We start from the raw sequence: 55,896 nt of genomic DNA, 5'->3' as shown, positions 1-55,896 counted from the left end.
TTCCTGTCGGGCGCGCTGCGCAACCCGTCGGCCGCCGCATCCCAGACCGCCACGCTGTTCATCGGCATCGCATTCGCCGAAGCGCTGGGGATCTTCTCGTTCCTCGTCGCGCTGCTGCTGATGTTCGCCGTCTGATCCACCTGACGATCCTTACGGTCGGGCGGGCCTGCGCGGCCCGTCCGGCATCTTCATAGGTTCCAGGAGAACGATCATGGCAACTGTAGCGGAACAAGCCGCACAATCAGTTCCCACGAAATCCGTGGGAATGCCGCAGCTTGATGCATCCACCTTTCCCAACCAGATCTTCTGGCTGGTCGTCACGCTGCTGGTCCTTTATTTCGTGCTGTCGCGCGTGGCCCTGCCGCGCATCGCGTCGGTTCTGGCCGAACGCCAGGGCACGATCACCAATGACATCGCCACCGCCGAAGAGCTGAAGCTGAAGGCCACCGAAGCCGAAGCCGCCTATGAAAAGGCCCTGGCCGACGCGCGGATCGAGGCACAGAACATCGTCGCGGCCGCCAAGGCGGACATCCAGGCGGATCTGAATGCGGCCATCGCCGACGCGGATGCCGAAATCGCCGCACGTTCGGCCGAGTCGGAAAAGCGCATCGGCGAGATCCGTGAAAGCGCCCTGGCGAACGTCGAGCAGGTGGCCAAGGACACGGCCCGCGAAATCGTCGCGGCCCTGTCGCCGGTTTCCGCGGACGATGCGGCGATCGACGCCGCCGTCACCAGCCGGATCAAAGGGTAGCCACATGAAAAAGCTCATCACGCTTCTGACGGTATCGGCCAGCCCCGCGGCCGCCGCGACCGGACCCTTCTTCAGCCTGGGCAACACCGACTTCATCGTTCTGATGGCGTTCATCGTCTTTGTCGGGGTGCTGTTCTATTTCAAGGTGCCGTCGCTGATCGGCGGAATGCTCGACAAACGCGCCGAAGGCATCCAGTCCGATCTGGAAGAGGCGCGTGCCCTGCGCGAAGAGGCGCAGGCCCTGCTGGCATCCTATGAGCGCAAGCAGCGCGAGGTGCAGGAGCAATCCGATCGCATCGTCGCCAACGCCAAGGAAGAGGCCGCCCGTGCCGCGGCACAGGCGAAAGAGGATCTGAAGGTTTCCATCGAACGTCGCATCCGCGCCGCCGAGGAACAGATCGCCTCCGCCGAGGCCGGTGCAATGAAAGAGGTCCGCGACCGTGCGATCACCGTCGCCGTGGCCGCCGCGCGCGACTACATCGCCTCTCAGCTGACCGCCGCGCAGAGCAATGCGTTGATCGACGACTCGATCGCGCAGGTGAAGGCCAAGCTTCACTAGGCGGCGGCCCCGCCATCCGAAATCGGCAAGGAACCGGCCCCCGTGGCCGGTTTTTCATGAGCGATCGAGAGGCCGCAAAGGGCAAAGCGGCGCGCCCTTCAGCGGTTTTGCGTATGCTCGAACCTCAGCCGGGCCACATCTTCGTTGCGGTCGGCCTTGCGTTGCTCGGCGAGGGAGGTTTCGACAAAATCGAGATGCGCTTCAACCGCCACGCGCGCCTGTTCCGCGTCGCGCCGCTGGAGCGCGGTGTTGATCGCGCGGTGCTGGTCGAGCAGGGCCTCCCGCGTCGTGCGACGCTGAAACATCACCTGACGGTTGTAGAACACCCCCTGACGCAGCAGGTCGAACATCGATCGCATCATGTGCAGCAGCACGACGTTATGGCTGGCCTCGACGATCGACATGTGGAACTCGGCGTCGAGGAACGCCTCTTCGGCCGGGCTTTTCTTTTGATGCGCGGCCTCCATGCGGCGCAGATTGGCGTCGATGATCCGCAGATCGGTGTCGGACCCCAGCCGCGCGGCGCGCTCGGCGGCGATGCCTTCCATGTCGCGGCGAAACCCGATGTAGTCGAAGACCGCTTCATCATGGGCGGCGAAAAGCTGGGTCAGCGCCTTGGGAAAGGTCGCCGACAGGGTTTCCGCAACAAACAGCCCCGCGTTGGCGCGAGTCGTCAGCAGGCCGCGAGCTTGCAGATCGGCGATCGCTTCGCGCAGGGACGGGCGCGACACGCCCAGCTTTTCGGACAGTTCACGCTCCGACGGGAGACGCTCGCCGGGACGCAGGATGCCGCGCAGGATCAGCAATTCGATCTGACGCGCGACGGAACAGGAAAGTTTTTCAGCGGCAATCTTTTGAAAAGGCATTGATCCCCCCAACGCAATATCAGGGTAGTAGGGCGCAATGCGCAGCGTAACAATAAAAAACGAGCAATAAAAAGGCCGGAGACGCGCCCCGGCCTTTTCGATCATTGCGTCACGCGCGTCGCGCGCCTCAGTTCGGGCGAATGGTGATGTCGACGCGACGGTTCTGCGCGCGGCCCGATGCGGTCAGGTTCGACGCAATGGGCTGGTTCTCGCCCGCGCCCGATGCCCGCAGACGGCTCGACGGCACGCCCGCATTGCGCAGAACCGAGGTCACGGCCAGCGCCCGGCGCTCGGACAGGTCCTGGTTGTAGGCGGCGGTGCCGGTGTTGTCGGTGTGACCGACGACCTGCACGGTGGAGCCGGGATAGCGGTTGAGGCTGGCGGCCAGCGTACGCAGATCCGCCTGCAACGCGGGCTGCAGCGAGGCGCTGTCGACGGCAAACAGGATATCCTGCGGCATGCGCACGATCAGCTCGTTGCCGGTGTTGATCACCGTGATGCGGCTGTCGAGGTTGGCCTGAAGCTCGGCCGCCTGCTTGTCCATGTTGTAGCCGATGGCCGCGCCGCCTGCCGCGCCGATGACCGCCCCGGCCAGCGCGCGGTTGCGCCGCTCTTCGCCGGTGTCGCCGGAAATCGCGCCGGCAGCCGCCCCGGCGACGCCGCCCAGGATGGCGCCCTGACGCAGGTTGCGGTTGGGGTCCTGGGGATTGTACGCATTCGGCTCGCACGCGGTCAGCAGAACCAGGCCAGCCAGACCGGCAGTCATAGTTTTGGCAGAGGTAATCATTGGTATAATCCTTGTCTTCGCATTGACGAAACAACGCAGCAATATCCTTTGTGTTCCCGAAGAGCACCGAGAAAATCCCGGGCGTCGGCGGGAATCTGCAAGAGCGGGTTTTGTGCGGCGGGTTTCGTGCGGGCGGTCCGGCGGCGCCTCGCGGGGCGGCAGCGGCTCGCGGGCGGGGGTGCCGCCGCCTTGATCTAGGCGGTTTCGGCGGCCTCCCAGGCCAGCATGGCACGCTTGACGGGCAGCCCCCAGTGATAGCCCCCCAGCCCGCCGCTTTTGCGCAGCGCGCGGTGGCAGGGGATGAGCCAGCTGACCGGATTGCGCCCCACGGCGGTGCCGACCGCACGCACCGCCCGCGGCGCGCCGATCGCGGTGGCGATGTCGGAATAGGTGGTCACATGCCCGGTCGGAATGCTCATCAGCGCCTCCCAGACCTTGATCTGAAAGGGCGCGCCGATCAGGTGCAGCGGGGTGGCCTGCCCGGCCTGGCCCGCGCGGCGCGGCCGGAACGCGGCCTCGACCCAGGCGCGCAACGGCTCGGGCGCATGGTGCAGCGCGGCATGGGGCCAGCGTGCGGCCATATCCTGAAAGGCGGGTTCGTCGCCGGTCTCCTCGACGAAGGCGATGCCGCAGAGACCGCGATCTGTACCCATCGCGAGCGTCCTGCCGAAGGGGCTGTCGAACCAGCCCCAGCGGATGCTCAGCCCGCGCCCCTTGCGCGCATATTGACCGGGGCTCATCGCTTCCCAGGTCACAAACAGATCGTGAAGCCGCCCGCCCCCCGACAGCCCGCTTTCGACGGACGCCTGCAAGGTGGTATGGCGCGTCTCCAGCAGGGCTTTCGCGTGCTCCAGCGTCAGCCATTGCTGATAGCGTTTGGGCGACACGCCCGCCCATTGGCTGAAAAGCCGCTGGAAATGCGCGGGGCTCATGTGCATTTGCTGCGCGATCTCGCAAAGCGGGGGCGCCTGGGCGCCCGCGTCGTCGATGATCTCGATCGCGCGGCGCATCAGTTGGTAATGATAACGGCCCTCCGGCTCGGCTCCATCCATCATCTCGGCTCTTCCTTGCAGGGTTCAATACGCCAGCTACACCAGATCTAGGCGATGCGCCCCCGCGCCGCGACCCGAATCCTGCGCAAAACGGGGGCGGGACTTGTGCAGCGATACGCGAGAAGGCATACCGCACTCATGGCCAGTCAGCTTGATTATCATACCATATCTGCCATCTTCGAGCGGTTTCGTGCGGCAGAACCCGAGCCCGAGGGAGAGCTTGCGCATGTGAATGCCTACACGCTGCTGGTGGCGGTCACGCTGTCGGCGCAGGCCACCGACGTGGGCGTGAACCGCGCGACCGAGCGGCTTTTCCGCATCGCCGATACGCCGCAGAAGATGCTGGATCTGGGCGAAGAAGGGCTGATCGAGCATATCAAGACAATCGGTCTCTATCGCAACAAGGCGCGCAACGTCATCAAGATGGCGCGTATCCTGGTCGAGCATTACGGCGGTGCGGTCCCGACTTCGCGCGCCGCGCTGGAAAGCCTGCCGGGCGTGGGCCGCAAGACCCCGAATGTGGTGCTGAACATGCATTGGGCGCACCCCGCCCAGGCGGTCGACACCCATATCTTTCGCGTGGGCAACCGCACCGGGATCTGCCCCGGCAAGGACGTCGTCGCGGTGGAACGCGCGCTGGAGGATCACGTGCCGGTGGAATACCAGCGCCACGCACATCATTGGCTGATCCTGCATGGCCGCTACACCTGCAAGGCGCGCCGCCCGCTCTGTCCCACCTGTCTGATCCGGGACCTGTGTCCCTATGAGGAGAAAACCCAGTGAAGAAATATCAGGTTGTCGGTATCGGCAATGCGATGGTCGATGTGCTGTCGACCGAAGAGGACGCCTTTCTGGCCGAAAACGGCATCCAGAAAGGCATCATGCAGCTGATCGACATGGAACGGGCGGTGGATCTCTATGCCAGGGTCGGCCCGGCGACCGAGGTGTCGGGCGGCTCGGCCGCGAACACCATCGCGGGAATCGCGCATCTGGGCGGACGCGTGGGCTACGTCGGCAAGGTCAAGGACGACCAGCTCGGCCGCATCTTCGCGCATGACCTGCGCGCGCAGGGGGCCGATTTCGACACGCCCCCGGCCGCGGTCGATGCCGCGCAGGAAACCGGCCGTTGCATCGTGCTGGTCACGCCCGACGGCGAACGCTCGATGAACACCTATCTGGGCGTGACGGAATTTCTCGCTCCAGCCGATATCGACCCTGCGCAAATGGCGCAGGCCGATTGGATCTATCTGGAAGGATACCGCTTCGACGGGCCCGACAGCCACGCGGCCTTCGCCAAGGCCGTGACGGCGTGCAAGGGCGCGGGTGGCAAGGTGTCGTTGACGCTTTCCGATCCGTTCTGCGTGGAACGTCACCGCGACGCGTTCCGCAAGATGATCGACGAAGACGTGGACCTGCTGTTCTGCAATCGCGCCGAACTGCTGTCGATGTACCAGACCGACGATTTCGACCATGCGCTGGAACGCGCCGCGGCGGAGGTCGAAACCGTCGCCTGCACCGACAGCGAAAACGGGGCTCACCTGATGTGTGCCGGACAACGCCGGCACGTGCCCGCCACGCAGGTCACGATCCGCGATGCCACCGGCGCGGGCGACATGTTCGCGGCCGGTTTCCTGTGGGGGCTGAGCGAAGGCCATGACGTGGACGCCTGCGGCAGAATGGGCTGCATCGCCGCCGGAGAGGTCATCAGCCACCTCGGCGCGCGCGCGACAACCGATCTGAAGGCGCTGTTCCGGCAACATGGCGTCATCTAGCGCGTCCCGGGACTGACGCGCGCCTGAATCCGCGTCGGTTTCATGCCTTCGGCGAGGATATTTGCGCGACAATGAAGCGGCAGCCCCGCACCGTTTCCGGCAACCGCAGTCTGCGCGCCGGGGGCGCGGGGCGCCGTCATCGTCGGCGGTCATCGGCATCCCTGCCTGTACCGCGCCGTCATTCTGCGCGCGCAGGCTTAACGGGCCGTGAATCCCCGCTTCATTGTCGGCAAAATATCCTCGGGGTGAATTTCGCGCCTGCGCGAAAGAGGGGCGGAAAGCCCCTGCTCAGCGGCGGCTCGGTGGCGCCTCAGTCGCCGAGTTTGGCGTGCACCTCGTCCAGGTCGATTTCGCCCAGCGGCAGCTTGTTGCCGGGGTTTTCGAAATCGTATTTGAACAGCTGGAAATCGCGTTTGTAGATTTCATAGACGAGATGCATCGACAGGTCGTCGAAGTAATCCTCGACCGGGTGGGCGCGTTTCGGGCCATGCCCCTCGCTTTCGTTGAAGCGCGGGATCGCCGCCAGATCGACGGGGTGGGCGACCTCTATGTGGTCGAGGACGGATTGCATGCCTTCGTTGAATTTCTCGGTGAAAAAGATGTTGTCGTAGCGGCCGCCGTTGGCGATGAAGGTCGCCACATGCCCCGAGGTGGCCGACCAGTGAATGTCCGGATCCATCGGGCGGCGCCAGCGGATGGTATCGCGCGCGAACAGCAGGAAGCGGCGGAAACTGGCGATCTGGTCGAAATCGCCGTCCACCTTGACGCCGTAGCGCTGGATCAGCAGCGGCACCATGTTGCCGCGATAGCGTTTGCCGTTGCGCTGGATGCCGCAGATCTTGTCGAAGAACGACGACAGGATGCGCGTGTAGGGGTTGCGCACGCAGGTGAAGGCGTAGGACCGGTTCGCGCGCACGTTGTCTTCGATCAGCGGCTGGCTGTGTTCGAGCGACCATTTATGCAGCCCCTGCGTGGCATCATGGATGTCCCCGTCGAAGAACTCGCCGTTGTCGGAGTAATACATGATCTGGCCGATCGTCGAGCAGGCGCATTTCGGCACGACGCGATAGACCACGCTTTCACTTTCGGTCATCCATGTGCCGGGAAATCCCATTTGGCGTAACTCCGACTGATTTCAATGCTATGCTTGCGGATACGTTTCCGTTGCGTCAAAAAAACAAAAATTCCAAGGCTTTTCAACGTCAGGTTATCCTATATGTGCGATCGGTGGGGCGGGCCAAGCGGCTTTATCCCCGCATGATCGGCGTGTAGGGTCGGGAAATGCGGCAAATCGGGGGCTACTGTTTCCTTTATGGCAAAAATCGCCTTTATTCTACTGTGCCACAAGGACCCCGATGCGGTCATCAGCCAGGCCCGGCGGCTGACCGCGGCCGGCGACTACATGGCGATCCATTTCGACGCGTCGGCGCCGCGCGCCGCCTATGACGAGATCAGGGCCGCGCTGAAAGACAATCCCAACGTGGTCTTTGCGGGGAAGCGGGTGAAATGCGGCTGGGGGGCCTGGTCGCTTGTGCAGGCCACGCTTCTCGCGTTGCGCGCCGCCCTGGACGCGTTTGCCCACGCGACGCATTTCTACATGCTGTCGGGCGACTGCATGGCCATCAAATCGGCGGACTACGCGCATGAGTTCCTCGACCGGCGCGATGTCGACTATATCGAGAGCTTCGATTTCTTCGAAAGCGACTGGATCAAGACGGACCTGAAGGAAGAGCGGCTCGTCTATCGCCATTTCTTCAACGAACGTAAGAACAAGGCGCTGTTCTACGCGTCGGTGAACCTGCAAAGACGGCTGAAGCTGACCCGCCGCATTCCCGGCGATCTGCAAATCATGATCGGCAGTCAGTGGTGGTGTCTGCGGCGGCGCACCTGCGAGAATATCGTCGAATTCTGCGACAGCCGCCCCGAGATCGTCCGCTTCTTCCGCACCACCTGGATACCCGATGAGACGTTTTTTCAGACGCTCGTGCGCCACCTCGTGCCGGAAGCGGAGATCGACCCACGCACGCTGACATTTCTGATGTTTTCGGACTACGGCATGCCGGTCACCTTCTACAACGACCATTTCGACCTTCTGCTGACGCAGAACTTCCTGTTCGCGCGCAAAATCTCACCCGACGCGCGGGAGCTGCGCGCGCGCCTCGGCGCGCTCTATGCGAGCGGCAAGATGGATTTCCAGATCTCCGACGAAGGCCGCCGCCTGCATAGGTTCCTCGCCGGTCGCGGCCGCATCGGGCGCCGCTTCGCCCCCCGCTTCTGGGAGGCCGAAAGCACGCTCGGCCGCGAGCGGGAATTGCTGATCGTCTCGTCGAAGAAATGGCATGTCGCCAAACGCCTGCTGGAGCGGATCCGACAGGTGACGAACCTGCCGGGCGTCGAATATCTGTTCGACGAGGAAAGCAGCGACTTGCCCGATCTCGGCGGCATCCAGTCCAGCCTGGGCAAGCGGGCGCGGCACCGGCGCGCGCTGATGCGCATGATCTTCGACCATTTCGAGAGCGATCGCCTGATCATCTGCCTCGATCCCAAGAATCTGGAGATGATCAACGATTTCTACTCCGATCGCTGCGTCACCCGGTTGCTGGAGGTCGAGTGCAATTTTTCCGATGCGTATCTAACCGGCCACGCGCGCCGCGTCGGTCTGGCCAGCCCGCAGACCCCGCCCGAGACGATGGCGCGCCTGCTGCCCACGATCCGCAACGACGTGCTGCACGAAAGCGACCAGATCCGCGACGCGAATTTTCCGCACATCTACCGCATCTCGGAAAATGCGGGGACGGAGGAAAACGCGATGGCGCTTGCATCCTTTCTGGGCGTGTCCGAAGAACGGGCGACGGAGATCGCATCATCCGAACATCTGTTTGTGGACTGAGGAAACCCATGCCCTACGCCTATGATGACCAGAACGTATTCGCCAAGATCCTGCGCGGCGAGATCCCCAACAAGACGGTGCTCGAAACCGAACATACCCTGGCGTTCGAGGATATCTCGGCCCAGGCGCCGGTGCATGTGCTGGTCATTCCCAAGGGCCGCTATGTCACCATGGACCATTTTGTGCGCGAGGCGCCGGATGAGGAGATCCTGGATTTCAACCGCACGCTCGGCCGGGTGATCGAGATGGCGGGCGTCACCGCCGACGATCATGAGGGGCACCGGGTGATTGCCAACGCTGGCCGCCATGGCGTGCAGGAGGTGCCGCATCTGCATGTGCATGTGCTGGGCGGCCGGATCCTGGGCCGGATGCTGGACGCCGCGTCCTAGGGGTCGACCCCGCGCTGTGCGGCCAGTGCGTCGACGATGCGCCGCGCTTCGGGATCGACACCCGCGGATTCCCCCGGACCCGGGGGCATCCGGCCGGATGAATCAGGATGCCGTCTTGCGGGCGGGGGGCGAGGTGAGATCCAGGAACACGTCCTCGAGATGCGCTTCTTCCGTGGCGACATCGCGGATCGTGATCCCGGCCCCCGCCACGACGCGCAGGATCGCATCGGCGGACATCTGGGTCCGGCGATAGGAAAAGGCCAGCGATCCGTCGGCGCGGCGGGACAGCTCGACGCCGTCGGGCACCGAAATTTCCCCGACCTCGGATTCGGGCTGGATCACCAGCGTCTTCGCGTCCATCCGCCCGACCAGAGCGGCGGTCTTGTCGCGCGCGATGACCTCGCCCTCGGCGATGATCGCGATTTCGTCGCACATCTCCTCGGCCTCTTCGAGGTAATGCGTGGTCAGGATGATCGTCATGCCGCCCTCATTCAGGCGGCGCACGTTTTGCCACAGCATCTGGCGCAGCTCGATGTCGACGCCGGCGGTGGGCTCGTCCAGCACCAGGATCTGCGGCTGGTGCACCAGCGCCTTGCCCAGCAGCAGCCGTCTGCGCATCCCCCCCGACAAGGATCGCGCATAGGCGTCGGCCTTATCCTCCAGGCCGATCATGCCCAGGATACGGTCGGTGATGCGCTGCGACTTCGGCACGCCGTATAGCCCCGCCTGCACCTCCAGCGCGCCGCGCGGCGTGAAGAACGGGTCCATGTTCAGCTCCTGCGGCATCACCCCGATGGCGGCGCGCGACTGGCGCGGGTTCACGTCCTGGTCGAAGCCCCAGATCCGCACCTGCCCCTGCGTCTTGCGGACCAGCCCCGCCAACACGTTGATCAGGGTCGACTTGCCCGCGCCGTTCGGGCCCAGCAGGCCAAAGATGCTGCCCTGCGGAATGTTCAAGTCGACGCCTTTCAGCGCGGTCTTCGCGGCCTGGCCCCTGGACCCGGCATAGGTCTTGTGCAAACCCTCGATCTCGATCGCATTCTCGGTCATCCGCTATCCTTCCGGGGCGAATCCTCGCGGCCCCTTGTCCGCACGGTGCGGATCGCTATTATCCCCGGACTTAGCCCTCCTGCGGCCAAGCGACAACCTATCCCGGAGCCTCAGCATGACCATAGCGCCCCCTGAAACGGAAATCGTAGACAGCTGGCGCGTGGCCTGCGACGGGGGCGGGCCAGGGCTGGGGCATCCGCGCGTGTGGTACACCATTCCGCGTGCGACCGGCTTCGTGGAATGCGGCTATTGCGACAAGAAATTCGTGCACCGCGACTGCGTGGACATGGCCGCCGGTGAAACCGGCCACGCCGATCCCGCCGCGGGCGTCGCCAACAGCGCGGGCCACCAGATCCGCAACCGCTAACCCTGTTGCGCCGGGCCCGTGCCGGGGTGGCGCCGGGGCGCGCCGGTGCGGTCCGACCCGGTCCGGCAGCTCTGGCCCCGCGCGGCCATCCGTGGCAGAACCGCGCGGCGATAACCGGAGGCAACGATGACAGAGCAATTCGGCAAGGGCCACCACCTGCATCTGATCGACGGCTCGGCCTTCATCTTTAGGGCCTATCACGCGCTGCCGCCGTTGACGCGCAAATCCGACGGGCTGCCGGTGGGGGCGGTGTCGGGCTTCGTCAACATGCTGTTCAAATACATGCAGGACAACAACGGTCCCGACGCGGCGACCCACATCGCGGTGATCTTCGACAAGGGCAGCCATACCTTCCGCAACGAGCTCTACGATCTCTACAAGGCCAACCGCGACGAGATGCCGGAGGATCTGCGCCCGCAGATCCCGCTGACCCGCCAGGCGACGGAAGCCTTCAATGTCGCCTGCAAGGAGGTCGTCGGCTTCGAAGCCGACGACATCATCGCGACGCTCGCCTGCCAGGCGCGCGAACGTGGCGGGCGCGTCACCATCGTCAGCTCCGACAAGGATCTGATGCAGCTGGTGGGCGATGGCGTCGAGATGCTGGACGCGATGAAGAACAAGCGCATCGACCGCGACGGCGTGTTCGAGAAATTCGGCGTCTTTCCCGAGCGTGTGGTCGACGTGCAGGCGCTGGCGGGCGACTCGGTCGACAACGTGCCCGGCGCGCCCGGCATCGGGATCAAGACCGCCGCGCTCTTGATTAACGAATACGGCGATCTGGATGCGCTGCTGGAGCGCGCGGGCGAGATCAAGCAGCCCAAACGGCGCCAGACGCTGATCGACCATGCCGAACAGATCCGCCTGTCGCGCAGGCTGGTGCAGCTGGATTGCGACATGGGGCTGGAATTCACGCTGGAGGATCTGGAACTGCGCCCCCCCGAGCCGCAGCGCCTGCTCGATTTCCTCAACGAGATGGAGTTCCGCACCATCACCCGCCGCGTGGCCGAGATGACCGGCGTGGAACCTCCCGCCGCCCCCGAGGCCGCGCCCGCCGCCGGGCCCGACGCCGCCCCCGGCCCCGCCGCGGTACCCTTTGTGCATGACAACTACGAATGCGTGCGCGACGCGGCCGCCCTGCAGGTCTGGATTGACCGCATCGCCGCGCAGGGCTTCGTCGCCGTGGATACGGAGACGACCAGCCTCAACGACATGCGGGCGGAACTTGTGGGCATATCGCTGGCCACCGCGCCGGGGCAGGCGTGCTATATCCCGCTCGCTCATCGTGCGGCTTCCACCGACGATCTCTTCGGCTCCGACGCGCTGGCCGAGGGGCAGATGCCGATGGACCGGGCGCTCGACGCGCTGCGCCCGCTGCTGGAGGATCCGTCGATCCTCAAGATCGGCCAGAACATGAAATATGACGCCAAGATCTTTGCGCGCAACGGCGTGATGGTGGCGCCGATCGACGATACGATGCTGATGTCCTACGCGCTGCACGCGGGGCTGCACGGGCATGGCATGGACGTGCTGTGCGAACGCTACCTGGGCCACACGGCGATCCCGATCAAGCCGCTGCTGGGGTCCGGCAAATCCGCGATCACCTTCGACCGTGTGCCGATCGACGACGCCTGCCGCTATGCGGCCGAGGACGCCGACATCACCTTGCGCCTGTGGCAGGTGCTGAAACCGCGCCTGCACGCGGGCCGGGTGACCACCGTGTACGAGACGCTGGAACGCCCGCTGGTGCCGGTGCTGGGCGCGATGGAACGCACCGGCATCCGCGTCGACCGCGACACGCTTTCGCGCATGTCCAACGCCTTCAGCCAGAAGATGGCGGGGCTGGAGGCCGAAATCCACGAGCTCGCGGGAGAGCGCTTCAACGTGGGCTCGCCCAAGCAGCTGGGCGAGATCCTGTTCGACAAGCTGAGCCTGCCCGGCGGCAAGAAGGGCAAGAACGGCGCCTGGTCCACCCCCGCCGACGTGCTGGAGGATCTCGCGACCGAGCATGACCTGCCGCGCCGCGTGCTGGACTGGCGCCAGCTGAGCAAGCTGAAATCGACCTACACCGACGCGCTGCAGGACCACATCCATCCCGACACCGGCCGGGTGCACACCTGCTATTCCATCGCGGGCGCCAACACCGGGCGGCTGGCCTCGACCGATCCGAACCTGCAGAACATCCCCGTGCGCTCGGACGAGGGGCGCCGCATCCGCGAGGCCTTCGTGGCGGAGCCGGGCAAGCGGCTGGTCTCGCTCGACTACAGCCAGATCGAGCTGCGCATCCTCGCCCATGTGGCCGGGATCGAGGCGCTGAAGACCGCGTTTCGCGACGGGCAGGACATCCACGCGATGACGGCGTCGGAAATGTTCGACGTCCCGCTGGAGGGGATGGACCCGATGATCCGCCGCCAGGCCAAGGCGATCAACTTCGGCGTGATCTACGGCATCTCGGGCTTCGGGCTCGCGCGGAACCTGCGCATTCCGCGGGCCGAGGCGCAGGGCTTCATCGACCGCTACTTCGAGCGCTTCCCCGGCATCCGCGCCTATATGGACGCGACGGTGAAATTCGCCAAGGAGACAGGCTACGTGCAGACCCTCTTCGGCCGTCGCATCAACACGCCGGAAATCGGCGCCAAGGGACCGCAGGCCGGCTTCGCCCGCCGCGCCGCGATCAACGCGCCGATCCAGGGCACCGCCGCCGACGTGATCCGCCGCGCCATGATCCGCATGCCCGAGGCGATCGCGGATCTGCCCGCGAAGATGCTGTTGCAGGTGCACGACGAACTGGTCTTCGAGGTGGAGGAGGGCGCGGTGGGCGCGCTGATCGAGGCCGCCCGCGGCGTGATGGAAAACGCGCATCTGCCCGCCGTCGATCTGTCGGTGCCGCTGACGGTCGACGCGGGCGAGGGCGCGAACTGGGCCGAAGCGCATTGATCCACGCTTCTTCTTGGCGGAAATACTCGTTTCCGCCCCATGCCGCACCGCCCATGCGGTTGTGACAGCCGCGCCACGGGGTTCGAGTATTTTCGCCGAGAAGAAGCCGGAAGCCCGCCGCCTATTCCGGCAATTCGTCGGCGGGGATGATCGGGAAAAAGGCGCCGCCCGACATGATGCCGAACCAGCGCGCGCCCGCGTGCTCGCGCCGCTCGCCCAGATCGACCAGCCGGTAAAAGCTTTTCCGGTCGATCAGCGCTTCGAGATCGGCGCGTACCAGCACATAGGGCGCGGGCTCTCCGGTGTCGGGGTCGCGCACCACCCGGAGGGGGGCGGCGGGGCCTGCCTCGACCGTGTCGCCGACATTCGTGGTGAAGCGCAGCACCTGCTGGCCCTCGCTGTGCGTCACCTTGAAATCCACCGCGACGAAGGGAGCGTCATCGACGGTGATTCCGACCTTCTCGACCGGGGTGACGAGGAAGTATTTTCCCGCCTCGCGCTTGAGGATGGTGGAGAAGAGCCGCACGAGCTCCTTCCGGCCGATCGGGGTGCCCAGGTAGAACCAGGTGCCGTCGCGCGCGATGCGCATGTCCAGATCGCCGCAAAACGGCGGGTTCCACTTGTGGACAGGGGGCAGACCCTTGCCCGAGGCAGCCCGTGCGGAGGCTGCGAGGTTTTCCGCTGAGGGTGTCACGATGTCTTGTCCGCTCATTGCTTTTGCCCTTCCACTGCCGCAGGATATCCCATCCTATGGGCAGGATGTATTCTGAGAAAGGACGTTGTCATGTCGGACCCCGCTGCGCTGCTGTCGGAGATCGAGGCGCTGGGAGGTCGGCTGTCGCAGGCGCGCGACAGCATCGCCCGGCGCATCATCGGGCAGGACGAGGTGGTCGACCTGGCGCTGACGACGCTTTTGTGCGGCGGGCACGGGCTGCTGATCGGCCTGCCGGGACTGGCCAAGACGCGGCTGGTCGAGACGCTGGCCACGGTGATGGATCTGGACGGCGGCCGGATCCAGTTCACGCCCGATCTGATGCCCGCCGATATTCTGGGCTCCGAGGTGCTGGAAACCGCCGGCGATGGCGCGCGGGCGTTCCGCTTCATCGAGGGGCCGGTGTTCTGTCAGCTGTTGATGGCCGATGAGATCAACCGCGCCAGCCCGCGCACGCAATCCGCGCTGTTGCAGGCGATGCAGGAACGCCAGGTGACGGTGGCCGGGCAGGACCGCGCGCTGGGCACGCCGTTCCATGTGCTGGCCACGCAGAACCCGATCGAGCAGGAGGGCACCTATCCGCTGCCCGAGGCGCAGCTCGACCGTTTCCTGTTGCAGATCGACGTGGACTATCCCGACCGCGAGACCGAGCGCCGCATCCTGCTGGCCACCACCGGGACCGATGATGCGCGGTCCGAGCCCGTATTCTCGGCCCGCGAACTGCTGGCCGCGCAGCGCATCGTGCGGCAGATGCCGGTGGGCGACGCGATCGTGGATCTGATCCTCGATCTGGTGCGCGCCTGCCGTCCCGGCGATCCCGACGCGCTGCCGGTGGTGCGTGAAACGGTCAGCTGGGGGCCCGGCCCGCGCGCGGCGCAGGCGCTGATGCTGGCGGTGCGGGCGCGGGCGCTGCTGGACGGCAGGCTGGCGCCTTCCTCCGACGATGTGGCCGCGCTGGCGCGCCCGGTGCTGGCGCATCGCATGGCGCTGTCCTTCGCCGCCCGTGCGCGGGGAGAGAGCCTTACCGACGTGATCGCCCAGGTGTCCGACAGCGCGCTGCGCGTCGGTGCCGCTGCTTGACCGCCGCCACCCATACCCCGCGCGGCCTGCGCCGCGAGGCGGAAGACCATGCCGCGTCCTTTCCTGCGCTGCTGGCCGACGCGCGCCAGCTTGCCGCCACCGTGGTGCTGGGCGAGCATGGCCGCAGGCGCGCGGGCATGGGCGATGAATTCTGGCAGTACCGCCCGGCCGAAAGCAGCGATGCGCGGCGCGCGATCGATTGGCGCCGTTCGGCGCGGACGGATGCCCATTACATGCGCCAGACCGAATGGCAGGCGGCGCAAAGCGTCCTGCTGTGGGTCGACGACGGGCTGTCGATGCAGTACACCGGCGATCGCGACCGCCCCGCCAAGGGGCTGCGTGCGCGGCTGCTGGCGCTGGCGGCCGCGATCCTGCTGATCCGGGGCGGCGAGCGTGTGGGCCTGGCCAGCCTGGCCGATCGTCCGCGCAGCGGCGAGACCCAGCTGATCCGGCTTGCCGAGGCGCTGACCCGGATCGAAGGCGGCGGCAACCACGGCGTCGCGCAGGCGCGCACCATGCCCACCGGGTCGCGGGCGCTTTTTCTCAGCGACTTCCTTGGCGACATGGCGCCGCTGGAACGCGCGCTGGGGCAGGCGGCCGATCGGGGCGTGGCGGGCGCGCTGGTGCAGATCCTCGACCCGGTGGAGGAGGCCTTTCCCTTCGACGGGCGCACGGTCTTTGAAAGCATGTCGGGTGCGGTGCGCCATGAAACCCACAAGGCCTCGGGCCTGCGTGGGCGCTATCTCGACCGGCTGGCGGAGCGCAAGGCGGCGCTGACCGAACTGGCCCGGCGCACGGGCTGGCTTTACCATTGCCATCACAGCGACGCGCCCGCGCAGGGCGGCTTGCTGTGGATACACGCCGCGCTGGCCAGAACGCGCTGATGGGCGCGCTGTCGACATTCGCCTTCACCGCGCCCTGGCTGCTGCTGGGGTTGTTGGCGCTGCCGGTGCTGTGGCTGCTGCTGCGCGCGGTGCCGCCCGCGCCGATCCGGCGCCGCTTTCCCGGTGTCGCGCTGCTGCTGGGGCTGGCCGACGATGAGCGCCAGTCCGACCGCACGCCCTGGTGGCTGCTGCTGATCCGCACGCTCGCGGTGGCGGCGGTGATCCTGGGCTTCGCGGGGCCGGTGCTGAACCCGCAGGCGGAACGCACCGGCACCGGGCCGGTGTTGATCCTGCTCGACGGCACCTGGGCCGATGCCGCCGACTGGACCCGTCGCATGGACCGGGTCGCCGCCCTGCTGTCGGATGCGGCACGCGCGGGACGCACCGTCAGCATAGCCGCGCTGACCGACCCGCCGGTCGCGCCCGAGTTCCAGGCCGCGGACGCCTGGCGCGCGCGTCTGGCATCCTTCGCGCCACGCCCCTGGGCGCCCGAACCCGGCGACTGGATCGACCGCGCGGGGGCGGGGTTCGAGACCTGGTGGCTGTCGGATGGGCTGGCCCGCGACAGCCGTGCCGACATCCTTGCCAAGCTTGAGGAAAAGGGGCCTGTCACCGTGATGGAGGGCGGGCGCAACACCATCGCCCTGCCGCCCGCCGTCTTCGAGGGCGGGCGCATCGTGCTGTCCCCGCGCCGTGCCATCGCGGGCGCGGCGCGTGCGGTGGATATCGCGGGCTACGGGCCCGACCCCGCCGGGGTGGAGCGCGCGCTGACGGAGGCGCGCGCCCGCTTCGACGCAGGCGCGCACGAGGCCAGCGCCACATTGATCCTGCCGCCGGAGCTGCGCAACCGCATCACCCGGTTCCAGATCGTGGGGCGCAGGTCGGCGGGGGCTGTCAGCTTGACCGACGATGCCCTGCGCAGGCGCGAGGTCGCGATGATTTCCGGCAGCGACGAGCGCGAGGCGCTGCAACTGTTGTCGCCGCTGCATTACCTGACCCAGGCCCTGACGCCGAGCGCCGATCTGATCGAGGGCACGCTGGGCGACATCCTGCTGGCCAATCCCGACGTGATCATCCTGGCCGATGTCGCCACCATCCCCGCCGCCGAGGCGGCGCCGCTGGCCGACTGGATCGAGGCGGGCGGCCTGCTGCTGCGCTTTGCCGGGCCGCGCATGGCCGCGAGCGACGTGGCGCGCGGTGCCGAAGACCCGTTTCTGCCGGTGCGTCTTCGCGCGGGCGGGCGCGTGGTCGGCGGCGCCATGAGCTGGGGAGAGCCGAAGGCGCTGCGCGCATTCGACCGGGCCTCGCCGTTCTTCGGCCTGTCGCTGCCGCCGGAGGTGACGGTCTCGGCGCAGGTCATGGCCGAACCCGACCCGCAGCTGCCCGAACGCACCATCGCGTCGCTGGCCGATGGCACGCCACTGGTGACGCGCAAGCAGATGGGGCAGGGGCAGGTGGTGCTCTTTCACGTCACCGCCAACGCCGAATGGTCGACGCTGCCGCTGTCGGGTCTTTTCGTGCAGATGCTGGAACGGCTGGCGGTCTCCACCCGCCCGCAGACCTTGGATGCGGGGGATCTGGAAGGCACCACATGGGTGGCGCAAAAGGTGCTGGACGGGTTCGGCGAAACCCGCGACGCGGGCGCGGTGCCGGGTGTCGACGGTGCGCGGCTGGCGTCCGGTGCGCTGGCCCGCGACATGCCGCCGGGGCTTTACGCGGACGGCGCGCGCAGCCTGGCGCGCAACGTCTTTGGCCGCGACGCGGTGCTGGCGCCTGCCGTGTGGCCCGCGCGCATCCCTGTCGAGGGGCTGGAGGCGCCGCAGGAAACCGCGCTCAAGGCCGCGCTGCTGTCGGCTGCGCTGGGGCTTCTGTTGCTGGATATTCTGGCCTCTCTCTGGATCGGCGGGCGGCTGCGCGGCCCGCGCGGGGATGTGGCCGCCGCGCTGTTTCTGGCGGTGATGGCCGGGTGGGGGGCGATGCCCGCGCCCGCGGCGGCGCAACAGGCCGACGCGCCGCGCCCGGGCGATGATTTCGCCATACGCGCCACATCCGAGGTGGTGCTGGCGCATGTGGTGACCGGCGACCGCCAGGTGGACGACGTGGCCGAGGCCGGGCTGCGGGGGCTGAGCGAGACCCTGTTCCGGCGCACCTCGATCGAACCGGCGGAACCGATGGCGGTCGATCTGGAAACCGACGAGCTGGCGTTCTTTCCGCTTCTCTACTGGCCGATCACGCCGTCGCAGCCGATGCTGTCGGCGCAGGCCTATGCGAAGCTGAACCGCTTTCTGCGAACCGGGGGCATGATCCTGTTCGACACGCGCGACGCCAATCTGGGCGGCTTTGGCAGCGCGACGCCCGAGGGGCGCAAGCTGCAGGAACTGGCGGCCGGGCTTGATATCCCGCCGCTGGAACAGGTGCCGCCCGATCACGTGCTGACGCGCACCTTTTATCTGCTGCAGGATTTTCCCGGCCGCTACGACAGCCGCAGCGTATGGGTGGAGGCCGCGCCCCCCGGCGCCGTCCGGGCCGAGGGCATGCCGTTCCGCAATCTCAACGACGGGGTGACGCCGGTGGTGATCGGCGGCAACGACTGGGCCGCGGCCTGGGCCGTCGACGCGGCGGGCAACTCGATGTTTCCCGTGGGGCGCGGCTATGGCGGCGAGCGACAGCGCGAGATGGCGTTGCGCTTCGGAGTGAACCTGCTGATGCATGTGCTGACCGGAAACTACAAGTCCGACCAGGTGCATGTGCCCGCGCTGCTGGACCGTCTGGGGCAATGACATGAGCCGCGAGATCATCTTCGACCCGCTGCTGCCCTGGCCCGCGCTGGCGGCGATCGCGCTGGTTGCGTTGCTGTCGGTGGCGCTGTCGTTGTGGCGCCGGTTGCCGGGCTGGTGGCTGCGCGGTCTGGCCGCGCTGGTGCTGATGGCCGCGCTTGCCAACCCCGCCCTGCAAAGCGAAAACCGCGAACCCCTGAACGACATCGTTCTGGTGGTGGTCGATGAAACTGCCAGCCAGGGCCTGTCCGACAGGACGGAGCAAAGCGCCCGTGCCACCGAGACGCTGCTGGCCCGCCTTGCCGCGCTCGACAATGTCGATGTGCGCATCACCCGCGTGCAGGACAGCCCCGACGACGCCGGCACGCGGCTGATGGCGGCGCTGACCGACCTGCAGGCGTCCGAGCCCCGGTCGCGCATCGCGGGCGCGATCCTGATCACCGACGGCCAGGTGCATGATATCGAAAACGCGCCCGACCTGCCCGCGCCGGTGCAGGCGATCCTGACCGGCCATGCCTCTGACTGGGACCGGCGGCTGATGATCCGCAATGCGCCCGCCTTCGCGATCATGGGCGAGGAGGTCCGCATGACCTTGCGCATCGAGGACCAGGGCGCGGCGCCTGCCAGCGACGGCCGCGCCCCGATCGGGGTTTCGGTCGATGGCGGCCCGGTCCAGGATTTTCGTGTGCCGGTCGGTCGCGACATCGAACTGCCGCTCAAGCTGCCGCACGCGGGCGTCAACATCATCCAGTTCACCATTCCGATGGCCGAGGGCGAGCTGACCGACCGCAACAATTCCGCCGTGGTGCAGATCAACGGCGTGCGCGACCGGCTGCGCGTGCTGCTGGTATCGGGCGAGCCGCACGCGGGCGAGCGGACCTGGCGCAACCTGCTGAAATCCGACGCGTCGGTCGATCTGGTGCATTTCACCATCCTGCGCCCGCCCGAGAAGCAGGACGGCGTGCCGATCTCCGAGCTGTCGCTGATCTCCTTCCCCACGCGGGAGCTGTTTCTCGACAAGATCGACGAATTCGACCTGATCATCTTCGACCGTTACAAGCGGCGCGGCATCCTGCCCACGCTCTACCTCGACAATGTACGCCGGTATATCGAACAGGGCGGTGCGGTGCTGATCGCGGCGGGGCCGGATTTCGCCTCCGCCGACAGTCTCTACCGCTCTCCGCTGGGGGCGGTGCTGCCGGGCGCGCCGACGTCGCGTGTGCTGGAACGGGGTTTTACCCCCCGTGTATCCGAGGTGGGCAAGCGCCACCCCGTCACCGCCGGCCTGGAAAACTTCGCCCGTCAGGGCGGTGCGCGCGCGCGGAACGCCCGTGAAAATGGCGGCGAGACCGGCGACGGAAGCCCCGCCGCCGACGCGCCGCCCTGGGGGCGCTGGATGCGCCAGGTGGAGCTGGAAAAGCTGTCCGGCAACACCGTCATGACCGGCATCGGGGGCGCACCGCTGCTGGTGCTGGACCGCGTCGGCGCGGGGCGCGTGGCGCTGCTGGGCTCCGACCAGTCCTGGCTGTGGGGGCGCGGCTTCGAAGGCGGCGGGCCGCAGCTGGAACTGCTGCGCAGGCTCGCCCACTGGATGATGAAGGAGCCTGACCTGGAGGAGGACGCCCTCGGCGTCACCGCGCAGGGCCAGACCATCACGATCAACCGCCGACTGCTGGAAGGCATCCCCGGCGAGGTCACCGTCACCGCGCCCGATGGCGGCACAAGCGTGCTGACGCTGCGGGAAACGGCGCCGGGGCTTTTCACCGGCACGCATGAGGGCACGCAGATGGGGCTTTACCGCATTGTCGAGGGCGACAAGGAAGCGGTCATCGCACTGGGCCCCTCCGCGCCCCGCGAATTCGAGGAAACCATCGCGACCGGCGCCGTGCTGGACCCGCTGGTCAGCGCCCGCCGCGGCGGGGTTCAGCGGATCGAGGAGGCGATCCCCAAGATCCGCACCGTGCGCGAAGGCCGTGCCGCAAGCGGCAGGGGTTGGATCGGCATCACGCCGCGCGGGGCCTATGTGACCGCCGATGTCACCATCCTGCCGCTCGTTTCCGCCTGGCTCTTCTTGTTGCTGGCGGCAGGGCTTTCCGTCGCGGCCTGGCTGAGGGAAAGCCGGAGATAGGCGGAATTCGCCTCGAATTCACCGCCCTCGCCTTGCCAATGCCCGATATTGGTTATATTTGTTTACCAATATGTGCCGTTTTTCCGGGATGAGGCCTTCCCATGCAGATGCCCGAACCCAATGCCGCCGTGCTGGCGCGCAAACCCGCGATCCTCGCCCGGCTTCAGGGCGCGCTGCCGCCCGGCATGGTGATTCACGAAGAGCATGAGACCCGCGCCTATGAATGCGATGCGCTGACGGCCTATCGCTGTCCGCCGCTTCTGGTCGTGCTGCCCGAGACGACCGAGCAGGTCGCGACGGTCCTGCGCATCTGCCATGAGGAAGGCGTGCCGGTGGTGCCGCGCGGCTCCGGCACCTCGCTGGCGGGCGGCGCGCTGCCCACGGCCGATTCGGTGATCCTGGGCGTGGCGCGGCTGAACGACGTGCTGGAAACCGATTACGACAACCGCTTCATCCGGGTGCAGACCGGGCGCACGAACCTCAGCGTCACCGGCGCGGTGGAGGAGGACGGGTTCTTCTACGCCCCCGACCCCTCATCGCAGCTGGCCTGCGCCATCGCGGGCAACATCGCGATGAATTCGGGCGGGGCGCATTGCCTGAAATACGGCGTGACCACGAACAACCTGCTGGGCGTGACCATGGTGATGATGGACGGCACGGTGGTGGAAATCGGCGGCGCCCATCTGGACGCGCCGGGGCTGGACCTGCTGGGCGTGATCTGCGGGTCGGAAGGCCAGCTGGGCGTGGTGACGGAGGCCACGCTGCGCATCCTGCCCAAGCCCGAGGGCGCGCGGCCGGTGCTGATGGGCTTCGGCTCCAACGAGGTGGCGGGCGAATGCGTGTCCGACATCATCAAGGCGGGCGTGCTGCCGGTGGCGATCGAATTCATGGACCGCCCCTGCATCCGCGCCTGCGAGGCCTTCGCGCAGGCGGGCTACCCGGATGTCGAGGCGCTGCTGATCGTCGAGGTCGAAGGCTCCGACGCCGAGATCGACCACCAGCTGGGCCTGATCAAGCAGATCGCGCAGCGTCACAACCCCGAGGAGCTGCGCGAAAGCGGCTCCGCCGAGGAAAGCGCGCGGATCTGGCTGGGGCGCAAATCGGCCTTCGGGGCGATGGGGCAGATCAACGACTACATGTGCCTGGACGGAACCATCCCGGTCTCCGCGCTGCCCAGGGTCCTGCGCCGCATCAAGGAGCTGTCGGAGCATTACGGGCTGGAGGTCGCCAACGTCTTCCACGCGGGCGACGGCAACATGCACCCGCTGATCCTCTTCGACGCCAACAAACCCGGCGATCTGGAACTTTGCGAAGACTTCGGCGCCGATATCCTGCGGCTCTGCGTCGAGGTCGGCGGCTGCCTGACCGGCGAGCACGGCGTCGGGATCGAAAAGCGCGACCTGATGGCCGACCAATACGCCCCCGCCGACCTGGAGGCGCAGCTGCGCGTCAAGGACGTCTTCGACCCCGGCTGGCTGTTGAACCCCGCCAAGGTCTTCCCGCTGGATGCGACCCGCGCGCGCCGCGCGGCGCGGCAGGCGGCAGCATGAGCATGGCCTTTCATTGTCGCGGAAATATCCCCGCCGGAGGCAAGACTACCGAGGGCGCGGCGAAGGTTTTCCGCCTCCGGCGGAGATATTTTCACGACCATGAAGGATGCAAGGATGCTTGAGCCGCAAAGCGAGGCGGAACTGGCCGAAATCATCGCCGACGCCGGCGCGCCGCTGGCCATCCGCGGCGGGGGCACGCGGCTGGCCGTGCAGGGGCCGGGGCAGGTGCTGTCGGTCGCCGGGCTGGCGGGGGTGGAGCTCTACGAGCCCGGCGCGCTGACGATCGTGGTGGGCGCGGGTACCCCGCTGGAGGAGGTGCAGGCCGTGCTGGCGCAGGAAAACCAGCGCCTGCCGTTCGAGCCGCCCGACCTGCGCGCGGTGCTGGGCACCGCGGGCGCATCGACCATCGGGGGCGTGGTGGCGGCCAATGCCTCGGGCCCGCGGCGCATTCAGGCAGGGGCCTGCCGCGACAGCCTGATCGGCGTGCGTTTCGTCGACGGGCGGGGCGAGGTGATCAAGAACGGCGGCCGGGTGATGAAGAACGTCACCGGCTACGATCTGGTCAAGCTGATGGCGGGCAGCCACGGCACGCTCGGCGTTCTCAGCCAGCTGTCGTTCAAGGTGCTGCCGGGGGTGGAGGCCGCGGGCATGCTGCTGCTGCCGGGGCTGGACCCGCGCGCCGCCGTCGTCGCGATGTCGCGCGCGCTTGGCTCGCCCTTCGAGGTCAGCGGGGCGGCGCATGTGCCCGGATCGGATGAGGGGCGGGGCGCGCTGACCGCGCTCAGGGTGGAGGGGTTCAAAGCCTCCGTCGGCTATCGGCTGGACCGGCTGCGCGCGCTGCTGCGGGATCTGGCGGCGGGTGAGGTGGTGACCGATGCCGCCGAGGTGGCCGACCATTGGCGCGGGCTGCGCGATCTCGACGCTTTCGTCGGCGGGCAGGGGGATCTGTGGCGGGTGTCCGTCACGCCTTCCGACGGGCCCGGGGTGCTGGCGCGGCTTGCGCCGCAGCGCGCGCTGATGGATTGGGGCGGCGGGCTGGTGTGGGCGGAATGCGCCCCCGGCATGGACGCGCGTGCCGCGCTGGCGGGGCTGCGCGGCCATGCCACGCTGGTGCGCGCCGCCGATCCGGCGACCGCCGCGGCGCGGTTTCATCCCGAGCCCGCGCCGCTGGCCGCCATCGCGCGCGGGCTGCGCGCGCAGTTCGACCCCAAAGGCATCCTCAACCCCGGCCTGATGGGCTGAGCCCGAATTCAAGGAGAGGCCCCCGCGGCCGCGACCCACATGCAGACGACATTCTCGCCCGACCAGCTGAAAGACCCCGCCACCGCGCGGTCCAACGAGATCCTGCGCGCCTGCGTGCATTGCGGGTTCTGCACCGCGACCTGTCCGACCTATCAGGTGCTGGGCGATGAGCTCGACAGTCCGCGGGGGCGCATCTACCTGATCAAGGACATGCTGGAAGCGGGCCGCCCCGCCGACGAAAAGACCGTCAAGCACATCGACCGTTGCCTGTCGTGTCTGGCCTGCATGACCACCTGCCCGTCGGGCGTGCATTACATGCATCTGGTCGATCACGCGCGCGAATATATCGAACAGACCTACAAGCGCCCCGCGGGCGAGCGCGCGCTGCGCTGGGTGCTGGCGCGTGTGCTGCCCTATCCCGGCCGGTTCCGGCTGGCGCTGTTGGGGGCCAAGATCGCGCGCCCCTTCCGGGGCCTGATCCCCGACCGCCGCCTGCGCGCGATGGTGGAAATGGCGCCGGCCCAGGTGCCGCCCGTCAGCCGCAACGACGACCCGCAGGTCTTTCCCGCGCAGGGCAGGCGGCGGATGCGGGTGGCGCTGATGACCGGCTGCGCGCAGCGGGCGCTGAACACCGATATCAACGACGCCACCATCCGCCTGCTGACCCGGCTGGGCTGCGACGTGGTGATCGCGCGCGGGCAGGGCTGCTGCGGCGCGCTGACCCATCACATGGGTCAGACCGACAGCAGCCACGGCTTTGCCGCCGCGAACATCGCCGCCTGGCAGCGCGAGATCGCGGGCGAGGGGCTGGACGCCGTGGTCATCAACACCTCGGGCTGCGGCACCACGGTCAAGGATTACGGCCATATGTTCCGCAACGATCCCCTGGCCGAGCAGGCGGCGCAGGTCGCCGCGCTGGCGCAGGACGTGTCGCAGGTGCTGGCCCGGCTGATGCCGCAGGGCGAGGCGCGCGAGGATCTGTCGAACGAGGCCAAGGCCGGCGTCGGCGGCATCGATGCGGACGAGGTGCTGCGCGCCCTGCATGAGGCGCGCCCCGCCGAGGCGCATGGCCTGCGCGTGGCCTATCACGCCGCCTGTTCGCTGCAACACGGACAAAAGGTCAAGACAGAGCCCAAGGCCTTGCTGAAGGGGGCGGGCTTCGAGGTGGTGGAACCCGCCGACAGCCATCTGTGCTGCGGCTCGGCCGGCACGTACAACCTGATGCAGCCCGAGATTTCGGGCCAACTCAAGGCGCGCAAGGTCCGCACGCTTGAAGCGAAATCGCCGCAGGTCATCGCCACGGGCAACATCGGCTGCATGATGCAGATCGGCTCCGGCACCGGGATTCCGGTCGTCCACACGGTCGAGCTGCTGGATTGGGCCACGGGCGGCCCGAAACCGCCACGGTTGATCGCGGATTAACCTTAGTTTTGCCTCAGGCGAGTGGCATTCGGAAGGGGTTCGATGAATGCGACCGAGCCGGAGTGCCGACGATGATTGTCAGACTGCTGTTTTGCCTCTCTTTTGCCGTGGCGCCCGTCTTGCTGCCCGCGCTGGCGGCGGCGCAGGACGATGGGCCGGATCTGGCTCTGGCGCCGCTGAGTTCGGCCGATGCGGGCCGGGGCTGGGAAGGGGTCGGACGGCTGCATATCGGCGACGATGCCTTCTGCACCGCCTCGCTTATCTCGCCCACGCAGGTGCTGACCGCCGCGCATTGCCTGTTCGACGGCGCCACGGGCGCACGGGTGCCCGACCGCGCGCTGGAATTTCGCGCGGGCTACCGGGCGGGACGGGCGGATGCCTATAGCCGGGTGCGGCGCAGCCTCGTGCTGCCCGACTACGTGCCCGGCACGGCGGGCAGGTCCGGGCAGATGGCGTCGGATCTGGCCCTGATCGAACTGGCCAACCCGATCCGCAAGCCGGGGGTTCAGCCCTTTGCCGTGGCGCCCAGCCCCGCGAAGGGCGACGCGGTGCAGGTCGAGTCCTATGCGCTGGGCCGACAGGAAACGCCGTCGATCCAGAAACGGTGCCATGTGCTGGGCCGCGCGCAGGCCCGTGGCCAGGATGCGCCCGCGCAGGTGTTGTCCTGCGAGGTCGACTTCGGCTCATCGGGCGCGCCGATCTTCAGCCTGACCGAGGGTCGGCCGCGGATCGTTTCCGTTGTCTCCGCCAAGGCGCGGATGGGCGGAAAGCCCGTGGCGCTGGCGGCTCCGGCGGCCGAGGGACTGGCCTTGCTGCAAAGCGAGATGGCGCGCAGCGACGGCGTCTTTCATCGCAGGACGCGGCCGGTTCAGGCCAGCGACCGCGCCGCCGATCTGGCCCATGCGGGGGCCAAGTTCCTGCGCCCCTGAGCGCGGCTTTTCCCGGCCCTGCGCAGCCAGGTCCCAGGCCACGAAATCTGGCAAGCGTCGGACTGATAACGCTTTTTTTCGCGGGTAGAGCCCATTGAAATTCCGGGCGCGCGATCCCATTTCGGGGCTACCGGGTGCCAGACAAGGGCCCGGTGATTGAAACCTGGGGCCGGTCCATCCCGGACGGTCCCGCTGTTATCGCTCAATGGAGGATGACCCATGCGAAACTTTGATCTTGCACCGCTTTACCGTGCGACCGTCGGCTTCGACCAGATCGCCGATCTGATGGACCGCGTGCTGACCAGCGATGTCAGCCAGCCGACCTATCCCCCTTACAACATCGAAAAGACCTCCGACGATACCTACCGCATTTCCATCGCGGTTGCCGGTTTTACCGACGAGGATCTGTCGATCGAGGTTCGTGAAAAGGCCCTGATCGTTTCGGCCCGCAAGGCCGAGGAGCAGGAAGACCGCACCTATCTGCACCGTGGCATCGCCACCCGCGCCTTCGAGCGCCGTTTCCATCTGGCCGACCATGTCCGCGTGACGGGCGCCGCGCATGAAAACGGAATGCTGCACATCGACCTCAAGCGGGAAATTCCCGAGGCGCTGAAACCGCGCCGGATCGAGATCGCCAAGGGCGCCGGTGAAAGCGTGAAGGCGGTCGAGGATCACCAGACCGAAAAAACCGTCAACTGATCCGGCCCGCGGCGCGGGGGAACCGCGCCGCCCTCCGGGCCTTGAAACAATCCCGCCGGCGCGCCCCGTTCGTTCGGGGCGCGCCGGTTTGTCATTGATATGGCTTGTTTTTTGGGCGGGAGCCGCCGCCGCCGATCGGGGGTGCGGCGATATTGTTTCCGGTGGGGAAGCGACAGGACGCAATGGAAAGGGCGCGGCGATATGTTTCGCCGCGCCCTTCCAGATTTGCGCGTCGGCCCTCGCCGGGGCCGCGGGGCAGAAAAACCCCTAAAGACAGTAAGCCCGTCAGATCGCCATGCACATATACTTCATTTCGACGTAATCCTCGATGCCGTGGCGCGATCCCTCGCGGCCTAGACCCGATTGCTTGACGCCGCCGAAGGGGGCCACCTCGGTCGAGATGATGCCCGTGTTGATGCCGACGATGCCGTATTCCAGCGCCTCGGCCACCTTGTAGACGCGGCTGAGATCGCGCGCGTAGAAATAGGACGCCAACCCGAAGATCGTGTCGTTGGCCAGCGCGATCACCTCGTCCTCATCCTCGAACTTGAAGAGCGGCGCGAAGGGGCCGAAGGTCTCATCCGTCGACACCTTCATGTCGCTGGTCGCGCCGGTGACGACGGTGGGCTGGTAGAAGGTGCCGCCCAGTTCGTGCCGGGCGCCGCCGGTCAGCACCTCGGCGCCCTTGCTGAGGGCGTCTTTCAGGTGATCCTCGACCTTGTCGACGGCGGCGGATTCGATCAGCGGACCCAGATCGGTGCCCTCGGACAGGCCGTCGCCGACCTTCAGCTCCCGCACGCGTTTGGCCAGCCGCTGCGCGAAGTCGTCATAGACGCCGGCCTGCACGTAGATGCGGTTGGCGCAAACGCAGGTCTGGCCGTTGTTGCGGAACTTGCAGGCGATGGCGCCTTCGACCGCGGCATCCAGATCGGCGTCGTCGAAGACGATGAAGGGCGCGTTGCCGCCCAGCTCCATCGAGCATTTTATCACCTGATCGGCGGCCTGGCTCAGCAGGATGCGCCCCACCTCGGTCGATCCGGTGAAGGTCAGCTTGCGCACCTTGGGATTTTCGCAGAACTCCTTGCCGACCTCGGAAGAGCTGGTGGAGGTCACGACCGAGAAGATGCCCTTGGGCACGCCCGCGCGTTCGGCCAGCACACCCATCGCCAGCGCCGACAGCGGCGTCATCGAGGCAGGCCGGATGACGAAGGAACAGCCCGCCGCCAGCGCCGGGGCCACCTTGCGCGCGATCATCGCGTTGGGGAAATTCCAGGGCGTGATGCCGGCAGCCACGCCGATCGGCTGCTTGATCACGGTGATGCGCTTGTCGGGCTGATGGCCGGGAATGGTCTCGCCGTAAAGACGCTTGGCCTCTTCGCCGAACCATTCGATGAAACCCGCGCCATAGGTGATCTCGGCGCGCGCCTCGGCCAGGGGCTTGCCCTGCTCGGCGGTCATGATGATCGCCAGATCCTCCTGGTTTTCCATCATCAGGTCGTACCATTTGCGCAGCACGGCCGCGCGCTCCTTGCCGGTCTTCGCGGCCCAGGCCTTTTGCGTGTCATAGGCGGTATCGATGGCGCGCGCGATCTCGGCGCGCGACAGATCGGGCAGGCGGGCGATCACATCGCCGCGCGCGGGGTTCTTGACCTCGAAGGTCTTGCCGTCCTCGGCGTCGACCCATTCGCCGCCGAGAAAGGCCTTTTGCACGACCAGTCCGGGGTCTTTCAGCAGCGTTTTGAAATCTGTGGAATCGTCTAGCATGTCGTACTCCTTTTTCAGAACACGGAACCTGTGTATGGCTGCACCATGCCCGAGCCGCGACAGAAGGGAAACCCGATGGATCACGATGCCGCCTATGCCAATGCGGATCATATTCCCGGCGGCGACAGCTATCCCGACCGCTGGGCCGAGGCCGCCGCAACCTGGCGCGAACGCGAAGCGTTGGCGGGCCGCGTGCGGCTGAACCAGCCCTATGGCGCGGCGGAGCGGGAAGGGCTGGACCTGTTCCTGCCCGCAAGCCGCCCCGAGGGGCTGGTGCTGTTCATGCACGGCGGGTTCTGGCGGGCGTTCGACCGGCGGGGGTGGTCGCATCTGGCGGCGGGCTGCACCGCGCGCGGCTGGGCGGTGGCGATCCCGTCCTACACGCTGGCGCCCGAGGCCACCATTGCCGCCATGACCCGGCAGACGGTGGCGGCGCTGGAACACGCGGCCGGGATGGTGCGTGGGCCGATCGTGGCGGCGGGCCATTCGGCGGGCGGGCATCTGGTCGCGCGGCTGGCCTGTGCGGATCTGGCTGTCGCGCCCGACGTGCTGGCGCGGCTGCGCCATGTGGTGCCGATCAGCCCGCTGTCGGATCTGCGCCCGTTGATGCACACCCGCATGAATGCCGATTTCAGGCTGGACCGCGCCTTGGCAGAGGCCGAAAGCCCGATCCTCCGTGCGCCGCGCGACATGGCCGTGACCGTCTGGGTCGGGGCCGAGGAACGCCCGGCCTTTCTGGATCAGGCGATGTGGCTGGATCAGGCCTGGCGCCACGCCCGCCTGCATATCGCGCCGGGGCGCCACCATTTCGACGTGATCGCGCCGCTGGCCGATCCCGACAGCGATCTGGTCGAGGTCTTGCTGGCCGCACCCTAGCCGCCCGCCTTTCCCGCGCGCCTTCCGGGAGGGGGCGGGCCTGCATGGTGGCGGGATGCGTTGTCGCGCCGCTTGCCGCGTCAGTCGCGGGTCTGCCAGCTGTGCATCTGGTCGCCCGCCATCGCGCTTGCCTCATAGACGCCGCGCGCGATGGCCCGCGACAGGCAGCAGGCGGCGGCGTGCCCGAGCAAAAGCAGCGCGGCATCGCCGCCCTCCGGCTGGCGGGCGCCCGTGGCCGCGGCAAAGACCAGATCGCCGTCGAAGGGCGTGTGCGACGGCACCAGCGCGCGGGCCATTCCGTCATGCGCCGCAATGGCCAGCCGCGTGCATTGCGCCTGGTTGAGCGCCACATCGGTGGCGACAATGGCGATGGTGGTGGCCTGCCCGCGGCCGTTGTCCGGCCCGCCCTTGAGCCGGGGCGGGAATGGCAGGGGCGTTGCGGGTGCCGGACCCAGGCCGCCGAATTCAGCGTCGATCTCGAACGGGGCGGCCCAGAAATGCCGGGTGCCCGGCACGCAGGCGCTGCCCAGCGCGTTGACCGCCACCAGCGCGCCGACCGTGGCACCCCCCGGCAGCACGCAGGAGGCCGACCCGATCCCGCCCTTCAGATCCGCCGTCGCGGCGCCATAGCCCGCGCCCGCGGTGCCCAGGCGCACCTCGGTGTCGGCAGCCTCCAGCGCCGCGGCACCAAGCGCGGCATAGGGGCTCTTGCGCCACGCCTTGTCGCCGCCATTGCCCAGATCGAACAGGATCGCGGCGGGCACGATGGGCACCCGCTGATCGCCCACGGCAAAGCCGCGCCCGGCGCAGCGCAGCGCATCCGCCACCCCCGAGGCCGCATCCAGCCCGAAGGCCGAGCCGCCCGACAGCACCAGCGCATCCACCTGCTGCACCAGCCGGTCGGGGGCCAGCAGGTCGGTTTCCCGCGTGCCGGGCGCGCCGCCCATCACATGCACCCCCGCGGTAAAGGGCGCATCGGCGGTCAGCACCGTCACGCCGGAACGCAGCGCCGCATCATGCGCCTGCCCCACGCGCAGCCCCGCCACATCGGTGATCGTGTTTCGCGGCCCCTGTCGCATGTCATCCTCCGGTCTTGCGTCGAAATACCTTGCCCGAGGCCCGCATCGGGCGCTATGCGGGATCAGCGCAAGGCGATGGCGTCGCCTGTCCTTACGATTTCCCCTCGCAAGGGCGCTGCATACCGTCCTGAACGCCGGGACCTTTTGAGGACGCGGCGCGGGCCCGTCCAAGACGGAGGTCGAAATGATCGATACCAGAGCAGAATACTATCGTTTCCACAACGGCGAGAAGGCACCGCTGCCCTTCGACGGCGCCGAATACGAGGCCCGGCTGAAGGGCCTGCGGCAGATCATGTCGCAAGAGGGCGCGGATGCCGTCGTGCTGAGCTCGATGCACAACATCGCCTATTATTCCGGCTTTCTCTATTGCGCGTTCGGCAGGCCCTATGCCTGCGTGGTGACCGCGCGCGATTGCGTGACGATTTCGGCCGGCATCGACGCGGGCCAGCCGTGGCGGCGCTGTCACGGGGACAACATCACCTACACCGACTGGAAGCGCGACAACTACTGGCGCGCGATCGCCTCGGTCACGGGTACGGGCGGCCGCGTCGGGTTCGAGGGCGATCATTTGTCCGTCGCGCAGCTCGAAAAGCTGAAGCTTTTCCTCGCCCCCGCCGAAACGCTCGATCTGGCGCCTGCCACGATGCGTCAGCGGATGCACAAATCCCCCGCCGAGATCGCGCTGATCCGCGCGGGCGCCGCCGTGGCCGACGTCGGCGGCTATGCCATCCGCGACGCAGTGCGCGAGGGCGCGCGCGAAATCGACGTGGCGATGGCCGGGCGCGACGCGATGGAGCTGGACATCGCCAAGCGCTTTCCCGATGCCGAATACCGCGACACCTGGGTCTGGTTCCAATCCGGGCTGAACACCGACGGCGCGCATAACCCGGTCACCGCACGGGCCTTGCAGCACGGCGATATCCTGTCGCTGAACACGTTTCCGATGATCTCGGGCTATTACACCGCGCTGGAACGCACGCTGTTCGTGGGCGCGGTCGATGACGCTTCGGCCAGGGTCTGGGCGGCCAACGTCGGCGCGCATGAGCTGGGCATTTCACTGATCAGGCCGGGCGCCAGCTGCGCCGAGATCACCCAGGGCGTGAACGCCTTTTTCGCCGAGCGTGACCTGCTGCAATACCGCAGCTTCGGCTATGGGCATTCCTTTGGCGTGCTGTCGCATTACTACGGCCGCGAGGCCGGGCTGGAGCTGCGCGAGGATATCGACACGGTGCTGGAGCCCGGCATGGTCATCAGCATGGAGCCGATGCTGACCATCCCCGAGGGCCAGCCCGGCGCCGGTGGCTACCGCGAACATGACATCCTGATCGTGACCGAGGACGGCGCGGAAAATATCACCGGCTATCCCTACGGGCCCGATTTCAACGTGGTGGGCTAAACCGCGGGCCCGGGCGGTTGTTTTCGCGCCGCGCAGGGATATTTGTAACGACAATGAAAGGGCGCGCCGCTGTCGCGCGCCCTGCCTATCGCGGGCGATCGGGGGTGTGATGGCGCTGTTGCGGGTCTATGCCGTTCTGCTGGGGTTTCTGAGCGCCCTTTACCTGCCTGTCTTTCTGTATTTTCGCAGCGGAAAGAAGGAGCGGCTGGAAGACGAGTTCGCCGACAAGCTCCGGACAAGCCGGGGTTGGCACCCCAATGCGCGCGACGCCTTTGTGCGGGAGCGGCTGGCCGTCTATGAAAGGCGCCTGCACCGCCGTCTGATCCCCTGGATCTACGGCGCGCCCGTGGTGCTGGTCACGGTCGTCATAATGGCAACCAGCGGAACCTGAGGAAGAACACGATGCGCTATGTGAAATGGGGATTGCTGGGTCTGATCGCGATCATTGTGGGGGGCTTCCTGCACTACACGCTGCCGCAGGTCGATATCGTGCGGATCACCGATACCGAGGTGCGCCGGGTCGATTTCGGCCGCAACTCGATTTTCTGGGCGGCGGCGGACGGCGGGGCCAGCGCCCAGATCAACCGCGACGTGCGCTTCATCAATACCAAGATGGCCGACGGCAGCACGATGGTCTACCGCAACGAGGACACGGGCTGGGGCTGGCCGCCCTATTTCAAGCTCGACAGTTCCAATCTGCAAACCGAGGCCGCCGACCTGCGCTCGACCGCGGCGAACCCGCAATGGGTCGCCATCCGCCATTACGGCTGGCGCAACGAGTGGCTGAGCATCTATCCCAACGCCACCAAGGTCTGGGCCGTGGCGGGGCCGGATGCGGGCGGGATCAACTGGCTGTTGTGGTCCATTCTGGCGGTGATCGTCGTGGGGCTGCTTGTCGTGTGGCGCCTGTCGCTGAACCTGTGGAATCGCGTGGCGGGCGCGGCCTTCGCGCGCCACGACCGGGTGGGGCAGACCGACGGGCCGGTCCTGCCCCCAAAGGACGCGGGCGCGCACGGCCTGCGCGCGAGATGGCGGCGCGGCACAAGGCGCTGAGACGAGTCGCCCCCTAGCTGCTGGCGGCCAGCAGCGAGGCGTTGCCGCCCGCCGCCGTGGTGTCGATGCAGATGTGGCGTTCCTGACGGCAGCGCGCCGACAGGTCGTGCCCGGTGACGAGGCCCACGATCGCGCCCTCCCGGTCCGACAGCGCGATGCGCAGGGCGCGCGCGGTCGCGTCGTCCCCCCACCATACGACCAGATCCAGCGGGGTCAGCCCCGACAGCCATGCCGGATCGACGGTCCCATCCAGCCCCTGATCCGCCCGCAGTCCCGGCGCGACCGCGACCGGCTGGCACCCGGCGGCGCGGGCGATGCGCGCCTGTGCCAGCGCATCCCTGGCGGTCGGGCCCAGACACAGCACCGTGCCGCGCCCCAGCACCGTCAGCCGGTTGGATTCGCCCGTCGGTCCCGGCAGGGTGATGGTGGAGAGCGCCGGGGTATGCGGCAGATCGGCATCCTCCAGCGCGCGGGCCAGGGCGACGCGGTCAACCCGCGTGTCCGCCTCGGGGGCCTCATGGCGCACCGGCGCCACCGCGCGGAACCGCGCGACGTAATGCGGCCCGCCCGCCTTGGGGCCGGTGCCCGAAAGCCCTTCGCCCCCGAAGGGCTGCGATCCGACGACCGCGCCGATCTGGTTGCGGTTGATATAGACGTTGCCGGCCTTGATACGCTCGGACACCTGCTCGACGCGGTCATCGATGCGGCTGTGCAGCCCGAAGGTCAGCCCGTAGCCGCTGGCGTTGATCGCATCGACGACGCGGTCCAGATCCTCCGCGCGATAGGTGGCCAGATGCAGGACCGGGCCGAAGATCTCTTGTTCCAGATCCTCGATGCCATCGACGCGTAGCAGGGAGGGCGGCACGAAATACCCGCGCGCGGGCGCCTCGACGCGGTGCAGCAGGCGGCCGTCCTGACGGGCGGCGGTGATGTGATCCTCGATCTTGCGGCGTGCCGCGTCGTCGATCACCGGGCCGATGTCGGTGTCCAGCCGCCAGGGATCGCCCAGCGACAGCTCGTCCATCGCGCCTTTCAACATGGCGGTGAAGCTTTCGGCGATGTCGCGCTGCACGTAGAGGATGCGCAGCGCCGAACAGCGCTGCCCGGCCGAGCGGACGGCCGACATGACCACATCGCGGATCGCCTGTTCGGGCAGGGCGGTGCTGTCCACGATCATCGCGTTCAACCCGCCGGTTTCCGCGATCAGCGGCGCGTGGGGGGCCGCATGGCGCGCCAGGCTGCGGTGGATGGCCTGGGCGGTGGCGGTCGAGCCGGTGAAGGCCATGGCGGCGGTGTCGGGGTGGGCGGACAGCGCGGCACCCACCGTCGCGCCATGCCCCGGCAGCAGTTGCAGCGCGGCGCGTGGCACGCCCGCGCGGTGCAGCAGGCCGGTGGCAAGATGGGCGATCAGCCCCGTGGCTTCCGCCGGTTTGGCCAGAACGGCATTGCCCGCCGCCAGCGCGGCGGCGATCTGTCCGGTGAAAATCGCGAGCGGGAAGTTCCAGGGCGATATGCAGCTGACCGCGCCAAGCGCCGCGTCATCCGCCGCGCCCTCAACCAGTCGTTCGGCCTCATTGGCGTAGTAGCGCAGGAAATCGACGGCCTCGCGCAGTTCGGCCACCGCGTCGGGCAGGCCCTTTCCGGCCTCCCGCGCCAGCAGGGCAAAGATCTGGGGGTGCGCCTCTTCGTAAAGATCCGATGCACGGCGCAGCACCGCCGCGCGCTCGGCCGGGGGGGCGGCCCATGGCTGCGCCGCGCTCGCCGCCGCGGCCGCGTCCTCGGCCGAGGCCAGGGCGAGCTGCCCCACGATATCGCCGGGATCGGCGGGGTTTTGCACCTGCGCGACCTCGGGCGCGGGCTGCGCGTCGCAGGCCAGCAGCGGCGCGGCCTGCCATTGATGCCCGCGCCACTCGGCGCGGGCGCCGTCCAGATCGGCTAGCGTTAACGGATCGCTCAGATCCCAGCCGCGGCTGTTGCGCCGCCCGCGAAACAGCGCCGCGGGCATCTGCACCGCGGCGGGCAGATCCGCGCTTTGGTCCAGCTGGTCGAAAGGGTCGGCGGCGACCTGTTCGGGGGGGATGGTCTCGTCCACGATCTGGTTGACGAAAGATGAATTCGCCCCGTTTTCCAGCAGGCGGCGCACCAGATAGGCCAGCAGATCGCGATGCGCGCCGACGGGGGCGTAGATCCGGCAGGCCGTGCCTTCGCGGGTCAGCACGGCGTCATGCAGCGCCTCGCCCATGCCGTGCAGGCGCTGGAACTCGAAGCTGCGCGTGTCGCTGCCCGCCATTTCCAGCACGCAGGCGACGGTATGGGCGTTGTGGGTGGCGAATTGCGGATAGATGCGGTCGCGCAGGTCCAGCAGGCGCTGGGCGCAGCACAGGAAGGACACATCGGTGGCGGGCTTGCGGGTAAAGACGGGAAAACCGGCCAGCCCCTCGACCTGGGCGTGTTTGATTTCCGTGTCCCAATAGGCGCCCTTGACCAGCCGGACCATGATGCGCCGGTCCAGCCGCTCGGCCAACGCGTGCAGCCAGTCGATCACCGGCAGCGCGCGCTTGCCGTAGGCCTGCACCACCACGCCGAAACCGTCCCAGCCCTCGAGCGAGCTGTCGCGCAACACCCGCTCGATCACGTCGAGCGACAGATCCAGGCGGTCGGCTTCCTCGGCGTCGATGTTCAGGCCCATGTTGGCACGCCGCGCGGCCTGCGCCAGATGCAGCACGCGCGGCACCAGTTCGGTCATCACGCGTTCGGCCTGCGCGGCCTCATAGCGGGGATGCAGCGCCGACAGCTTGATCGAAATGCCCGGATTGCTGCGGATGTCGCCCTTGCCCGCGTGCCGTGCCAGCCGGTCGATGGCATCGGCGTAAGAGGCGAAGAACCCATCGGCATCGGCGGCGGTCATCGCGGCCTCGCCCAGCATGTCGTAGGAATAGGTATAGCCGCGTTTCGCCCGGTCGCGCCCGCGCCGGACCGCATCCTCGATGGTTTCGCCCAGCACGAACTGCTGGCCCAGCTCGCGCATCGCGCGGCCCACGGCGGTGCGGATCACCGGCTCGCCCAGCCGCTTGACCGCGCCGCGCAGCGCGGCCGCCATCCCGGTGCCCCGGTCGCGTTCCAGCACCTTGCCCGTCAGCATCAGCGCCCAGGTGGAGGCATTGACCAGCGAGGAGGACGAATGCCCCAGATGCGCCCCCCAGGCCGAGGGGGCGATCTTGTCCTCGATCAGCGCGTCGATGGTTTCGGGGTCGGGCACGCGCAGCAGCGCTTCGGCCAGGCACATCAGCGCGATGCCCTCATCCGTCGACAGGCCGTATTCGGCCAGAAAGACCTCCATCAGCCCCGGATCGGCATCGGCGCGGATGTGGCGCACCAGCGCGGCGCCGCGCCGACCGGCGGCCTGCCGCAGGGCGGCGTCGGGCGCCACCTCGCGCAGCCGCGCCAGCGCGGCCTCCTCGGGCTGACGGTGGACGGAACGGATGGCGGCACGCAGATCAGGCAAAGGGCGCATGGCTATGTCCTTGCGGATGGGTCAATGACTATATATTCCTCCTTCTTCGGGCCGGTTGCCCGAATTTCATCTTTTTTCGGGCTATCGCCCCTAAGTTTTCATCGAACGCAGGACAAGATGGCGGATCGCACGGCAAGAACGGACCCACTGGACCGATATGACCTGAAGATTCTCGATATCCTCAGTCAGGATGGCCGCCTGCCGGTGACGGATCTGGCCCGCCGCGTGGGCCTGTCGAAAAGCCCGTGCCAGGTCCGCGTCAAGCGGCTTCAGGAAGAGGGCTATATCCAGGGGTTCCGCGCGGTGCTGGATTACACGAAACTGGGGCTTGACCACATCGCCTTTGCCGAGGTGCGCCTGCTGGACACCACCGAAAAGGCCCTGCGGGCGTTCAACCTCGCCGTTTCGGACGTGCCCGAGATCGAGGAATGCCACATGATCGCGGGGGCGTTCGATTATCTGCTGAAAATCCGCACTCCCGACATCGCCGCCTACCGCCGTGTGCTGGGAGAGGTGATTTCCAATCTTCCGCATGTGTCGAGCACCTCCACCCATGTCTGCATGCAGGCGGTCAAGGGCGAGGGGATCTGAGCGCGCCGGCGCGGCCGCTTGGCAATCGCGTGCGCGGCGCTTAGGTCAACAGGCAACGCCACTGCAAAAGGACAAGTCCAATGAGCGATCAACTGCGCCGTATCGTGCTGGCATCGCGGCCCCAGGGCACGCCGAGTACCGACAATTTCCGGCTCGAGTCCGGCCCGCTGCCCAGGCCGCAGGACGGCCAGTTCCTGGCGCGCGTGATCTGGCTGTCGCTGGACCCCTACATGCGCGGACGGATGGACGACAGCAAATCCTATGCCAAACCCGTCGCCATCGGCGACACGATGGAGGCCGCCTGCGTGGCCGAGGTCATCGACAGCCGCAACGGCGATTTCGCCAGGGGCGACATCGTGATGGGGGGCTTCGGCTGGTCCAGCCACGCGCTGTCGGATGGCACCGGCGTGCGCAAGATCGATCCCGCCATCGCGCCGATTTCCACCGCGCTGGGCGTGCTGGGGATGCCGGGGCACACCGCCTGGGTGGGGCTCAATGACATCGCGCAGGCGCAGTCGGGCGAAACCATCGTGGTGTCGGCCGCGACGGGCGCGGTCGGCAGCCTTGTGGGGCAGCTGGCCAAGCAGAAGGGGATGCATGTGATCGGCGTGGCGGGCGGCGCCGAAAAATGCGCCTTTGCCGAGAAGGATCTGCAATACGACCTCTGCCTCGACCACCACGCGCTGGACGCCGAGGCGCTGCAAAAGGCCATCGCCGAGGCCGCGCCCGCGGGGGTGGATGTCTATTACGAAAACGTCGGCGGCAAGACGCTGGAGGCGGTGATCCCCGCGATGAACGTGGGCGGGCGCATCGCGCTCTGCGGCATGATCGCCTGGTATTCGGGCAAGGGGTTGGCCGATGCCATGCCGCTGCCCAGGGTCTGGCGCACGATCCTGACGCAGCGGCTGCGGGTGCAGGGGTTCATCATCTTCGACCACTTCGACCGGCTGCCCGCCTTTTTGCAAGATGTCGGGCCGATGGTTCGCGATGGCCGGGTCACCTACCGCGAATCGGTGGCCGAAGGGCTGGACGCCGCCCCGCAGGCGTTCCTCGACCTGCTGGAGGGCGGCAATTTCGGCAAACAGCTGGTGCGCGTGGGGGATGATCCCGCGGGCTGAGGAGCCGGACTCAAGGAGCCGCGATCAGGCAACGGCGGGCGCCTTCGGCGGGAGAGTATTTTTCCAAGAAGAAGCCGCCCGCCGGGAGGCGGGAGGCGGCGGCTCAGCCGGGCTTGCGCCGGGTCCAGGCCCAGAGGCACAGGATTTCCATCGCGACATGTGCGCCCGCGACGGCGGTGGCGCCGCCCGCGTCGAAGGGCGGCGAGACCTCGACTACGTCGCCCCCCAACAGATTGATGCCGGCCAGATCGCGCAGGATCGCGGCGGCCTGCCAGCTGGCCAGCCCGCCCCAGACCGGTGTGCCGGTGCCCGGCGCGAAAGCCGGGTCGAGCGCGTCGATGTCGAACGTGAGATAGGCGCGGGCGTTGCCGACGATGCCCTTGATCTTTTGCGCGATGGCGGCGGGGGTGCTTTCGTGCACCTCCCGCGCGTCGATGGTGTGCACGCCCATCGTGTCGGGGTTGGTCGTGCGAATGCCCACCTGAACCGAGCGCGCGGGGTCGATCAGCCCTTCCTTGATCGCCTTGTAGAACATCGTGCCGTGGTCGATCCGGCCGAAATCGTCATCGGGCCAGGTGTCGGAATGCGCGTCGAACTGGATCAGCGAGAGCGGACCGAATTTGGCCGCATAGGCGCGCAGGATCGGAAAGCTGATGTAGTGATCGCCGCCCAGCGTGATGCTGGCCGCACCGCTGTCGAGGATGCGGGTGATATGGTCCGTCACCGCCTGCGGAAAGGCGGGCGTGCGGGCATAGTCGAAGGGCATGTCGCCGTAATCGACGACGGCGAATTCCGACAGCGGGTCGAAACCCCAGCCGTAGGGCGGGTCATACGGTTGCAGCGTGCTGGCCTCGCGAATGGCGCGCGGGCCCAGCCGGGTGCCGGGGCGGTTGGTGACCGCCTGATCGAAGGGGATGCCGGTGATCGCCAGATCGACCCCGGCGAGATCCTTGGTATAGCGGCGGCGCAGGAACGACGTCGCGCCGCCGAAGGCGTTCTCGAACGCCAGCCCGCGTGGGTCGTTTCGGGTGAAGGCCAGGTCGGCCTGTGTCTGCGCATCTTCCAGTGCCATGAAGGGTGTCCTTTCGATCGGAGCGGATATGGGGCGGTCGGTTTGGCGGTGTCCTGTCCCCAAAAGATATCACAAATTGCGTCAGTTTGCGGTCGGCCCGGGATTTTCGCCGCCAAGGATCTTGCGCAAGGCGGTGCGGCCCATGCGGCCGACCCCGTCGCGGATGTCGGCCTCGACCGCGACGGAGATCGCGATCGGATCGCGCGCGCGCATCGCGTCGAGTATTTCCGCGTGGCGGTCGACCAGATAATGCTCGGAGATGTAATGCGCCGCGACCCGGTTGAAGGGACCGAGTTGCAGCCAGATGCTTTCGACCAGCGGCATCGCCACCTCATGCGGGTTGGCACGGTAGATGCTGCTGTGAAAGCGCTGGTTCAGGATCGCGATCCGGTCGTAATCCTGTGCCGCGATGGCGGCGTCGAGGCGCTGGTCAAGCGCGCTCAGCGCTTCGATCAATGCATCGGAAACATAGGAAATCGCGCGTTCGGCGGCGTGAGCCTCGACCGTGCAGCGCAGCGACACCAGCTCTTCGAAGCGCTGGGCGGTCATCGGCGCGACCTGGATGCGGCGGTTGCCCAGAACGCTCAGCGCGTTTTCCGAGGACAGGCGCCGCAGCGCCTCGCGCACGGGGGTCGGGCTGAGCCCGAAAACCGCTGCCAGACCGCGGATCGTCAGCGGGCGACCGGGCGGGATCGCGCCCACCATCAGCGCGTGCCGCAGCCTGCGATAGGCGCACTCCTGCGCCGTTTCGCCCGCGATGGCGGCGACGGGGGGCAGGTTCAGCGTCGGATGGTTCAGCGGCTTGTTCATCGCGGGGTTTCGTGGTGGTTCTCGTGTGCTGCGGGGGGCCGGTTTGGCGGGCTCCGACGGCAGGCTAGCAGCTTGACAGGCGGTAACAAAGGTATACCGTCCCAAAAAATGCTATCACAAAAAGGGCTTGAAAAGTGAGTGTCGACAAGACAGATCCCCCCGCGACGTCGGCGCCCTCCGCGGGGCGCGCCTTTGCGGCGGTCTGCGATCTGAACGGCACGTTGCGCGGCAAGCGCCTGCCCGCGGATGCGGCCGAGAAGATCGCGGATGGCGCGGTGCGGATGCCGCTGTCGGTCTGCGGCGTGGACATCTGGGGCGAGGATATCGAGGGCAGCGGGCTGGTGTTCGAATCGGGCGACGCCGACGGCATTTGCGAATGGACCGGGCGCGGGCCCCTGCCGATGGGCCCGGGCGCCGCGCTCTATCCGCTGTGGATGCAGGAGGAAAGCGGCGCGCCCTTCATGGGCGATCCGCGCCGCGCGCTGGCCGCGATCCTGGACCGCTATTCCGAGCGCGGGCTGGTCCCCGTCATCGCGACGGAGCTGGAGTTTTACCTGTTCGATCCCAGCGGCCGCAGGCCAAAGGCGCCCGTCTCGCCGCTGACCGGCCGCCATCTGGAGCGTGACTCGGTGCTGTCGCTGTCGGAACTGGATCAATTCGACGATTTTCTGAACGACGTCTATGCGGCCTGCGCGGCGCAGCAGATCCCGGCGGATGCCGCGATCGCGGAAAACGGCCCCGGTCAGTTCGAAATCAACCTGCTGCATGTCGACGATGCGCTGCGCGCCGCCGACGATGCGGTCTTCTTCAAGGAGATCGTGCGCCGCACCGCCCGCGCGCATGGCTTTGCCGCCAGCTTCATGGCGAAACCCTATGGCGACAGGGCGGGCAGCGGCTTTCACGTGCATTTCAGCCTGCTCGACAAGAAGGGGGTGAATGTCTTCAGCGATGGCACCGAGAAGGGCAGCGACACGCTGTTGCATGCGGTGGCGGGGCTGATGGCCGCGATGCGCGACAGCACGGTGCTGTTCGCGCCGCATCTGAATTCCTATCGACGGTTGCAGCCGGGCGCCCATGCCCCCACGGCGATGTGCTGGGGCTATGAAAACCGCACCGCCGCGATCCGCATCCCCGGCGGCAGCCCGACCGCCCGACGGATCGAGCATCGCGTCGCGGGCGCCGATGCCAACCCCTATCTGGTGCTTTGCGCCATCCTCGGCGCGGCGCTGTCGGGGATCGAGGATGCGACCCCGCCGCCCGCGCCCATCACCGGCAACGCCTATCGCCAGAAGCTGGAGGAGCTGATGCCCGACTGGGCCTCGGCCACGGATGTCTTCGACGCCTCGCCCCTGGTGCGCCGGTTTTTGCCCGAGCGGCTGATATCCATGTTCGTGGAGTGCAAGGAACAGGAACAGGCGGTCTTTGCGCGTCGGGTGACCGATTTCGAATATCTCAGCTACCTGGAGATCGTCTGATGACCGCGACGACCGGCGCCGCCCATCCCTATGCGGGGACGGGGGCCTATCCGGGCAGCTATTATGCCGCAAGCGCTAATCCCGCGCCCGAACGTCCGGCCGTCGCGGGGCGGGTGGATGCGGATATCTGCGTGGTGGGTGCGGGCTATTCGGGCCTGTCGACGGCGCTGCATCTGGCGGAAAAGGGCCATAAGGTCACCGTGATCGAGGGGGCGCGCGTCGGCTGGGGCGCGTCGGGGCGCAACGGCGGGCAGGTGGTCAACGGGCTGAACGCCAGCCTGCAGAAGATCGAGACCACCTATGGCCCCGATCTGGCCGCCAAGGTCGGGCGCATGGTGCAGGAAGGCGCGGGCATCATCCGCGGTTTCGTGGACCGCCATGCCATCGCCTGCGATCTCAAGCCCGGCAACCTGTTCACCGCCTATACCGGCAAGCAGATGAAAGAGCTGGAGGCCAAGCAGGCGCTGTGGCGCAGGCACGGGATGGACGATCATGAGATGCTGGATGCCGCCGCCGTCAGGGGCCACGTGGCCAGCGATGTCTATGCGGGCGGCATGATCGACCGCTCGGGCGGGCACATGCACCCGCTGAACCTGGCCCTGGGAGAGGCCGCCGCCATTGAGAAACTGGGCGGCACCATCCATGAGATGTCCCCCGTCACCTATATCGAACACGGGCCCACGCCGGTTCTGAGCACGCCGGGCGGCACGGTGCATTGCAAGGTGCTGATCCTGTGCGGCAACGCCTATCTGGGGCAGGTGGAGCCCAGGCTGGCGGCGCGGGTCATGCCGGTGTCCACGCAGGTCATGGCGACAGAGCCCCTGGGCGCCGCGCGCGCCGATGCGCTGTTGCCCACCGATCTCTGTGTCGAGGATCTGCGCTATATCCTCGACTATTACCGCCTGTCCGCCGACAAGCGGCTGCTGTTCGGCGGCGGCACGGTCTATGGCGGCGCCGACCCGCGCGACATCGAGGCCAAGCTGCGCCCCGCGATGGAGCATGTGTTCCCGCAGATGAAGGGCGCAAGGGTCGACTATGCCTGGAGCGGCAATTTCGCCCTGTCCTTCACCCGCATCCCGCAGATGGGCCGTCTGGGGGATAACATCTATTTCGCGCATGGCTATTCGGGCCACGGCGTCACCGGATCGCATCTGTTCGGCCGCATCCTGTCGGAGGCCGTGCATGGCGATCTGACCCGGTTCGACGTCTTCGCCAGCCTGCCCTGGTATCCGTTCCCCGGCGGGCGCAGCTTTCGCGTGCCCTATTCCGTCGCCGGATCGTGGTGGTACGGTCTGCGCGACAGGTTGGGGATCTGACGGGCTTCCTGCACGCTCAGCCTTGACGATCTGGGCATTGCGCGCTTTGTATCCGCTCCGGGGGTCTCGACCTTGCCGATGGTGATCTTTCCAGGGTGCGGCCGGGGGGGCAGCCCCGACGTGAATGCGCTGGCCACCATCATCAATTTGCTGCGCAAACCAAGGGACGTTTGATGCATATCGGCATTCTGCAAACCGGCGAGGCGCCGGAAGAGCTGCGCGCGGAACATGGCGACTACGACAGCATGTGCGCGGCCCTGCTGCCTGTGGGCCGTTTCACCACCACCACCTGGAAAGTGCTGCACGGCGAGATGCCGACATCGGTGGATGACGCCGACGGCTGGCTGATCACCGGCTCCCGCTTCGGCGCCTACGAGCCGCACGCCTGGATCCCCCCGCTGGAGGATTTCATCCGCCGCCTCGATGCGGCGCGCAGGCCGCTGGTCGGGATCTGCTTTGGCCATCAGATCATCGCGCAGGCGCTGGGCGGCAAGGTCGAGAAATCGGATCAGGGCTGGGTCGTCTATCGTCAGCGCTATGAAGGCGATCTGAAGGCGCCGCTGACGCTGATGGCCTGGCATCAGGACCAGGTGGTCGATCTGCCGCCCGAGGCGCGGGTCTTCATGCATTCCGACAAATGCCGCTATGCCGGGATCGCCTATGGCAGCCATATCCTGAGCGTGCAGCCGCACCCCGAATTCGACGCGGGGTTCATGGCCGCCCTGCTCAGGACGCGCGGCCGGACGCTGCCGCCCGAAATCCGGCATGCCGCGCAGGCGCAACCCGATGCGCCGTTGTCGCGCGACGCCATGTCGGCCATGTTCGCGCGCCATTACCGGAACGCCACGGGCAGCGACGCCCAGGGCTAGGGCACCTAGGACACGCCGGGGATATCCTCGTCGATCGGTCCGGCCTCGGCGGCGGTGGTCACCGTGCCGTCGTGTATCCAGACCTCGGCGAACATCGGGAAATGGTCCGAGCCGACGTTCGGCCCGCGCCTGAAGGACACCAGCCCCACCCGCGGCGTCAGATAGAGCTGGTCGATGGGAAAGCGCAAAAGCGCATGGTTCGCGTCAAAGCTTGAAATCAGCCCCCGCCCGATCCGCGGGTCCAGATAGCCGCCGTATTCGCGAAATTTCTGCGCCGTGGGCGACCAGGCGACATCGTTGAAATCGCCCATGCTGATGACGGGCACATCGGAATCATGCGCGAAGGTGGCGGATTTGCGGATCAGCTCATCCCGCTCGTCGGTGTCTTCGCCGGGGACCGGCGGGCGGGGGTGCAGCCCGACAAAACGGAATATCGTGTCGTCGGGGGCCTTCATCTCGGCATAGAGGGTGGGGGTGTCGTCGTCTTCGAGATCCAGCATTTCGGCTTCGGTCACGCGCAGCCGGGTGGCGAAGATCATGCCGTAGTAATTGTCCTGCGGGCGGGCCAGCACCGTGTCGTAGCGCGCCAGCACCTCGCGCAGCGCCTCATGCCAGGTGGCGTCGGTTTCCATCAGCAGCAGGATGTCGGGATCCTCGCTCTCGATCAGGGCGGCGATCTTGTCGTGCCGGGTGTTTTCCATCAGCACGTTGGAAGCCATCAGGCGGATCAGCCGCGACGAGTCGGGCGGGTCGATCAGCGTGATCTCCTTCGTCACGAAAGGGCTGTAGGGCAGCACCTTGTAAAGCTGATAGAGCGTGACGAGCGACAGCAGCACCGGCGCCAGCAGCCCGAAATCGCGCAGGAGGGCAAAGCCCGCAACCGCCCCCGCGGCGGCGGCAAGCGCGATGTGGATGCGCGGAAAATCCCACATCCTGACCCACCATTCATGCGTCGGAAGAAAAGGGGCGATCGAAACGGCCAGGCAGGCAACGGTCAAAAGCCACAGGAGGGTTTCCACTATCGCCATCACCATGCCGTCGGTGCCTTTCGTGTCGTCCGGGCGCGATCAGGGGCGGGGGGATGACGCCCGTGCTGTCCGGTTTTCCAGATCCGCGCGCAGCAGCGCCACGTTCCTGTTGTTGGCCTTGAATCCAATATCGAAGATGTCGCCCAGCAGCGGCACCGCACCGATCGCGAAATCGATGCCGGTATTGCCCGCCATACGCAGCATCGTGGCTTTCGAGACCCCCAGCCGGTTGGCCTGTACCAGCAGATACGCAGACGGCGCGAGCGTTGCAAGATCGCCCAGTCCCGGTACCAGGCCGATGAGACCGTCGAGGCCGAAGCGAATGCCCGTGCCGGGGATGCGGAACCGGCTGTCCAGCAGCTGGGCCAGCCGGTCCAGTCGGCGCAGCTCCTGCGCGGCGCGCGGGTCGAGCGCGCGGTCGGCCCCGGCGAGGGTGGCGCGCCGGTCGCGCGGATCGGGCGGGGTCATTTCTTGGCGATGATATAGACGGCGTGCACGATGCCCGGGATATACCCCAGAAGCGTAAGCAGGATGTTCAGCCAGAAATGCTTGCCGAAGCCCACCTGCAGGAAAACGCCCAGCGGCGGCAGCAGGATGGCGATGATGATGCGGATCAGGTCCATGAGATCTCCTTGAACGGTTGGTTGTGGGGCGGGGAACGGTGGGTTGAGGGGCGGGAGGTGTGCGCGGGGCCGCGCGATAGCGGGCCGCGTCCTGCGGGATGGATGCGCACACGAGGGCCCAAAGGGGGGCGCACCGGGCGCGGAGGGCAGCATCGCCGCCGCCTGAGAGCCGGACGCCTTTCGCTTTGGCGACGGCCGCGTCGGCAGCGGCGGGAAGGGACGGGCGGCGTCGTGTGGCGCGCCCCTTACTTCCGTCCGCCCGCGTCAGGCGCCGCGCGCCTCGCCAAGGTTATCGGCCTTCTCGGCGCCGCGCTGACCCATGGGTTCGCGCTTGCCCACGGTCGTGTCGTGCTTGGTCTGGGCCTCGATCTCGGCGTTCAGTTCGGCGCCCATCAGCACGATGTAGGCGGAAATCCACAACCACATCAGCAGCACGATCGCACCGGCCAGCGTGCCGAAGCTCTTGTTATAGCTGCCGAACTGGCTGACGTAATAGGCAAACCCGATGGAGGCCACGACCCAGATCACGCAGGCGAGGACCGACCCCGGCGTCAGCCAGCGCCATTTCGCGCCGTCGCGGTCGGGCCCGAACCTGTAGAGCACGCTCAACCCGAAGATCGTCATCAGCGCCAGCACCACATAGCTGAGCCCGCCAAGCGCGGTGTCCATCGCCGGACCGAAGGGCAGGAACGACAGCACGACCGGCAGGATCATCGTCGAGGTCAGGCCGATGATGATGCCCACGATCAGGAAGAGCGTCAGCGCGAAGGTGACGAGGTAGCGCTTGAAAAAGCCGCGGGTCTCTTCCTCTTCGTAGGCGACGTTGAGCCCTTCCATCAGGCTCTGCATCCCTTTCGAGGCGGAGTAGAGCGCCAGCAGGATACCCACGATCACGGCCAGACCCAGCCCGCCCTGCTGCGACCCGGCCACGGCGGTCGCCTGATCGATGATGATCTGCGACACCTGCTGCGGCATCAGGTTGGAATACTGGTTCAGCTGGTTGATGATCTGCTGCGGCTGAAGGACCAGCCCGCTGATCGCGATCAGGGCGGTGATGGCGGGAAACAGCGCCAGCAGACCGTAGAAGGCGACACCGGCTGCGATCAGACCCACGTGATCCTTACCGATTTCGTCCCAGACGCGCAGCAGGATGTCTTTCCAGCCGGGTTTGGGGATCTCGGTCGGTTTGTCTGCGTGTCTGCCGCGGGCCATGGTCGATTCCTTCCGTTGCGAGGGTCGGGGCGTTCAAATGTACGCGCCCCGACCCTGGGTGGTTGCGCGGCCCCGCGGGGCCGCGGCCTCAGCTCGTCTTGGGTTTGCCGAGGTTCTGCTTGTCGGCCTCGGATTTGGCGGTATCGGCAAGGCGCTGCCCTGCGGATTTCACTTCTTCCTTGGCCTGCCGACCGGCGGCTTTCGCCTGTGACTTCGCAGCCTCTGCGGCGGTCTGGTCGCCCGGGGCGGCGTCGTCCATCGCCTTTTTGCGCTCGTCGAGCTCATCGCGCTTTTCGCGCGCGATGTCGCTTGCCTCTTCGCGCACGGCCTCGGCCACCCGCATCGCCTTCTCGCGCTCTTCGTTGAAGATACGCTCGGCCTCCGCATAGAGGTGATCGCTATGTTCGCCCATCAGCTCGTCTTCGCGGCGGGTATGGGGCAGGGCGCTGCCCAGGGCCGCCCCCAGCGCCAGCGCCAGCGCACCCACGACCAGCGGCTGGTCGTCGTAGTATTCGGCCGCGCTTTCGGCGCCCTGGCGCAGGCGGCGCTCGGCCTCGGCGCGGGCCTCGACGGCCTGTTCCCGGGCGGCGATAACGCGGGCGCGTGCCTCTTCGGACAGCGATTCCGTGCCCTCGTAGATGCGGTCGCGCAGATGGCCCGCGCTGACGCGTGCGCTTTCGGCACGGCGGCGGGTGCCCGATTTCACCGAGCGCCACCCGTCCGAGGCCCGCGACCCCGCCTGCGACATCCCGGTCCAGACCGACTGGCCCGCGTGGGACACGCCCGACCCCATGGAGCGGCCGGCGTTCGCGATGCCCGAGCCCGCCCGCGATGCGCTGTCGGACGCCGCATGGCCCGCGCGCGACGCGGTGTCGGATACCGAGCGGCCCGCCTGCGCGGTGCCCGCGCTCACCGAATGGCCCGCGCGCGCCACGCCCGATGCCGCGGAATGTCCGGCATCGCTGACCGAGTCGCCTACGCGCGATGCGCCCGAGCGCAGCGACTGGCCCGTGCTGGACATGTGATCGCCCATGCTGCGGGAACTGTCGCCCGGCGTGCCATAGGGCGCGCCGTGGACATCGCCGCCCATTCCGTCGCCGACGGCGTAACGGTCGCGGGTGGCGTAATCGCCGTAGTCACCGGAAAAATCGGCGCCGCGGCGCGGCATCTTGCGCGAAATCGTCTCGGCACGGGGGCCGTGACCGAACATCAGCCAGGCAAGCCCCACCCCGGTCAGCGTCAGCGCAAGGGGGTTCTCCTTGACCGCGTTGGAGACCGAGCGGCCGATATCGCCGCCATGCTCGCGGAACTGGTTGGAAATCTCGCGGATGATCCGCTCGCTGGAAAACTTGTCCTGCAGGTCCTCCAGCGTATCGGTCAGCCCGGCGCGTTCCTGTTCGATATCGCGTTCGATTTCTGCTGAAGTACGGGTATCACTTGGCATCGTATGCCTCCTTGACGGCTTCTGCGTCGCGTTGAATGTTCTTTTTGGTGCGGGTGGGCGCCAGGCTGGTCAGTTTCAGGTCGTTGATGCCCTTGGCGACCATCGCAAAGGCCACACCGGCCAGGACAACGCCCACGATCAGCGCGGACCAGCCGTCGGGAATGCCCAGACGGACGAGTGCGGCGACCAGCGCGGCCGCCAGCACGTTCAGCGCCGTCAGCGCCAGCACGAGCGCGCCGACGAGCAAGCCCACGGCAACCGCCGCACGGTTGAGGTTTTCGCTGATTTCCGCGCGGGCCAGATCGACCTCGTTGCGCACCAGGGCGCTCACGTGGGTCAGGGCCTCGGTCAGCAGGCCACCTGTCGATTTCTCATGAATATCGCTCATCACACTGTTCCTTTCGGGCTGACGCCGGTCGTGGTGCTGACGGCGGGCGAGGACGGGCGGGCCGAAGCACTGGTCGAGGCACTGGTCGACGAAGCACTGGCCGAGGCACTGGCCGGACCGCGGGGCATCCCGGTGGACGACCGCGGCAGGTCGGGCATGTTGGTATGCGCGTCCTCGTGGTGGCTCGATGCCTTGACGAAGCGGCTTGCCGCAAAGCCGAGCAGCGCCGCGCCGCCCAGAAACACCAGCGGGTTGCGTCGCGCGAAATTGCTGACGTCGCTGGCCATTTCACCGAGGTCCTTGTTGCGGATCGAGTCGGAGGCATCGGCAAGCCCCTCGGCGATCTGCCCGAAGGTGCGTTCCTGCGGCGATCCCTCGCGCAATTCCCCTGCTGCCGTGCGCAGGGCCGATGCCACGTTGGAAACCTCGTCGGCGACGCCCTGCTTCGCGCCATCGGCGCGCTGCCGGGCCTGCGATGCGGCTGCGGATGCGGTTTCGCGTGCCTTGTCGCTGACGGTGCTCGCGGCTTCGCTCGCCGATGCGGAGATTTTCTCGCCAGTCGTTTGTGGTTTGTGGTTCGGGGTCGGGTCTGACATTTTGAACTCCTTTAAATCAGGCGATGAGGGAAATGAGCGCGAGGACGACGACAATGACGCCGATCATGTAGAAGATACTGTACATCGGGGGTTCCTTCGGTCTTGCTGCGTGCCGCGTTGGCGGTGTTCTCGGTCTTCTAACCCGCGACTTGAGCGTTCGTTCCGTGTGTTGTGCTGTCTGGCACACGCTTCCGTGCAAAAAATCATTGCAGGTTGCAATTTTCTGAAAAATGACCAGGCGTCGGCCGCCCAGGCGATTCCTACGATTTCGGCGGCGGGGGCCGCCGCGCGGGCAGCGGGGCAGGGCAGGGCGCGCGAGGCAGGGCCGAGCCCGGGACAGGGCTGGGCACGGAGCCGGGGCACGGAGCCGGGGCGCGGTGGCACGCGGGCGCCGGGATCGACGCGGGCCCTTGCCGCTGTTGTATCCATGTGTATACAGATTGCGGAACGGCGGTGAGGGCGACGCGGGGAAGAACGGCGTGACGTGGATCGATGCGAACCGGCTCAAGACCCTGGCGGTGGCGCTGGGCGGGGCGCTGTTGTTCAGCCTTGCCGGTCTGCCGCTGCCGTTCCTCTTCGGGCCGATGACCGCCTGCCTGATCGCGGCGCTGCTGAAGGTGCCGCTGCGCGGATGGGGGGTGGTCTCTGTGGCGGCGCGTACCATACTGGGCGTTGCGGTCGGCGCTTCGATCACGCCGGAGGTCATCGCGCGGCTGCCGCAGATGACGCTGTCGGTGGCCTTCATCCCGGCGTATATCCTGATCATCGCGGCGATCGGCGTGCCGTTCTTCACCCGCATGTGCAAATTCGACCCGATCACCGCCTATTACGCGGCGATGCCGGGCGGGCTGCAGGACATGGTGATCTTCGGCCAGCTTGCGGGCGGCGATGTGCGGGCGTTGTCGCTGGTCCATGCGACGCGGGTGCTGATCATCGTGTCGGTGGCGCCGCTGGTGATGACGCGCATGTTCGACGCGACGTTGGGCAATCCGATCGGCGCCCCGGCCGCCACCCTGCCGCCTGCGGAAATGGCGCTGATGACGGCCGCGGCCCTGATCGGCTGGAAGGGGGGCGAGCGTCTGCGCCTGTTCGGCGCCTCGATCCTGGGGCCGATGATCGTGACGGCCGCCCTGTCGCTGTCGGGCGTGATCCACTTCCGCCCCCCGGCCGAGGCGATCCTGGTCGCGCAGCTGTTCATCGGCATGGGGATCGGCGTCTACTACGTCGGCGTCACCTTGCAGGAGCTGCGCCACGACGTGCTGTCGGGGGTGGCCTTCGTCGCGATCCTGGCGCTGCTGGCGGCCGCCATCACCGAAATCGTGGTGCTTGCCGGGCTGGCGCATCCGGTGGAGGCATTCCTGGCCTTCGCCCCCGGCGGGCAGGCGGAAATGACGGTGCTTGCCATCGTGGCGGGGGCGGATCTGGGTTTTGTCATCGTGCACCATTTGACCCGTATCGTCCTGGTGATCACCGGCGCGCCCATAATGGTGCGCGTGGTCGCCCGCCGCCGGGCCGCGCTGGGCGCGGCGCACCCGGCTGCGGGCGGGCGGCCCCATGATCGCGATGAGGGCCGGGACACATAGGCGCGTCCTGTGATGCGCGTCTCCCGCACGCCCGTGCCCCCATTCGCCCCCTTTCGTCCCCACACCCGACCGCGCCCGTCGGCCCGTGAAAGCGCGCGGAGCAAGTTCGCGGACCTCCTGGACGGATGGATCGGAAGGGGCGCGCGGCGCGATGCAAGAGGGGATGCACAAGGGGGTGTGCGCGCCAGAGGAGGCCCAGGGCGTTGCCGTGGCCGCCGCGCCGCGCATATTACCCGGTAAAGCCATTGCAATGCGACGACAGAAGGAACCGACATGAGCGAGCACGCATCATCCTACACCCCGCCCAAGGTCTGGAAGTGGGAAACGGAAAGCGGCGGCCAGTTCGCCAGCATCAACCGCCCGATCGCCGGGCCGACGCACGACAAGGACCTGCCGGTCGGCACGCATCCGTTCCAGCTTTATTCGCTGGCCACGCCCAACGGCGTGAAGGTGACGGTCATGCTGGAGGAGCTGCTGGCCATGGGCATCGAGGGCGCGGAATACGACGCCTGGCTGATCCGCATCAACGAGGGCGACCAGTTCGGCAGCGGCTTCGTGCAGGTGAATCCGAATTCCAAGATACCCGCGCTGATGGATCATAGCGTCAGCCCCCCGCGCCGGATCTTCGAATCCGGCTCGATCCTGCTTTATCTGGCCGAGAGGTTCTCCGCCCTGCTGCCGCAGGAGCCCGCGGCGCGGACCGAATGCCTGAACTGGCTGTTCTGGCAGATGGGCAGCGCGCCCTATCTGGGCGGCGGGTTCGGCCATTTCTATGCCTATGCCCCCGACAAGCTGGAATACCCTATCGACCGCTTCTCGATGGAGGCCAAGCGTCAGCTCGATGTGCTGGACCGGCAGCTTTCGCAGACCACCCATATCGCGGGCGAGGCGTATACCATCGCCGATATCGCGATCTGGGCGTGGTACGGGCAGCTGGTGCTCGGGCGGCTTTATGACGCCGCCGAATTTCTGGACGTGGAGAGCTATACCCATGTGATGCGCTGGGCCAGGGCGATCGACGCGCGACCGGCGGTGCGGCGGGGCCGCATGGTCAACCGGTCCTTCGGCGATCCGGCCATGCAGCTGCACGAGCGTCACGATGCCTCGGATTTCGACACGAGGACGCAGGACAAGATCGCACCGCAGGACTGAGGCCATGCGCCTGCCGCGCCCGTGCCTGTTCGTTGTCAATCCGCGCGGCGCGGCCTTGCTGCGCGGGACGGTCGCGCTAGGTTCGACTGACACCACGCGCGGGGCCGCCTGCCTCGCGCTGTCGAGCGATCGGGGGTCGGGATCGGGGCCATGCACGGATTGATAACAAGACTGGCCGGCGCACTCGCCCTGGCGGCGCTGCCGCTGCTGGGGCTGGCGCCATCGCCTGCGGCGGCGCAGGCATGGTGCGGCAACGGCAATCTGAACCCGACGGAACGCACGATCTGTAACGACCAGATCCTGGGCGACATGGACGATGCGCTGCGCCAGCTTTATCGCGACGCGGGCGCGGGGCAGGCGGCCGCGCAGCGCGACTGGCTGGTCAATCGCCGCAACGCCTGCGGCAGCGACATATTCTGCATCGAACGCGCCTACCAGGACCGCATCGCGCAGCTGACGGATCTGCGCGGCGCCCCCCGCGCGACACCCGATCGCGCGCCCGTTCCCGCCCCCGCGACGCGCCGGTTCGAGGGCAAGCCTCGCCCGTGGTGCGGCGGATCGCGCCTGAACCCGACGGAGCGGACCATCTGCGCCGACGAGACGCTGTCGGACATGGATGCCGCGCTGGAAGCGGTCTATGGCCGGGTGAAGGCGCGCGACGGCGACCGCGGCCAGTTGACCTGGCTGCGCGGGGATCGCGACGCCTGCGGTGCGAATGTGGATTGCATCGCCGGCGCCTATCTTCGGCGGATCGTGATCCTGGGCGGCAGGCTGCGGCGCGAATGATGCGACTGTCATGCCCCGGCGGCGCCGCGACGGCTGGAATCGCGCGGCGGGCCTCGTTATGCTGCGGGCAAGGCGGCGCGATCCGCCATCAGGGCGGACGGGGCTGAATGACCGACATCGACGATCTGATCGCCTGCCCGCAGTGCGACGCGCTTTACCGGGTGGTCGAACCCGCCCCGGGGGAGCGCGCGTCCTGCGCCAGGTGCCACACCGTGCTGATCGCGCCGCGCCGCGGCTCGCTCTACCAGACGGTCGCGCTGTCGGTCACGGTGATGATCCTGATGATGGGCGCGATCTTCTTTCCTTTCCTGCAGATCCGCGTGGCGGGGTTTTACAACACGGCCTCCGTCTTCGATGCCGCGCTGACCTTCAGCAAGGGCTACATGCTGCCGCTGTCCTTCGCGGTGGCCGCGCTGATCGTGGTAATCCCGATCAGCCGCGTGCTGCTGCTGCTTTACGTCCTGGCTCCGATCACGCGCGGGGCAAAGCCCCTGCCGGGGGCCGCCGAGGCGTTCCGGCTGTCCGAGGCGCTGAGGCCCTGGTCGATGGCCGAGATCTTCGTGCTGGGCGTGGCGGTCGCGCTGATCAAGGTGGCGGACCTGGCGCGCGTGGGCTTTGGGCCGGCATTCTGGATGTTCGCGGTGCTGGTGATCATCCTGCTGTGGCAGGACAGTTCCTTTTCGCGCTGGACGGTATGGAAGCTCATCGGAAAAGAGAAATCCACGTGAGCGAGGCCGACAGCGTTTTCGCCCTGACCGCGCGCGAGGCCGGGTTGGTGGGGTGCACCCGCTGCGCCAAGGTCTGGCCCGCACGCACCGAGCGCTGCGCGCGCTGCGGGGCGAAACTGGTGTCGCGCGATGCGGGCAGCCTGCAACGGGTCTGGGCGTGGTGGATCGCGGGGGTCTTGTGCTACATCCCGGCCAACCTCTACCCGATGCTGCAGACGCGCACCCTTTTCACCACGCAGGAAAACACCATCGTCGGCGGCGCGGTCGAGCTGGCGCTGCATGGCGCATGGGTGGTCGCCGCGGTGGTCATCGTGGCCAGCGTCTTCATCCCGATCGGCAAGTTCATGGCCATCGCCTATCTGGCCATCAGCATCAGGCGCGGCAGCAAGCTGCCCGGCCACAAGCGGCAGCAGATCTATGAGGTGGTCGAATACATCGGCCGCTGGTCGATGATCGATGTCTTCGTAGTGGCCATTTTGTCAGCCCTGGTCCAGTTGAATGTGGCCGCGGCGATCAATCCCGGTCCCGCTGCCATAACATTTGCGCTATCGGTAATATTCACAATGCTTTCGGCCCAGGCTTTCGACAGCCGCATGATCTGGGACCGGATCGAGGAGGACGCCAAGTGAGCGACACGCCCAAGGATCTGAAGGTCGACCGCGCGCGCAAGAGCCTGTGGCGTCGCGCCTCCATCGTCTGGCTGATCCCTCTCGCTGCGCTTGTGATCTCGCTGGGCGTGGCCTGGCAGAACTTCGCGGACCGCGGGCCGCTGATCCATATCTCCTTCAAGGATGCGGCAGGCGTGCGCGCCGGCGAGACCGAGCTGCGCTACCGCAACGTCAAGGTCGGCAGCGTCGAGAAGGTCGGGTTCAACAACGATCTCACCCGCGTCAGCGTGGCGATCCGCCTGGAAAAGGGCGTGGGGCCGTTCGTCGATTCCGAATCCAGTTTCTGGGTGGTCCGCCCGGAGGTCACGACGCGGGGGGTCACCGGCCTGGATACGGTCCTGTCGGGCGTCTACATCGAAGGCACCTGGGACGACAAACCCCTGGGCCTGCAAACCGAATTCGAAGGCGCCGACAAGGCGCCGCTGGTCAAGCCCGACCAGAAGGGGCTGATCATCACGCTGAGTTCCAGCAATGGCGAGGGCATCACAAACGACACGCCGATCCTCTACAAGGGGCTGGAGGTGGGGCGCGTCGCCAATGCGCGGCTGGCCGATGACGGCATATCCACGATCGCCGACGGGTTCATCGCCGCGCCCTACGACCGGCTGATCACCAGCGCGACGCGGTTCTGGGACACGTCCGGCTTCACCTTTTCCTTCGGCCCCGGCGGGGCGTCGGTGGACTTCAAGTCGCTGGCGTCCCTGCTGTCGGGCGGTATCAGCTTCGATACCGTCGTCTCGGGCGGCACCAGGGTCGAAAAGGGCAAGATCTTTCAGCTCTTCGCCGATGAGGGCTCCGCCCGCAACAGCGTTTTTTCCGACAGCGAAAGTTCCGCCGCGATAGAGCTTTCGGTGATTTTCGACGGCAACGTGAGCGGTCTCGCCGCCGGTTCTCCGGTGGAGCTGAGCGGCGTCAACGTGGGCCAGGTGACGGCGGTGACGGGCTTTGTCGACGCGCTGCGCTTCGGCGACCGGCAGGTCCGGCTGATGGCCACGATCTCGCTCAAGCCCGGCAAGATGGGGCTGGGCGAGACCGTCAACGAGGAGGACATCCTGTCGTTTCTGGAAGAGCGCATCGCCGCCGGGCTGCGCGCCCGTCTGGCGACGGCCAACATCCTGACGGGCGGGCTGAAGGTCGAATTGCTGAACGTTCCCGATGCGCCCCCCGCCACGCTTCAGCGCAATGTGGAACCCTATCCGATCTTTCCCAGCGTGGAATCCGATATCTCCGACGTGGCGGCCACGGCCGAGGGCGTGTTCCAGCGCATCAACACCTTGCCCATCGAGGAGCTGCTGTCCTCGGCCATCAATTTCCTCGACGGGGCGACGGCGCTGGTCAAGACCGACGGGCTGCAACAGGTCCCCGAAGAGGTCGTGGGCCTGCTGGCCGACGTGCGCCGCATCGTCGGCGCGGATGAAATCCAGGCCCTGCCGGGGCAGGTGGGCAATGTGGCCGGCGGGCTGGAATCGGCGGTGGCCGATCTGCAGGGGATTATCGCCGATCTGCGCGCCGCCGATGGCGTGACCAAGCTGGTTGCGGCGGTGGAATCCGCAGGTCAGGCGGCGGCGGCGGCCAATACGCTGCTGTCCGATCAGGTGCCCCCGCTGGTGGAGGATCTTTCCGCCCTGGCGCGAAAGGCGCAGGCCCTGCCGCTGGAGGAGCTGTTGAAGCAGGTGACCGCCGTGACCGCCAGCGCCGACGCCATTCTGTCGTCGGAAGGCGCCAAGTCGCTGCCCGGCGATGTCAGCGCCGCGCTGGCGCAGGTGCAGACCGTGCTGAGCGATTTCAACGATCAGCAGGCGATCAGCAAGCTGGTGGCCGCGCTGGAATCCGCGGGCGCCGCCGCAGCCTCCATCGACACGCTGGCGGGCGAGGATCTGCCGCCGCTGCTGTCGGATCTGTCGGATCTGGCCGT

The 55,896-nt window shown here is 67.4% G+C and carries 50 protein-coding genes and 1 pseudogene (1 of these 51 only partly in view); 33 read left to right on the top strand and 18 right to left on the bottom strand.

The window, feature by feature from the left end; genetic code table 11:
- The 3 genes from ACU0BR_RS07500 to ACU0BR_RS07490 form a co-directional block, all read left to right on the top strand.
- Nucleotides 1-135, top strand: the 3' portion of a protein-coding gene (locus ACU0BR_RS07500; RefSeq protein WP_446156230.1) for a F0F1 ATP synthase subunit C. It extends 102 nt beyond the left edge of the window; the window shows 135 of its 237 coding nt (coding positions 103-237); its start codon lies beyond the left edge, outside the window; it ends in the stop codon at nt 133-135.
- Between the two features lie 76 nt (nt 136-211).
- Entirely contained in the window at nt 212-751 is a 540-nt protein-coding gene (locus ACU0BR_RS07495) for a F0F1 ATP synthase subunit B' (RefSeq protein WP_446156229.1), read from the top strand.
- 4 nt (nt 752-755) lie between these two features.
- Nucleotides 756-1,310 carry a F0F1 ATP synthase subunit B gene (locus tag ACU0BR_RS07490; protein ID WP_446156228.1) on the top strand — a complete coding sequence of 185 codons (555 nt, stop codon included), beginning with the start codon at nt 756-758 and terminating at the stop codon, nt 1,308-1,310.
- A gap of 98 nt (nt 1,311-1,408) precedes the next feature.
- Here the strand turns inward: ACU0BR_RS07490 and ACU0BR_RS07485 are convergent, their stop codons facing one another.
- The 3 genes from ACU0BR_RS07485 to ACU0BR_RS07475 form a co-directional block, all read right to left on the bottom strand.
- Nucleotides 1,409-2,176, bottom strand: coding sequence for a FadR/GntR family transcriptional regulator (locus ACU0BR_RS07485; protein WP_446156259.1), 768 nt, complete (start codon nt 2,174-2,176; stop codon nt 1,409-1,411).
- A gap of 127 nt (nt 2,177-2,303) precedes the next feature.
- A complete protein-coding gene (locus tag ACU0BR_RS07480; protein ID WP_446156227.1) occupies nt 2,304-2,963 on the bottom strand; it encodes an OmpA family protein in 660 nt (219 codons plus the stop codon).
- A 194-nt stretch (nt 2,964-3,157) separates the two neighbouring features.
- A complete protein-coding gene (locus tag ACU0BR_RS07475; RefSeq protein WP_446156226.1) occupies nt 3,158-4,018 on the bottom strand; it encodes a methylated-DNA--[protein]-cysteine S-methyltransferase in 861 nt (286 codons plus the stop codon).
- Nucleotides 4,019-4,153: 135 nt separating this feature from the next.
- Here ACU0BR_RS07475 and nth point away from each other — a divergent pair, with 135 nt between their 5' ends.
- Together nth and ACU0BR_RS07465 are read left to right on the top strand one after the other, a co-directional pair.
- The gene (gene nth / locus ACU0BR_RS07470; protein ID WP_446156225.1) at nt 4,154-4,798 is read left to right on the top strand and encodes an endonuclease III; all 645 of its coding nucleotides are present in this window, start codon (nt 4,154-4,156) and stop codon (nt 4,796-4,798) included.
- Nucleotides 4,795-5,787: an adenosine kinase gene (locus ACU0BR_RS07465; RefSeq protein WP_446156224.1), complete on the top strand. Its 993-nt coding sequence runs from the start codon at nt 4,795-4,797 to the stop codon at nt 5,785-5,787. The genes nth and ACU0BR_RS07465 overlap by 4 nt, the downstream gene beginning before the upstream one ends.
- Before the next feature lie 310 nt (nt 5,788-6,097).
- On the opposite strand, the gene ACU0BR_RS07460 is transcribed toward ACU0BR_RS07465, so the two are convergent.
- Nucleotides 6,098-6,901 carry a sulfotransferase family protein gene (locus ACU0BR_RS07460; protein ID WP_446156223.1) on the bottom strand — a complete coding sequence of 268 codons (804 nt, stop codon included), beginning with the start codon at nt 6,899-6,901 and terminating at the stop codon, nt 6,098-6,100.
- 198 nt (nt 6,902-7,099) lie between these two features.
- Between ACU0BR_RS07460 and ACU0BR_RS07455 the strand changes: the two genes are divergently transcribed.
- Complete coding sequence (locus tag ACU0BR_RS07455; RefSeq protein ID WP_446156222.1) at nt 7,100-8,677, top strand: DUF5928 domain-containing protein; 1,578 nt, start codon at nt 7,100-7,102, stop codon at nt 8,675-8,677.
- A gap of 8 nt (nt 8,678-8,685) precedes the next feature.
- Nucleotides 8,686-9,066, top strand: a complete 381-nt coding sequence (locus tag ACU0BR_RS07450; RefSeq protein ID WP_446156221.1) for an HIT domain-containing protein — start codon at nt 8,686-8,688, stop codon at nt 9,064-9,066.
- A gap of 102 nt (nt 9,067-9,168) precedes the next feature.
- On the opposite strand, the gene ACU0BR_RS07445 is transcribed toward ACU0BR_RS07450, so the two are convergent.
- Entirely contained in the window at nt 9,169-10,116 is a 948-nt protein-coding gene (locus tag ACU0BR_RS07445) for an ABC transporter ATP-binding protein (protein WP_446156220.1), read from the bottom strand.
- Nucleotides 10,117-10,231: 115 nt separating this feature from the next.
- On the opposite strand from ACU0BR_RS07445, the pseudogene ACU0BR_RS07440 reads away from it, so the two are divergent.
- Together ACU0BR_RS07440 and polA are read left to right on the top strand one after the other, a co-directional pair.
- A pseudogene (locus ACU0BR_RS07440) lies at nt 10,232-10,393 on the top strand (zinc-finger domain-containing protein); the annotation flags it as partial.
- 216 nt (nt 10,394-10,609) lie between these two features.
- Nucleotides 10,610-13,417 carry a DNA polymerase I gene (polA, locus tag ACU0BR_RS07435; RefSeq protein ID WP_446156219.1) on the top strand — a complete coding sequence of 936 codons (2,808 nt, stop codon included), beginning with the start codon at nt 10,610-10,612 and terminating at the stop codon, nt 13,415-13,417.
- A 121-nt stretch (nt 13,418-13,538) separates the two neighbouring features.
- Here polA and ACU0BR_RS07430 read toward each other — a convergent pair whose 3' ends face one another.
- Nucleotides 13,539-14,129: a DUF1285 domain-containing protein gene (locus ACU0BR_RS07430; protein WP_446156218.1), complete on the bottom strand. Its 591-nt coding sequence runs from the start codon at nt 14,127-14,129 to the stop codon at nt 13,539-13,541.
- A gap of 72 nt (nt 14,130-14,201) precedes the next feature.
- Between ACU0BR_RS07430 and ACU0BR_RS07425 the strand changes: the two genes are divergently transcribed.
- The 9 genes from ACU0BR_RS07425 (at nt 14,202) to ACU0BR_RS07385 (ending at nt 26,840) form a co-directional block, all read left to right on the top strand.
- Entirely contained in the window at nt 14,202-15,209 is a 1,008-nt protein-coding gene (locus tag ACU0BR_RS07425) for an AAA family ATPase (protein WP_446156217.1), read from the top strand.
- Entirely contained in the window at nt 15,206-16,093 is an 888-nt protein-coding gene (locus ACU0BR_RS07420) for a DUF58 domain-containing protein (RefSeq protein WP_446156216.1), read from the top strand. Before ACU0BR_RS07425 ends, ACU0BR_RS07420 begins: the two co-directional genes overlap by 4 nt.
- Nucleotides 16,093-18,873: a DUF4159 domain-containing protein gene (locus ACU0BR_RS07415; protein ID WP_446156258.1), complete on the top strand. Its 2,781-nt coding sequence runs from the start codon at nt 16,093-16,095 to the stop codon at nt 18,871-18,873. Before ACU0BR_RS07420 ends, ACU0BR_RS07415 begins: the two co-directional genes overlap by 1 nt.
- A gap of 1 nt (nt 18,874) precedes the next feature.
- Nucleotides 18,875-20,998: a hypothetical protein gene (locus ACU0BR_RS07410; RefSeq protein ID WP_446156215.1), complete on the top strand. Its 2,124-nt coding sequence runs from the start codon at nt 18,875-18,877 to the stop codon at nt 20,996-20,998.
- Between the two features lie 101 nt (nt 20,999-21,099).
- Nucleotides 21,100-22,548, top strand: coding sequence for an FAD-linked oxidase C-terminal domain-containing protein (locus ACU0BR_RS07405; protein WP_446156214.1), 1,449 nt, complete (start codon nt 21,100-21,102; stop codon nt 22,546-22,548).
- 114 nt (nt 22,549-22,662) lie between these two features.
- Complete coding sequence (locus tag ACU0BR_RS07400; RefSeq protein WP_446156213.1) at nt 22,663-23,790, top strand: FAD-binding protein; 1,128 nt, start codon at nt 22,663-22,665, stop codon at nt 23,788-23,790.
- Between the two features lie 39 nt (nt 23,791-23,829).
- Complete coding sequence (gene glcF / locus ACU0BR_RS07395; RefSeq protein WP_446156212.1) at nt 23,830-25,212, top strand: glycolate oxidase subunit GlcF; 1,383 nt, start codon at nt 23,830-23,832, stop codon at nt 25,210-25,212.
- 71 nt (nt 25,213-25,283) lie between these two features.
- Nucleotides 25,284-26,141 (top strand): trypsin-like serine peptidase, encoded by an 858-nt coding sequence (locus tag ACU0BR_RS07390; RefSeq protein ID WP_446156211.1) that lies wholly within the window; start codon nt 25,284-25,286, stop codon nt 26,139-26,141.
- Nucleotides 26,142-26,360: 219 nt separating this feature from the next.
- Complete coding sequence (locus tag ACU0BR_RS07385) at nt 26,361-26,840, top strand: Hsp20 family protein (RefSeq protein ID WP_446156210.1); 480 nt, start codon at nt 26,361-26,363, stop codon at nt 26,838-26,840.
- 285 nt (nt 26,841-27,125) lie between these two features.
- Here ACU0BR_RS07385 and ACU0BR_RS07380 read toward each other — a convergent pair whose 3' ends face one another.
- Entirely contained in the window at nt 27,126-28,604 is a 1,479-nt protein-coding gene (locus ACU0BR_RS07380; RefSeq protein WP_446156209.1) for an NAD-dependent succinate-semialdehyde dehydrogenase, read from the bottom strand.
- A 75-nt stretch (nt 28,605-28,679) separates the two neighbouring features.
- Between ACU0BR_RS07380 and ACU0BR_RS07375 the strand changes: the two genes are divergently transcribed.
- Nucleotides 28,680-29,480: an alpha/beta hydrolase gene (locus ACU0BR_RS07375; RefSeq protein ID WP_446156208.1), complete on the top strand. Its 801-nt coding sequence runs from the start codon at nt 28,680-28,682 to the stop codon at nt 29,478-29,480.
- 80 nt (nt 29,481-29,560) lie between these two features.
- Here the strand turns inward: ACU0BR_RS07375 and ACU0BR_RS07370 are convergent, their stop codons facing one another.
- Complete coding sequence (locus ACU0BR_RS07370; RefSeq protein WP_446156207.1) at nt 29,561-30,559, bottom strand: P1 family peptidase; 999 nt, start codon at nt 30,557-30,559, stop codon at nt 29,561-29,563.
- A 184-nt stretch (nt 30,560-30,743) separates the two neighbouring features.
- Here ACU0BR_RS07370 and ACU0BR_RS07365 point away from each other — a divergent pair, with 184 nt between their 5' ends.
- The 3 genes from ACU0BR_RS07365 to ACU0BR_RS07355 all read left to right on the top strand — a co-directional run bounded on the left by ACU0BR_RS07365 (nt 30,744) and on the right by ACU0BR_RS07355 (nt 33,008).
- Nucleotides 30,744-31,955, top strand: coding sequence for an aminopeptidase P family protein (locus ACU0BR_RS07365; protein ID WP_446156206.1), 1,212 nt, complete (start codon nt 30,744-30,746; stop codon nt 31,953-31,955).
- Between the two features lie 109 nt (nt 31,956-32,064).
- Nucleotides 32,065-32,346: a hypothetical protein gene (locus ACU0BR_RS07360; RefSeq protein ID WP_446156205.1), complete on the top strand. Its 282-nt coding sequence runs from the start codon at nt 32,065-32,067 to the stop codon at nt 32,344-32,346.
- Between the two features lie 11 nt (nt 32,347-32,357).
- Nucleotides 32,358-33,008 (top strand): DUF1523 family protein, encoded by a 651-nt coding sequence (locus ACU0BR_RS07355; RefSeq protein ID WP_446156204.1) that lies wholly within the window; start codon nt 32,358-32,360, stop codon nt 33,006-33,008.
- Between the two features lie 13 nt (nt 33,009-33,021).
- Here ACU0BR_RS07355 and putA read toward each other — a convergent pair whose 3' ends face one another.
- On the bottom strand, nt 33,022-36,522 hold the full coding sequence (gene putA / locus ACU0BR_RS07350; protein ID WP_446156203.1) for a bifunctional proline dehydrogenase/L-glutamate gamma-semialdehyde dehydrogenase PutA: 3,501 nt from the start codon (nt 36,520-36,522) through the stop codon (nt 33,022-33,024).
- A 117-nt stretch (nt 36,523-36,639) separates the two neighbouring features.
- Here putA and ACU0BR_RS07345 point away from each other — a divergent pair, with 117 nt between their 5' ends.
- Nucleotides 36,640-37,113 carry an Lrp/AsnC family transcriptional regulator gene (locus ACU0BR_RS07345; protein WP_446156202.1) on the top strand — a complete coding sequence of 158 codons (474 nt, stop codon included), beginning with the start codon at nt 36,640-36,642 and terminating at the stop codon, nt 37,111-37,113.
- Nucleotides 37,114-37,193: 80 nt separating this feature from the next.
- The gene (locus ACU0BR_RS07340; RefSeq protein ID WP_446156201.1) at nt 37,194-38,231 is read left to right on the top strand and encodes an NADP-dependent oxidoreductase; all 1,038 of its coding nucleotides are present in this window, start codon (nt 37,194-37,196) and stop codon (nt 38,229-38,231) included.
- A 103-nt stretch (nt 38,232-38,334) separates the two neighbouring features.
- Here the strand turns inward: ACU0BR_RS07340 and speB are convergent, their stop codons facing one another.
- Together speB and ACU0BR_RS07330 are read right to left on the bottom strand one after the other, a co-directional pair.
- Nucleotides 38,335-39,303 (bottom strand): agmatinase, encoded by a 969-nt coding sequence (speB, locus tag ACU0BR_RS07335; protein WP_446156200.1) that lies wholly within the window; start codon nt 39,301-39,303, stop codon nt 38,335-38,337.
- Nucleotides 39,304-39,384: 81 nt separating this feature from the next.
- On the bottom strand, nt 39,385-40,113 hold the full coding sequence (locus tag ACU0BR_RS07330) for a GntR family transcriptional regulator (RefSeq protein ID WP_446156199.1): 729 nt from the start codon (nt 40,111-40,113) through the stop codon (nt 39,385-39,387).
- Nucleotides 40,114-40,247: 134 nt separating this feature from the next.
- On the opposite strand from ACU0BR_RS07330, the gene ACU0BR_RS07325 reads away from it, so the two are divergent.
- From ACU0BR_RS07325 to ACU0BR_RS07315, 3 genes are all read left to right on the top strand, one after another.
- Nucleotides 40,248-41,588 carry a glutamine synthetase family protein gene (locus tag ACU0BR_RS07325; protein ID WP_446156198.1) on the top strand — a complete coding sequence of 447 codons (1,341 nt, stop codon included), beginning with the start codon at nt 40,248-40,250 and terminating at the stop codon, nt 41,586-41,588.
- Entirely contained in the window at nt 41,588-42,904 is a 1,317-nt protein-coding gene (locus ACU0BR_RS07320) for an NAD(P)/FAD-dependent oxidoreductase (protein WP_446156197.1), read from the top strand. Before ACU0BR_RS07325 ends, ACU0BR_RS07320 begins: the two co-directional genes overlap by 1 nt.
- 173 nt (nt 42,905-43,077) lie before the next feature.
- Nucleotides 43,078-43,773, top strand: a complete 696-nt coding sequence (locus ACU0BR_RS07315) for a type 1 glutamine amidotransferase (protein ID WP_446156196.1) — start codon at nt 43,078-43,080, stop codon at nt 43,771-43,773.
- A 5-nt stretch (nt 43,774-43,778) separates the two neighbouring features.
- Here ACU0BR_RS07315 and ACU0BR_RS07310 read toward each other — a convergent pair whose 3' ends face one another.
- The 7 genes from ACU0BR_RS07310 to ACU0BR_RS07280 all read right to left on the bottom strand — a co-directional run bounded on the left by ACU0BR_RS07310 (nt 43,779) and on the right by ACU0BR_RS07280 (nt 49,064).
- Nucleotides 43,779-44,807: an endonuclease/exonuclease/phosphatase family protein gene (locus ACU0BR_RS07310; RefSeq protein ID WP_446156195.1), complete on the bottom strand. Its 1,029-nt coding sequence runs from the start codon at nt 44,805-44,807 to the stop codon at nt 43,779-43,781.
- Between the two features lie 33 nt (nt 44,808-44,840).
- Nucleotides 44,841-45,269: a DUF4112 domain-containing protein gene (locus tag ACU0BR_RS07305; protein ID WP_446156194.1), complete on the bottom strand. Its 429-nt coding sequence runs from the start codon at nt 45,267-45,269 to the stop codon at nt 44,841-44,843.
- On the bottom strand, nt 45,266-45,424 hold the full coding sequence (locus ACU0BR_RS07300) for a YqaE/Pmp3 family membrane protein (protein ID WP_446156193.1): 159 nt from the start codon (nt 45,422-45,424) through the stop codon (nt 45,266-45,268). The genes ACU0BR_RS07305 and ACU0BR_RS07300 overlap by 4 nt, the downstream gene beginning before the upstream one ends.
- Nucleotides 45,425-45,688: 264 nt before the next feature.
- Nucleotides 45,689-46,636 (bottom strand): YihY/virulence factor BrkB family protein, encoded by a 948-nt coding sequence (locus tag ACU0BR_RS07295; protein ID WP_446156192.1) that lies wholly within the window; start codon nt 46,634-46,636, stop codon nt 45,689-45,691.
- 88 nt (nt 46,637-46,724) lie between these two features.
- Nucleotides 46,725-48,080 (bottom strand): DUF3618 domain-containing protein, encoded by a 1,356-nt coding sequence (locus ACU0BR_RS07290; RefSeq protein ID WP_446156191.1) that lies wholly within the window; start codon nt 48,078-48,080, stop codon nt 46,725-46,727.
- Nucleotides 48,070-48,468, bottom strand: a complete 399-nt coding sequence (locus tag ACU0BR_RS07285; RefSeq protein WP_446156190.1) for a phage holin family protein — start codon at nt 48,466-48,468, stop codon at nt 48,070-48,072. Before ACU0BR_RS07285 ends, ACU0BR_RS07290 begins: the two co-directional genes overlap by 11 nt.
- Nucleotides 48,468-49,064 carry a hypothetical protein gene (locus ACU0BR_RS07280; protein WP_446156189.1) on the bottom strand — a complete coding sequence of 199 codons (597 nt, stop codon included), beginning with the start codon at nt 49,062-49,064 and terminating at the stop codon, nt 48,468-48,470. The genes ACU0BR_RS07285 and ACU0BR_RS07280 overlap by 1 nt, the downstream gene beginning before the upstream one ends.
- Nucleotides 49,065-49,543: 479 nt before the next feature.
- Here ACU0BR_RS07280 and ACU0BR_RS07275 point away from each other — a divergent pair, with 479 nt between their 5' ends.
- From ACU0BR_RS07275 to ACU0BR_RS07250, 6 genes are all read left to right on the top strand, one after another.
- Complete coding sequence (locus ACU0BR_RS07275; RefSeq protein ID WP_446156188.1) at nt 49,544-50,647, top strand: AbrB family transcriptional regulator; 1,104 nt, start codon at nt 49,544-49,546, stop codon at nt 50,645-50,647.
- A gap of 273 nt (nt 50,648-50,920) precedes the next feature.
- On the top strand, nt 50,921-51,799 hold the full coding sequence (gene yghU, locus ACU0BR_RS07270) for a glutathione-dependent disulfide-bond oxidoreductase (protein WP_446156187.1): 879 nt from the start codon (nt 50,921-50,923) through the stop codon (nt 51,797-51,799).
- A gap of 150 nt (nt 51,800-51,949) precedes the next feature.
- Entirely contained in the window at nt 51,950-52,585 is a 636-nt protein-coding gene (locus ACU0BR_RS07265; RefSeq protein WP_446156186.1) for a hypothetical protein, read from the top strand.
- A gap of 107 nt (nt 52,586-52,692) precedes the next feature.
- The gene (locus tag ACU0BR_RS07260) at nt 52,693-53,313 is read left to right on the top strand and encodes a paraquat-inducible protein A (RefSeq protein WP_446156185.1); all 621 of its coding nucleotides are present in this window, start codon (nt 52,693-52,695) and stop codon (nt 53,311-53,313) included.
- Nucleotides 53,280-53,942 carry a paraquat-inducible protein A gene (locus ACU0BR_RS07255; protein ID WP_446156184.1) on the top strand — a complete coding sequence of 221 codons (663 nt, stop codon included), beginning with the start codon at nt 53,280-53,282 and terminating at the stop codon, nt 53,940-53,942. Before ACU0BR_RS07260 ends, ACU0BR_RS07255 begins: the two co-directional genes overlap by 34 nt.
- Nucleotides 53,939-55,896 (top strand): PqiB family protein (locus tag ACU0BR_RS07250; RefSeq protein WP_446156183.1); only part of this gene is annotated, 1,958 nt, incomplete at its 3' end. The genes ACU0BR_RS07255 and ACU0BR_RS07250, both read left to right, overlap by 4 nt.

It is taken from the genome of Brevirhabdus sp. (genome assembly GCF_052826345.1).
Note: the sequence above shows the minus strand (reverse complement) of the source record. Positions and strands in the feature narration are given on the sequence as shown.

Excerpts from the sequence above, each read along its gene's own strand:
- speB (WP_446156200.1), bottom strand. The coding sequence starts at position 39,303 with ATGGCACTGGAAGATGCGCAGACACAGGCCGACCTGGCCTTCACCCGA.
- ACU0BR_RS07265 (WP_446156186.1), top strand. The coding sequence starts at position 51,950 with ATGCACGGATTGATAACAAGACTGGCCGGCGCACTCGCCCTGGCGGCG.
- ACU0BR_RS07370 (WP_446156207.1), bottom strand. The coding sequence starts at position 30,559 with ATGCGACAGGGGCCGCGAAACACGATCACCGATGTGGCGGGGCTGCGC.
- ACU0BR_RS07415 (WP_446156258.1), top strand. The coding sequence starts at position 16,093 with ATGGGCGCGCTGTCGACATTCGCCTTCACCGCGCCCTGGCTGCTGCTG.
- ACU0BR_RS07320 (WP_446156197.1), top strand. The coding sequence starts at position 41,588 with ATGACCGCGACGACCGGCGCCGCCCATCCCTATGCGGGGACGGGGGCC.
- ACU0BR_RS07260 (WP_446156185.1), top strand. The coding sequence starts at position 52,693 with ATGACCGACATCGACGATCTGATCGCCTGCCCGCAGTGCGACGCGCTT.
- ACU0BR_RS07460 (WP_446156223.1), bottom strand. The coding sequence starts at position 6,901 with ATGGGATTTCCCGGCACATGGATGACCGAAAGTGAAAGCGTGGTCTAT.
- ACU0BR_RS07385 (WP_446156210.1), top strand. The coding sequence starts at position 26,361 with ATGCGAAACTTTGATCTTGCACCGCTTTACCGTGCGACCGTCGGCTTC.
- ACU0BR_RS07300 (WP_446156193.1), bottom strand. The coding sequence starts at position 45,424 with ATGGACCTGATCCGCATCATCATCGCCATCCTGCTGCCGCCGCTGGGC.
- ACU0BR_RS07365 (WP_446156206.1), top strand. The coding sequence starts at position 30,744 with ATGATCGATACCAGAGCAGAATACTATCGTTTCCACAACGGCGAGAAG.
- ACU0BR_RS07315 (WP_446156196.1), top strand. The coding sequence starts at position 43,078 with ATGCATATCGGCATTCTGCAAACCGGCGAGGCGCCGGAAGAGCTGCGC.
- ACU0BR_RS07450 (WP_446156221.1), top strand. The coding sequence starts at position 8,686 with ATGCCCTACGCCTATGATGACCAGAACGTATTCGCCAAGATCCTGCGC.
- ACU0BR_RS07485 (WP_446156259.1), bottom strand. The coding sequence starts at position 2,176 with ATGCCTTTTCAAAAGATTGCCGCTGAAAAACTTTCCTGTTCCGTCGCG.
- putA (WP_446156203.1), bottom strand. The coding sequence starts at position 36,522 with ATGCGCCCTTTGCCTGATCTGCGTGCCGCCATCCGTTCCGTCCACCGT.
- ACU0BR_RS07330 (WP_446156199.1), bottom strand. The coding sequence starts at position 40,113 with ATGAACAAGCCGCTGAACCATCCGACGCTGAACCTGCCCCCCGTCGCC.
- glcF (WP_446156212.1), top strand. The coding sequence starts at position 23,830 with ATGCAGACGACATTCTCGCCCGACCAGCTGAAAGACCCCGCCACCGCG.
- ACU0BR_RS07280 (WP_446156189.1), bottom strand. The coding sequence starts at position 49,064 with ATGTCAGACCCGACCCCGAACCACAAACCACAAACGACTGGCGAGAAA.
- ACU0BR_RS07430 (WP_446156218.1), bottom strand. The coding sequence starts at position 14,129 with ATGAGCGGACAAGACATCGTGACACCCTCAGCGGAAAACCTCGCAGCC.
- ACU0BR_RS07295 (WP_446156192.1), bottom strand. The coding sequence starts at position 46,636 with ATGGCCCGCGGCAGACACGCAGACAAACCGACCGAGATCCCCAAACCC.
- ACU0BR_RS07490 (WP_446156228.1), top strand. The coding sequence starts at position 756 with ATGAAAAAGCTCATCACGCTTCTGACGGTATCGGCCAGCCCCGCGGCC.
- ACU0BR_RS07360 (WP_446156205.1), top strand. The coding sequence starts at position 32,065 with ATGGCGCTGTTGCGGGTCTATGCCGTTCTGCTGGGGTTTCTGAGCGCC.
- ACU0BR_RS07400 (WP_446156213.1), top strand. The coding sequence starts at position 22,663 with ATGCTTGAGCCGCAAAGCGAGGCGGAACTGGCCGAAATCATCGCCGAC.
- ACU0BR_RS07410 (WP_446156215.1), top strand. The coding sequence starts at position 18,875 with ATGAGCCGCGAGATCATCTTCGACCCGCTGCTGCCCTGGCCCGCGCTG.
- ACU0BR_RS07380 (WP_446156209.1), bottom strand. The coding sequence starts at position 28,604 with ATGCTAGACGATTCCACAGATTTCAAAACGCTGCTGAAAGACCCCGGA.
- ACU0BR_RS07375 (WP_446156208.1), top strand. The coding sequence starts at position 28,680 with ATGGATCACGATGCCGCCTATGCCAATGCGGATCATATTCCCGGCGGC.
- ACU0BR_RS07390 (WP_446156211.1), top strand. The coding sequence starts at position 25,284 with ATGATTGTCAGACTGCTGTTTTGCCTCTCTTTTGCCGTGGCGCCCGTC.
- nth (WP_446156225.1), top strand. The coding sequence starts at position 4,154 with ATGGCCAGTCAGCTTGATTATCATACCATATCTGCCATCTTCGAGCGG.
- ACU0BR_RS07405 (WP_446156214.1), top strand. The coding sequence starts at position 21,100 with ATGCAGATGCCCGAACCCAATGCCGCCGTGCTGGCGCGCAAACCCGCG.
- polA (WP_446156219.1), top strand. The coding sequence starts at position 10,610 with ATGACAGAGCAATTCGGCAAGGGCCACCACCTGCATCTGATCGACGGC.
- ACU0BR_RS07455 (WP_446156222.1), top strand. The coding sequence starts at position 7,100 with ATGGCAAAAATCGCCTTTATTCTACTGTGCCACAAGGACCCCGATGCG.
- ACU0BR_RS07290 (WP_446156191.1), bottom strand. The coding sequence starts at position 48,080 with ATGCCAAGTGATACCCGTACTTCAGCAGAAATCGAACGCGATATCGAA.
- ACU0BR_RS07495 (WP_446156229.1), top strand. The coding sequence starts at position 212 with ATGGCAACTGTAGCGGAACAAGCCGCACAATCAGTTCCCACGAAATCC.
- ACU0BR_RS07310 (WP_446156195.1), bottom strand. The coding sequence starts at position 44,807 with ATGGTGATGGCGATAGTGGAAACCCTCCTGTGGCTTTTGACCGTTGCC.
- ACU0BR_RS07480 (WP_446156227.1), bottom strand. The coding sequence starts at position 2,963 with ATGATTACCTCTGCCAAAACTATGACTGCCGGTCTGGCTGGCCTGGTT.
- ACU0BR_RS07355 (WP_446156204.1), top strand. The coding sequence starts at position 32,358 with ATGCGCTATGTGAAATGGGGATTGCTGGGTCTGATCGCGATCATTGTG.
- ACU0BR_RS07285 (WP_446156190.1), bottom strand. The coding sequence starts at position 48,468 with ATGAGCGATATTCATGAGAAATCGACAGGTGGCCTGCTGACCGAGGCC.
- ACU0BR_RS07445 (WP_446156220.1), bottom strand. The coding sequence starts at position 10,116 with ATGACCGAGAATGCGATCGAGATCGAGGGTTTGCACAAGACCTATGCC.
- ACU0BR_RS07475 (WP_446156226.1), bottom strand. The coding sequence starts at position 4,018 with ATGATGGATGGAGCCGAGCCGGAGGGCCGTTATCATTACCAACTGATG.
- yghU (WP_446156187.1), top strand. The coding sequence starts at position 50,921 with ATGAGCGAGCACGCATCATCCTACACCCCGCCCAAGGTCTGGAAGTGG.
- ACU0BR_RS07305 (WP_446156194.1), bottom strand. The coding sequence starts at position 45,269 with ATGACCCCGCCCGATCCGCGCGACCGGCGCGCCACCCTCGCCGGGGCC.
- ACU0BR_RS07345 (WP_446156202.1), top strand. The coding sequence starts at position 36,640 with ATGGCGGATCGCACGGCAAGAACGGACCCACTGGACCGATATGACCTG.
- ACU0BR_RS07425 (WP_446156217.1), top strand. The coding sequence starts at position 14,202 with ATGTCGGACCCCGCTGCGCTGCTGTCGGAGATCGAGGCGCTGGGAGGT.
- ACU0BR_RS07340 (WP_446156201.1), top strand. The coding sequence starts at position 37,194 with ATGAGCGATCAACTGCGCCGTATCGTGCTGGCATCGCGGCCCCAGGGC.
- ACU0BR_RS07255 (WP_446156184.1), top strand. The coding sequence starts at position 53,280 with ATGGAAGCTCATCGGAAAAGAGAAATCCACGTGAGCGAGGCCGACAGC.